This is a genomic window from Nitrosospira sp. Nsp18, assembly GCF_900103145.1.
Taxonomy (GTDB): Bacteria; Pseudomonadota; Gammaproteobacteria; order Burkholderiales; family Nitrosomonadaceae; genus Nitrosospira.
Window position 1 is genome coordinate 1 of record NZ_FMWY01000004.1, and the last position, 57,671, is coordinate 57,671.

Genomic DNA, 57,671 nt, shown 5'->3' on the forward strand with positions numbered 1-57,671 from the left:
TTGCGGCACAGATCATCACCCGCTACTCCAACCTGACCGACGTCGTCTGGAATGGCCAAAGCAAAGTCATCCTCAACAACCGCATCGTACCGTAACCTGAAAGACCGGCTGAACCCAATTCAGCCGGTTTTTTTGTTTTGGCACCCCGGACGCTGATGGACACTGAGAGCCCCTGGGGAAACCCTGAGGAACTTAGGCCGCCCTGCCTGGCGCAACCCGACAGCAGAGCGGCGACCGCCACCGCCGCGCACAAAGGTCCAGCCAAAAAAAACCAAGCTGGGGCGGAACGAGGCCAAGCAACAAGCAACACCGCAACAGAAACACATCATTCACGTATTAAGATTAAGATCGTAGACATTTGAGGGGAGGGTGCGATGAGCAGAACCGATGAAATACTAAAGGCGGCCAAGATGCCGCCGGAAGCAGTAAAGATGTCCAGGATGATAGACGCGGTCTATTTCCCGATTCTATGCATACTTTTGGTTGGAACCTACCACATGCACTTCATGCTGCTGGCGGGTGACTGGGACTTCTGGCTGGACTGGAAAGACCGTCAATGGTGGCCGGTAGTGACCCCCATCGTGGGCATCACCTATTGCGCAGCCATCATGTACTACCTGTGGGTCAACTACCGGCTGCCCTTTGGCGCCACCCTCTGCGTCGTCTGCCTGCTGACTGGCGAATGGCTGACCCGCTACTGGGGCTTCTACTGGTGGTCGCACTACCCCATCAGCTTCGTCTTCCCCTCCACCATGATACCGGGCGCACTCGTCATGGACACCGTCATGCTGCTCACCCGCAACTGGATGATCACAGCTTTGGTTGGTGGCGGCGCATTCGGACTCCTGTTCTACCCGGGTAACTGGCCCATCTTTGGCCCGACCCACCTGCCGCTGGTAGCCGAAGGCGTACTGCTCTCCGTTGCCGACTACACCGGCTTCCTGTACGTTCGCACCGGCACCCCCGAGTACGTACGCAACATCGAACAAGGGTCGCTGCGGACCTTTGGCGGACACACCACCGTCATCGCCTCGTTCTTTGCCGCCTTCGTCTCCATGCTCATGTTCTGCCTCTGGTGGTACTTCGGCAAACTTTACTGCACCGCATTCTTCTACGTCAAAGGCGCCCGTGGCCGCGTCACCATGAAAAACGACGTCACCGCATTTGGCGAAGAAGGCTTTCCCGAGGGGATCAAATAATGGAATTCAACAACCTCATCAAGCGCGGCCTGACCGGCCTGTGCGGCATGGCAGCCCTAGGCATGACCTTCATGCTTGACATCACCCCGGCCCAGGCCCACGGCGAACGGTCCCAGGAACCCTTCCTGCGCATGCGCACCATCCAATGGTACGACATGAAATGGGGTCCCGAGACCACCAAAGTGAACGATCTTGCCACCATGACCGGCAAATTCCACCTGGCCGAAGACTGGCCGCGGGCCGTTGGCAAACCGGGGCGCGCCTTCTTCAACGTAGGCAGCCCCAGTCCCGTGTTCGTGCGCCTCTCCACCAAGCTGAACGGCGAGCCGACCATGATCGCAGGCCCGCTCGAGATCGGACGCGACTACGCCTTCGAAGTCAGGCTCAAAGCGCGCATACCCGGTCGCCATCACATGCACGCCATGCTGAACATCAAGGATGCGGGCCCGATTGCCGGCCCCGCCGCCTGGATGAACATCACCGGCAGCTGGGATGACTTCACCAACCCCGTCAAATTGCTGACCGGCGAGACCATCGACACCGAAACCTTCAACCTGGGCAACGGCCTCTTCTGGCACGCCCTGTGGATGGGACTGGGCATCTTCTGGATCGGCTACTACGTTGCCCGGCCCATGTTCCTGCCGCGCAGCCGCGTACTGCTGGCCTATGGTGACGAACTGCTGCTGGACCCGATGGACACCAAAGTTGCCTGGATCGTATTGCTTGCGACCATTGGGCTCGTATGGGGAGGCTACCGCTACACCGAAAACAAGCACCCCTACACCGTGCCCATCCAGGCGGGTGAATCCAAGGTTGCTCCGCTGCCGGTGAAACCCAACCCCATCGCCATCAAAGTGACCCACGCCAACTACGACGTACCGGGGCGGGCACTGCGCGTGACCATGAGCATCACCAACAGCGGCGATTCCGCCTACCGCATTGGCGAATTCACCACGGCCGGTATCCGGTTCATCAACAAAGTGGGCTTAAAGCACATGGACCGCAACTATCCGAAGGAACTCGTGGCCACCGGCTTATCGTTTGACAACGAGACCCCGATCCAGCCGGGAGAGACCCGCGAAGTGAAGATGGAAGCGAAAGATGCACTGTGGGAAGTACAGCGGCTCATGGCCCTGCTGGGCGACCCGGAAAGCCGTTTTGGCGGATTGCTCATGACATGGAGCGATACTGGCGATCGCAACATCAACAGCATAGCTGGCGCCGTCATACCGGTCTTCACCAAGCTCTAGGCCGCATGGGACGCAAGGCATAGCCCCGTCCCGCAAGGCATGACACCGGTCCGCCGCCGTCGCCAGACGGAAAGGTGGATCGGTGTTTTTTATGCAGGATAAAAATAGTAGAATTAGATAGTAGAATTGGAATGGCGATGACCGCAGGCTTTGCCGCCCGCGGATGAATGGCAAACCCGCCCAAGCGGCGATTAGCGTAAACAATGAATCTTGATAACTTCGTAACGATTCGTAACGACGCGGAGAGGACCCGTTTGTGATTAGGCAAGTGACACAGGCAAGTGCTGCAGCGCTCATCCTGAGCGCCGCGCTCTATGCTGGCGCGGCAGGCGCACACGGAAAAGTCTCGCTGGAAGAAGACAGCTGCGTGCGTCGCATCGGCGAGAACATGGTGCACCTGAGCGCCTACCAGCCGCAATTTGAGCCCACCGCCCAATACTGCACCGAAATTCCCAAGAGCGGAGACACCTACCTGGTGGTGGACTTAGTCGACCCGGGCCTGCGCGAAATGCCCATCGGCATGCGCGTGATCAAAGGCACCAGCGAAACCGACGACGAGACCGTAAGCTACCTGCGCCCAAGCTACCACCCCGACGGCGTGATCAAGGGCGAGACCAGCCTGGACCAGGGCCTCTACACCGTCATCATCACCGCCGAAGGACTGCCTCCCCTGCGCTACCAGTACCCCTTGCGGGTACAGATGATCAACTACGCGAACATATTCCGCACCGCGGTAGGGCCGCTGATCGCCCTGCTGCTGTTGATCCTGCTGGGATACAAGCTCATGAAATCCAAGCGCATGCAGCGCTGGCGCGCCTCGCGCCGGCCATAGACCACGAAAACGACGAGACAAAAACAACCCGGACAACCCGGACAGCCCCGGCGGCAACCGAGTATCGGGCCGTAGGATCGACGATTCATCATTTCTTATAGGTGACCTTGATAATGTCCTTACCCTCTCTCAAACCCGCCCTCCTGGGCCTGATGCTGGGCCTGGCCCTGCCGCTGTCCACCCAAGTGCACGCCCACGGCGGACTCTCCCTGGCCGACGACATCTGCAAACTCACCATCGGCCCCTATACCATGCACTTTACCGGCTACCAGCCGGAAAGCACGCAGGAGAAAGAATTCTGCGAAGACATCCCGGCCGTCGGCCGCACCGTCGTAGCCCTTGACTACATTGAAGAAGCCTTGCGGCCCCTGCCCACCGAAGTGCGCATCGTCCGCGACACCGGCGCACCCGAAGGCAAGGAAGAAAACCTGGACGCCATCACCCTGCTGCATATTCCGGCCAAGGTCTACCCCAACGGCTCCATCAACTTCGAATACGACTTCAAGCAGCCCGGCAAATTCGTAGGCCTGGTGAGCGTCGGCGGCAAGGAAGAATACGTCTCGCGCTTCCCCTTCTCCGTGGGCGAACCCAAAGGCACCTCGCCCTACCTCATCGGCGCCATCGCCGTGATTGCTGTCGGTGCCGGCGTCTTCTTCCTGCGCGGGCGCAAATCCACGACTGCCGGCGCCGCCTGAGCAGCGGCGCAGCGAGCATCGCGCGAGCGGCAAGCCCCACCTGAATAATAGAATAACCGGCGGCGGCCTTTCGCCTGAGCAGCGCCCGAACCAAACTGAAGCCATACAGTCCAAATAACAGGTCCGAATAAAAAGCCAAAAAAGATTAAAAGATCAATCTGCCCATCCACTGCCGTGGCGGGGCAGCTTCACGAAGAGGAGCCAAGAATGCAATCGATCCTGATTCCCTCCCTCAAACAGGTCATGATGGGCAGTATCCTGCTCATGGCGCTGGGGGCAGGGCTGCACAGCACCCCCGTCCTGGCGCACGCCATGCTGGTCAAGGCCGAACCGCCGCGCCGGGCGCAGCTTACCCAGACCCCCACGCAAGTGCGGCTCTGGTTCAACGAAGAAATCGAAAAGGACTATGCCTCGCTTACCGTGCTGGACGCCGCCAAGTCACCGGTCACCGACATCCAGCCGCACATCGCCGTGGACGACCGCAAGGCCATCGTATTGCCCCTGTCGCAACTGGCGCCCGGCAAATACACGGTAAAGTTCCGGGTGCTGTCGGTGGACGGCCACGTGGTTGACTCGTCCTACGACTTCACCGTAAAGAGCAAAACACCCGCCAAATGATCGAGGTCATCGCGACGCTGCTGCGCTGGTTACAGCTTGCGTCCAACATGATCCTGGTCGGAAGCTGCGTCTTCCTGGCCATTGCCGGCTCCATCCACTCCCCCTGGGTGGGCCGCCTGGAGCGGGCGCTGCCTTGGCTCGCGCTCATCCTCCTGGCCGGATTGCTGGGCATCCTCGCCACCACCACGGCCCAGGCCACCGGCATTGACGCCAACGCCTGGCATCCGCAGGCCTGGCTCGCGCTCGTGCAGAACACCCACATGGGGCACGTCTGGGCCGGGCGCGCCGCCTGCGCCGCCCTCGTCTGCGCCATCGCCCTCTATATCCGCGCAGCCCCTCCGGCAAGATGGCAATACATCCTGTGCGCCACCGTCGCTTCCGCCACCCTCGCCGTGGGCGCCCTGGCCAGCCACGCCGCCGCCGAAGACCTGTCCCTCCTGTCCGTATTGCCCTACGCCTTGCACATCATCATGGCCAGCGTCTGGTTCGGCGCCTTGCCCGCCTTCCTGGTGGTCTGTTTCAGCTGTGAAGTGCCGCAGGCAGACGACGCGCGTCCCGGCGACGCGCGCCCCGGCATCCAGACGGCCGCCATCCAGCGCATCCACGCCCTGTTCCACGCGCGCGAAGCGTCGGTCAAGGCCGATGCGCTCGCCTTGAAGCGCTTCTCCACCATGGCCTTGCCGGTCATGCTGACGGTGATCGCCACCGGCATCTTCATTACCTACCGCATGGTCGACAGCAGCTACGGCGCCCTGGTCGCCACCGAATACGGCTGGCTGCTCAACGGCAAGATCGCCCTGCTCCTGGTGGTGCTCGTCATTGCCTCGCGCGCGCGCAGCTGGCTGCCGCTGCTGGCCCAGCACGCCGATGGCCTGGCCGCGGCCGGCGGGCACCGGCTGCGCAAGTGGGTCAGCTTCGAATTCCTCCTCGCGCTGGGCATCGTGCTGTTGGCCACCATCGTGGCCAACACCGTCCCGGCCAAGCACGCCATCATCCAGAACTGGCCCTACTCCTTCCGCTTCTCCCTGGCCGCCACCTGGGGCGACCCCAGCGTGATGCTGCGCGCCTGGATCGGCCTGGCGCTCCTGGCCGCCGCCGGCGCGGCGGTAGCGCTCGCGCGCGCCAGGAAGTGGGACAGGAAGCGCCGCCTGGGCATCCCGCTCGCGCTGGCCGTCCTGGCCATGGGCGTGGGCCTGCCGCCCTTGGCGGTGGACGCCTACCCGGAGACCTACCGCAAGACCCCGGTGCCGTTCGATACCATTTCCATCGCCAACGGCTCGGCCCACTTTGCCGAGAACTGCGTGCCCTGCCACGGCGCCCAGGGCAAGGGCAACGGCGTGATGGCCAAGAGCTTCGCCAAGCCGCCGGTGGACATGCTCACCGAGCCGCATACCGCCAAGCATACCGCCGGCGACTTCTTCCACTGGCTCTCCTTCGGCATTCCCGGCACCGGCATGCCCGAGTTTGCCGACAAGCTCTCGGAAGAGGACCGCTGGGACGTGGTCAATTTCCTGCACGCCATGTCGCGCGGCTACCAAGCACGTTTGATGAGCCCGCAAGTCAAGCCGGAACAGCCGCAGCCTGCCATGGGCCCGCCCAATTTCTCCTATACCGCGCAGGATGGTTCCAGCGGCACCCTGAAGGACTTCCGCGGCCAGAAGAATGTGCTGCTGGTGCTGTTCTCGTGGCCGGAGTCGCGTGAGCGCCTGGCGCAGTTGCGCGATCTCAACGCCCGGCTGGCTCAAGCCAATACGGTGCTGCTGGCGGTGCCGGAGGATGATCCGGACTCGCGCGAGCTGGAGCAGATCAAGGGCAACGTGCCTTTCCCGGTGGTGATCGAAGGGGCGCACGAGATCGTGCAGAGCTATAAGCTGTTTCGCCGCACGTTGAACAAGGCCGATCTGCTGGGGGAGGGCACCTTGCCCCCGCACATGGAATTCCTGGTGGACCGCTACGGCTATCTGCGCGCGCGCTGGATTCCGGATGCGGATGGCCCGGGCTGGTCAAACACTGAAATGCTGATGCAGCAGGTCGCGCAGCTTAATCGGGAAAAGGAGATATTGCCGCCGCCAGGGGATCATGTGCATTGATCAGCACCCACTGATTACCACTGCTCGGCGGACTGGCGCACCACGAGTGCGCCCGTTGTAAAAGTTATCTCCGCTCAACTACTTTAGGCGTCGGGCTGCGTCCGAGACTTGTGGGACTTGTGGGACTTCTGATACCTGGGAAGCTTGCAAAAGGGGTGGCCCTGACCCGGTCGGGTTCGCAGGCGCAGCCGGTGTTTGACCCGAAGTCACTTCCATGGCGCCTTCTGGTTCGATCAACGATCCCAGTTCTTCCAGGGAGGGCAACTCCTCAATGGAGCGAAGATTCAAATCGTTGAGAAAATTCAAGGTTGTTGCGTACAAGGCCGGTCGACCGGGAACATCGCGATGTCCAACAGTTGTTATCCAGCCACGCGACTCCAACGCTTTAAGCACAGGCCCCGAGACAGCAACGCCTCGTATTTCCTCAATGTCACCGCGTGTTACCGGCTGGCGATATGCAATAATTGAAAGCGTTTCCAATACAGCACGAGAGTATCGCGGCGGTTTCTGGGGATTAAGCCGATCAAGAAATTCCTGCATCTCCGGCCGGGCATGGAAGCGCCAGCCACCGGCAATACTCACCAGTTCTACGCCCTTCCCATCCCAGTCCTGGCGCAACTCTTCGAGCAGCCGCCGCAAAACCTCCGCACTCAGTTCCCCATTGAATAGTTTCTTCAGTTCCGATAACGGCAACGGTTCCTGGCTGGTAAGCAACGCCGCCTCCAGAATTCGTTTAATTTCCCAGGGATTGGACGCCCCCGCGAGACTAACTGGCGATGAGGGCACTAATTGGCCTGACATAAATAATCCCGAACACGCGAGGTTGACTTACCTCCACCTGGTTTTCCCTTACGAGCTCCAGCAACGCTAGAAAAGTTACCACCAGTTCCGGCACTCCGGCAGCAGGGTTGAACAATTCATTGAACTCGACAAAGTTTTGCCCCTGTAATTGATGAAGGATCCGGCTCATATGGGCCCGAACCGAAAGCTCTTCGCGAGTGACATGGTGCCGCCGATTTACATTGGAGCGCGCCATCAGCATAAGCCAGGCGTCGCGGAGATTATCCACGCTGACTTCCGGCAAGTACTCGATCATCGCTTGATCAATTTGGACTCCAACTACCGTAAAATCACGTCCGGCATGGGGCAACTCATTGAGCCTCTGCGCTGCCATCTTCATCTGCTCGTATTCCAGAAGACGCCGCACCAGCTCGGCGCGCGGGTCACTTTCCTCCTCAGCCAGCAATACAGGCAGCGGCAGCAGCATACGGGATTTGATTTCAATCAGAACCGCGGCCATCAGGAGATATTCCGCCGCCAGCTCCAGCTTGTTAGCCCGCATCATCTCGATATAACCCATATATTGCCGCGTAAGTTCCGCCATGGGAATATCCAGCACATCCAGGTTATGTTTGCGGATAAGATAAAGCAGCAGATCGAGCGGTCCCTGAAATGTGTCGAGAAATACTTCCAGCGCATCTGGCGGGATATACAAATCCGTAGGCAGCTCGGCCAGCGGTTCACCACGGATCTTTGCCACTGAATTAGCGACTGGGGGAGAAGAATCGTTCACCTTGAATATCCGTACGCGCCCGGCATGTGCTTGCTATTCCATCTCGCTATAGACACTATACAGCCGGTGAAAAGTCGCAGGGAAACGCTCAAGCGTAATCCAGCCCCATTGCCTCCCTGACGTCCCGCATGGTTTCCTGAGCCAGTCTGTCGGCTTTCTCACATCCATCGGCGATGATGTTCCGCACAAGACTGGGATCTTCCTCATACATCTGGGCGCGCTCATGCATGGGCTTCTGTTCGGCCAATATCGCGTCGATGACAGGCTGCTTGCAGTCCAGGCAACCGATACCGGCGCTCACGCAACCCTCCTGCGCCCACTTTTTTGTTTCCTCGCTCGAATAGACCAGGTGGAATTGCCAAAGCGGACATTTAGCAGGGTCGCCAGGATCACTCCGACGGACACGCGCCGGGTCCGTCGGCATGGTACGAATCTTCTTTATCACACTGGCGGGATCCTCCCGCAAGCTGATGGTGTTATTGTACGATTTGGACATTTTTTGTCCATCCAGTCCCGGCATTTTTGAAGCGAGAGTGAGCATCACTTCCGGCTCGGAAAGAATCATTTTTCCGCCGCCTTCGAGATACCCGAATAATCGCTCCTGGTCACCCAGGCTAACGTTCTGCTGCTCGTCCAGCAATGACTTCGCTGCAGCCAGCGCCTGTTGATCGCCGTGCTCCTGGTAGCGATTCCGTAGCTCGCGATAGACCCTGGATTTTTTTGAACCCAGCTTTTTTATTGCCGCCTCCGCTTTTTCGCGGAAGCCGGCTTCCTTGCCATATATGTGGTTAAAGCGGCGAGCAATTTCACGGGTAAACTCAATATGCGGCGCCTGATCCTCGCCCACCGGCACGCGCGTGGCGCGATAAATGAGAATATCCGCGCTTTGCAGCAGGGGATAACCCAGGAAGCCGTAGGTGCTCAACTCCTTCTCGGACAATTTTTCCTGCTGATCCTTATAAGAGGGCACGCGTTCCAGCCAACCTAGCGGGGTGATCATCGAGAGCAGTAAATGCAGTTCAGCGTGCGCCGGTACTCGCGACTGGATGAACAAGGTTGCCTGTGCCGGGTCCACGCCCGCGGCAAGCCAATCTATCACCATATCCCAGACATGTTGCTCGATGACTTCCGGTGTATCGTAGTGAGTCGTCAGAGCATGCCAGTCGGCAACGAAGAACAGACATTCAAACTGGTGCTGCAGCTCTATCCAATTCTTCAGCACGCCATGGTAATGCCCCAAATGCAGGGCACCGGTGGGGCGCATACCCGATAAAACCCGATCAGCGAACATACTTTACTTGTCCTTAATTATCCTTGACCAGAATTCCTGGCCAACCGTTTACTACACTTCGAATCCAAATACCCAAGCCACCAACTGTATTGTAATAGCGATAAAAGGTCCGATCATCGCACCTAGTATTCCCGTCATTAAAAGCAGTACGAGAATCATAAAACCGTAAGGCTCAATCTTTGCAAAATGCTGCGCCAAATGGGGTGGCAGCAGGCTTACCGCAACGCGGCCTCCATCCAGTGGAGGTAGAGGCAGCAAATTCAGCACCATTAATACTACATTAATCTTGATACCTGCTTCGCCCATCAAAATTAAGGGCGTCGAGAGCTCACTCTCAGGCAGGTCGAGGCCAATCTTGATCATGAACCCCCATAGCAATGCCATGAAAAGATTTGCACCCGGCCCGGCCAGCGCCACCCAAAGCATGTCCTGCTTGGGGCGGCGCAATGCTGCGAAGTTGACCGGTACCGGCTTGGCCCAGCCGAACAGGATTCCGCCCAGCCACAGCGTTACCAAGGGAAGCAGAATTGTACCGATAGGATCGATATGCCGAAGCGGATTAAGGCTGACGCGTCCCTGTGAATAGGCGGTGAGATCGCCGAAGTGCTTGGCCACATACCCATGCGCGGCTTCATGCAGCGTAATGGCAAAAATTACCGGCAGCGCATAAATGGCAATACTCTGGATGATGCTATCCATGCATCTTTCCGAAAGGTTCAAGGCTGCCCTTGCCTTGCCGGATGACTTCCGGCGTGTCCCCGGTCAAGTCCACCACGGTACTCATCTCCAGGCCGCATGCGCCGCCGTCCAGCACCAGTTCGACATGATGCTGCAGGCGCGCGCGGATTTCCTCCGCATCATTCAGGGGAAGCTCATCCCCCGGCAATATCAAGGTCGAACTCAACAGGGGCTCATTCAACTCTGCCAGCAACGCCTGAACCACAGGATGATCGGGAATCCGCACGCCGATGGTGTTGCGTTTCGCATGCAGCAAGCGGCGCGGCACCTCTCGCGTCGCCTGGAAGATAAAAGTATAACTGCCGGGTGTGCTCGCCTTGAGTAGCCTGTGTTCGCGATTATCGAATTTCGCATACCGGGAAATTTCAGCCAGATCCCGGCACATCAGGGTAAAGTGATGGTCTTCACCCACCTGACGAATGGCGCGGATGCGCGTCATGACGTTCTTGTCGCCTAATTGGCCCCCCAGCGCATAACACGAATCGGTAGGGTAAGCGATAACACCGCCGGCGCGTATGATAGCTGCCGCCTGTCGTATCAGGCGCAGTTGCGGATTATCCGGGTGAATGGAAAAGAATTGAGCCACGTGAGAAACAGTTTTTATTTATAATTTTAGGGCATGCGCAAAAAATCGAATGCTTCAGGCAGGTCCATTTGCCCAACTGGTCGACCGCTAAGGCGTAAACAAAAGTCGCTGAGATGCAGCAGTGTATTCTGGAGATGTTTGATTAGGTCACATAGCTTCCCATTACGCCGCTCCTTTCCAGTCGTGCCATACCGGCTTACAGTAATCAGGCAATGGCGGCATCCGGCCCAGATCGAAATAGCTCTCGCCCGGTCCGTGAAAATCCGAGCCGCGCGAAGCCAATAAACCCAGCCGCTGGCTATGGCGCGCAAACAGCATGGACTGTTCCGGCGTGTGGCTGGCAGTGATAACCTCGATAGCTTCTCCGCCAAGGGTACGAAATTCAAGCAGCAGTTCGTCCAATGCACCCTTGCCCAGTTTGTAGCGGCCCGGATGGGCAATCACAGCTCTGCCACCGCTGTTGCGTATCCAATCGATCGCGTCGCTCAAGGGCGCCCACTGGTGCGGCGCATACCCGGGTTTGCCCTTGACCAGATATTTTTTGAACACCGATCTGACGTCTTTGGCGTAACCCTGCTGGACCAGAAAACGTGCGAAGTGCAGCCGACCTATCAGGTGCCCATTGCCGGCATTTCTGCAAGCGCCTTCAAAACTGCCGTGAATGCCGAATTTGTCGAGTTGCGCCGCGATTTTGCCTGCTCGCACCGTCCGGCCCTCGCGTATGGAGGTCAGGCCCTGCGCGAGCTGCGGGTGTTCAGGATCTATGCCAAGCCCGACAATATGCAAGGTCTGGCCGCGCCAATTAACGGAGATTTCCACTCCATTGATAAAGACGATGTTTTTCTCGACTGCGGCCCGACGGGCTTCATCCAGTCCAGCCACATCGTCGTGATCGGTCAACGCCAGCACCGCCACTCCCTGCGTGGCCGCGTGTTCCACCAGTTGCGTGGGCGACAGTAAGCCGTCGGAAGCCGTGGAATGACAATGCAAATCGATGTTAAGCATGAAGCCGGTTCGCGCGAAGCAAGAGACGCATCATAGCAAATAAGAAGGGGTATGAAAAATGAACCGCGGAAAAGAATCAAAAAGAAGGGGGAGCTTGTATTCCAGTCGGAGGTGTGCGCGCAAGACTGACAGCTGCAAAACCAGCGATCAAGTAGAGGCAACATCTCTCCCGCGAAGCAGAGATCTTCCCACACTACGGGCGTCCCGATTCCGTACACCTAAAACGGCTCTATCGCCCACAACGCACAAAACGCCCAAAACTGTAAGCGCTTCTTCGGGGAGTTCCCGTACCGGCAGGTTATAGCTCAAACTTATCGGCTACCTCCATTTAAATACGCATTTTCAGGTAAAGTACGAGAATACAATTGCCGGGCTTGAATGGAACAGATGGATTTTCTACCGATTTTTTTCAACATCAGAAATCGTAACTGCGTGGTGATCGGCGGGGGGGAAGTGGCTGCCCGCAAGATCGCGTTGCTGTTGCGCGCCGGTGCGCATATCACGCTGGTTTCTCCACAGCTTGGCGCCGAGATGCAGATACAACTGGATGGAGCATTGCACGGGCAACTTGAGCAGGGCAGGATCACCTATCGCGCCGAGACGTTCCATGCAGATCATCTGCGTGACGCCACTCTGGTCATTGCCGCCACTAACGACCCCTTAGTCAACCGGAAGGTGTCAGAAGCCGCCGGACGGCTGCATATTCCCGTCAACGTAGTTGATTCCCCAGCTTTATGCTCTTTCATCATGCCTTCGATCATAGACCGGGCGCCTATTATCGTCGCGGTTTCCAGCGGGGGTGCATCCCCGGTACTGGCGCGATTGCTGCGAGCCCGTCTGGAAACCATGATACCTGCGGCATATGGACGTCTTGCGGCTTACGCAGCGGAGTTCCGCGAGCGGGTGAAACTACGCTTCACGCGTCCCGAGAAAAGGCGCAGATTCTGGGAAGATGTGCTGCAGGGGCCGTTTGCCGAAATGATTTTTGCCGGTCGGGATCAGGCGGCCAAGGCTTATCTGGAGCGCCTGCTGGAAAACGAAGCGGACAGTGCGGAAAAGAGAGAGGCCGGGGAAGAGATGCAGGGAGAAGTCTATCTCGTCGGCGCCGGGCCGGGAGATCCCGAATTGCTGACTTTTCGCGCGATGCGCCTGATGCAGCAAGCGGACGTGGTGGTGTATGACCGTCTCGTTTCGCCTGAAATACTCGATATGGTGCGCCGCGATGCGCTCCGCATTTATGCGGGCAAGGAACGCAGCAAGCACGTCATGCCGCAGGAATCCATTAATGAGTTACTGGTACGGCTGGCGAAAGAAGGCAAACGCGTGCTCCGACTGAAAGGCGGCGATCCGTTCATCTTTGGCCGTGGCGGGGAAGAAATCGAAACCCTGTCCAGCCAGGGCGTTCTCTTTCAGGTCGTACCGGGCATCACGGCAGCAACCGGGGCGGCAGCTTATGCTGGTATCCCGCTCACGCATCGCGATTATGCTCAGTCGTGCGTTTTTGTGACCGGTCATCTCAAGGACGGCAGTGTGGATCTGGATTGGCCAATGCTGGCGCGGCCACATCAGACTATTGTGGTCTACATGGGGCTGCTTGGATTGCCGGTATTGTGCCGCCAACTGATCGCGCATGGTCTGCCTGCTACAACCCCAGCCGCAATCGTGCAACAGGGAACCACTCACAAACAGCGCGTACTGACCGGCTCGCTGGAGACACTTCCCGATCTCACCACTTCCGCCAATCTCATCCCGCCGACACTCATCATCGTGGGTGAAGTCGTAAAACTGCACCAGAAGCTTGCCTGGTTTGAGCCAGAGAGCGATCTACACGCTGACGAGGCCACGGCAAATAAAGAAGACGTAGGACGCTAATTGGCGAAGCGCATAGCGTCGTCTGAAAATTTTCTCATTATTATTGCATGCCTGACTATCGACGCGCCTGGCATCCGGGTGGTACCTATTTCTTTACTGTTAACCTGCTGCAACGACAAGGTAACGACCTGCTAACCCGGCATATAGATTTGCTGCGCAAGGTGGTGGGCATTGCACGGCAGCGTCATCCTTTCATCATCCATGGTTGGGTGGTGTTGCCAGAGCATCTTCATTGCATCATCGAACTCCCACCCGGTGATACGGATTTCGCGACGCGGTGGCGATTGATCAAACTTACATTTTCCAAGGCATTACCAATTAGCGAGCGGCGCTCCCAGGTTCGAATAGCACGCGGTGAACGCGGCATATGGCAACGCCGTTATTGGGAACATTTGATTCGCGATGAGAAGGACTTCCGTGCGCACATGGATTATGTCCACATCAACTCGCTCAAGCACGGTTTGGTTAAACGGGTGAACGAATGGCCGTATTCCACTTTTCATCGACTGGTTGAAAAGGGCATTTATCCGGCAGATTGGGCAGGAGGCGATGAAAATAAGCTTGAATATGAAGATTGACGACTTACCGCTTCACTTCATACGGCGCAATGCGCTTCGCTTATTGTCGCCCTACCTTATTGCATGAGACTGACAACGTAGCCGAGCCATGTTGCATGGACTGAAGTTATAGAGTCAACCTTCCATCCTATTACCTGCCGCTGCACGGACTAATATGAAGATGGACATACCGCTTCACTTCATAGGCGCAATGCGCTTCGCTTATTGTCGCCCTACCTTATCGCATGAGACTGACAACGTAGCCGAACCATGTTGCATGGACCGGGATTACGGATTTCGGCCTTCATCTTATTACCTCACGCCGAAAAGTGTAATAAGAAGTAGGGCGACAATAAGCGAAGCGCATTGCGCCGTATGAATGCTATATGTGCCCCATACTGCAACGAGACTCTAAAACATCAAAAAACGCCCAAAAAAACAGGGCGTTTTAGAGAAACGACGTCCCGGAAACAAATGCCCACAGGCTATTTATCCGGTTGCGGCGTGATGCGCAGATACGGACGAGGCGCCTTGTAACCTTTCGGGAATTTCTGCTTGATGACCTCTTCATCCTTTATCGTCAGGGGAATAATCACGTCATCGCCGTTTTTCCAGTTGCCCGGCGTCGCCACCGTATATTTATCGGTCAACTGCAGCGCGTCGATAACTCGCAGAACCTCGTCAAAATTGCGGCCTGTGCTTAACGGATAACTGATGATGAGCCGAACTTTCTTTTTCGGATCGATAATGAACAGCGACCGAACCGTCACGGTATCCGACTGATTCGGGTGAATCATGTCGTACAGCGTCGCAACCTTTTTGTCCAGATCCGCGATGATCGGGAAATCGACGCTGCAGTTTTGCGTTTCCTCGATATCCTTGATCCACCCAGCATGTTTCTCCGATGAATCGACCGATAATCCGATTGCCTTGACGTTGCGTTTGTCGAAATCCGACTTGAGCTTTGCAGTCAACCCCAGTTCGGTTGTGCACACAGGCGTGTAATCGGCGGGATGCGAAAACAGTACCGCCCAGGAATCGCCTATCCATTCATGAAACCTGATCTTTCCGATCGTGGAATCTTGCTCGAAATCAGGTGCAGTATCGCCTAAGCGTAAGGTCATGGCATCCTCCTAAGTTAACAATGGATTAAAAGTTCGTGGGAAATTGATAAGCTCAATATAGCCTGACTGCTGTAATGACTCAACAATTATTATTTGCGCAAAATGGATGAGGTGGATAGCACCACATCATTTTCTCCACCCCATGAATACCGCGGGCAGCGTTTACCGAAAGCTCGCTGCGGTAGCGATAGCGAGCCAACCTCACCGCTTGATCGGAAAGCCCCAAGAATAAGGCCGTTCATATTTCTGCAATATGTTGTAGTACGTACGTACCGATTCCGCCAGTATGACCGCTTCGCCGCCTCGCCCATAGCCATGCTTCAGATTGCGAAAATATTTGCTCTGGCTTAGTAGCGGTAATGTTTGTTTCAGGTCCACCCACGAATCCGGGTTAAGACCAAGACGCTGGGCCAGAATGCGCGCATCCTCGATGTGGCCGGAGCCCTGGTTGTATGCTGCCAGCGCGATCCAGGTACGGTCCGGTTCCTTGATACGTGTGGGTAGTCCATCTTTTAGCAGCATCAGGTAGCGCGCGCCCGCAAGTATGCTCTGCCGGGCATCCAGTCGATCGGTCACCTTCATCCGGTCGGCGGTAATTTCCGTCAACATCATGATGCCGCGCACATTAGCGGGCGAAACCGCAAGTCGATCCCAGTGCGATTCCTGGTAGGCCAACGCCGCAATCAGCCGCCAGTCAATGCCTGTCAACTCCTCGGCCTCATGAAAGTAGTCGCGTAAATCGGGCAGTATCGTGCGTCTTTTATTCAGAATGCCAATCACATCCGTTTGGAGAAGCCGCTGAGTGTGTCCATAATACCGGTCGAGCAAGCGCACTAAAGTGCCGTCCTGTTCGATGCGGTTAAAGAACTTCCGAGTCCTTTCCAATAATTCGCGTTCTGCATAGGGTGAAAAGGCCCATGCCTTGCCGGCTGGCTCACCTAAATCAAACGCTACGCCCAAATTGGGGAAGAAATTCTTTGCCAAATTGATTTGGGTGGAGTCTGCTATCACGTAATCGACTTTTCCCTCTGCCAGTTTTGCCAGCAGGTCTTCGGGCGTAATATCCACTTCAGCCCATTTCAGTTCCGGAACGTACTGCTTTGCCTTATTCAGTGGTTCGGTATAGGTGGCGCCACCGGCAATTTCGACGGTTCTCCCCGCGAGGTCGTTCATATTTTTGGGCTTCGGGTAGTCCGTATTGTAGGCAACCTGGGGCTGGACGAACTGATAGACCGGACCGAAGCGAGCGCGCAACGCATGCTTGGGGGTAATGGTCAAGCCAGCCGCAAAGTGTCCCTGATGCTTCTCCAGGCTCAACAAACCGTCATCCAGTTTCGGCACTATTTTAAACCTGACTTTCATACCCAGGTCGTGCGCGAACTCGGACGCAAGATCGAACTCCAATCCGGCATGTCCGCCTTCGGCATTCTCATAATAGGTATCAGGACTGTTTGCCGTAATAACCACTAGCTCATCGGTTTTGTCGAATGGCGATACCGATTTTTCAAATGAATCGCAGGCAGCAAAAATGAGGCCGCAACCGAAAACGACAAAAAGCAAACGGGGGAGAACGTGCATGGGAGAGAGACAAGCAGAATTCATGAACATTCTGCCATGTTGTTCTGAACGAGCGTGAGATAAACTGATAAAATGGTATACCACAACGGAGAGGTACCGAAGTGGCCATAACGGCGCTGACTCGAAATCAGATGGTCAGGGTAACCTGGCACGTGGGTTCGAATCCCACCCTCTCCGCCAACTTAACATCCGAGTTCCTCCCGTAAGCGCTTGTAAAAAGGGCGCACCGACTTCCAGCGGTAATATGATCCTCGGCATTCGCCCGTAATGTTTCGGATAAAATAGAAGTGGATGGCAAAATGTATCCGTCGACCAACAGCGAGGGTCAGCGGATACACCCGGTTGATGACGGAATACGAAACTTCTGGAGGTGGTTAATGGTTTCGACGAGAAGGACTGGACGGCAAGAGTAGGGAAGGCAAAAACGGACGCAGATATTTCGATGCGGTAATGGAGCTTCCGAATCGCGGCCCGCGATGCCTCTCAACTTCCTTTGACGCACATCACTGCTTTTAAAGTGTGAACTACTTCCACCAGGTCTGCCTGGTTTGCCATCACCTCATCAAGGTCCTTATACGATGAGGGTATCTCGTCCAACACCATTTTATCCTTGCGACATTCGACCCCTTTGGTCTGCTGAACCAGGTCGGCCACGGTAAATATCCTTCGCGCCTGACCTCGGGACATTTTGCGGCCCGCACCGTGTGAACAGGAGCAGTAGGATTCAAGTTCGCCCTTCCCCCGCACTATATAGCTCCGCTGGCCCATTGAGCCGGGAATAATACCCAGATCGTCCACCCGCGCACGTATTGCTCCCTTGCGGGTCACCCATAGATTTCGCCCAAAATGCGTTTCCTTTTCCACGTAATTGTGGTGACAGTTAATGGCTTCCCGGGTAAGGGTAAAATTAATGGGAATGTGGCGGCGTAACGCTGCGATTGTGGTTTCCATCATGTTCCGCCGGTTCTCGAGCGCATAGTCCTGTGCCCAGTTAACCGCTTCCACATAATCGTCGAAGTCATCCTCGCCTTCTGCCAGCCATGCAAGATCGCCATCCGGCAGGTGAATGGAAAGGCGTTCCATCCGGCGCTTGGCTTTTTCGATGAAATAGCTTCCAATCATGTTGCCAATACCGCGGGAACCAGAGTGGAGCATCACCCACACGTCCTGATTCTCATCTGTGCACAACTCGATGAAGTGATTGCCTGAGCCCAAAGTTCCGAGTTGTGATTCGGCCTTTTTCAGCAAGCTGATCTCATCGGTCTTTCGACTCTGCGCGAAACGCCTGTACCATCGCTTGTAGCCACGACCTTCATTAAGCGCTAAAGAAAGCTTGCCCAGTGCAACCGGCTTTCTGCGGCTTCCGCCGGCGCCCAGGGGAACATCACGTTCAATCTGGCGACGGACAGCGAGCAACGAATCGGGCAGGTCCGAAGCTTTGAGGGAAAGGCGGACGGCATTCATGCCGCAGCCGATATCGACACCTACCGCGGCTGGAATGATGGCTTTGTCCGTTGCGATAACGGTGCCTACCGTCGTACCTTTGCCAAGATGGCAATCGGGCATGAGGGCGATCCCGTGTCGATCTACGAAAGGCAGTCGCGCAAGATTCTTGGCTTGGGCAAGTGCGTCGTCTTCAACATCGGTCCAGGCCTTGATAGGTCTGGATCCTTCCTCGCTATAAATATTCTTCATTGCAAGAGGCCTCGATCACGTGAACGTGTTTTTACGATGGGGGTACGTTGTGGACAAAGGTGGCCGTTTTTGGTTCGACGCCCCATACTTTCCCGCCAGCAATTGGCGACCATAACCATCGCCGGCTCAGGATTTCCGGGATAGTTTCATCATTCTGTCGCTAGCAGACCCGTCCTTCGTCTGTCTCGAAGGTGCACTTCTCACATGGGGGTATATGGCGGTACAACGTGGATGCCGCTACGTTCAGTCGCTGGGCGACAGCCGCAACAGCGATATCAGAATCCTTCAGCATCGCTTTGGCGGCCTGTAGGTCCTTTGCTGAAAGCAATGGGGGTCAGCCACCTACACGGCCACGTTCTCTTGCGGCTCTCAAGCCTGCCGTTGCCGTAGTTCGCTCACGGATGACGCCCCGTTCGAATTCTGCCAGCAAAGATATGGAAGACAAGCTTACCGCTCGGTGAGTTGGTATCGATGGGGTCCTGCAGCGATTCAAGCCCTATCCCTTGGTCCTGAAACGATTCGATTGTCTCGATGAGCTGTTTCGTGGAACGGGCAAGCCCGTCAATTTTCCAGATGATCATGTATCGCCTTTCTGCATATAGGAAAGGGCGGCTTTCAGCTCTGGCCGATCCCGTTGTGCACCCGACGCCTACTCCTGGAAAATCTTCTCACACCCTTCTTTGGTCAAGGCATCGATCATGCCTTTGGTGCATTGTCTCTCCAATATTGCAGAACTTGCTCAGCAAGGGTAACCACTTCTACGCTAGAAGCCTTAAAGTGTTTTTGCTGCTCTTCGGAAAGATGGATAAGCAATGGATCTTCGAAATAGCCGTCCTCCACGTAGCCAACTTCCACATAGCGAGATTTCTCCACATCTGTTACGGATTTATGGCGCTTGTCTCTGGCTTCAAAGTGCTTGGCGCCGTTAGCAATATGCGAGATTAAGGCAAGTAGATGTTCCTCCTCACGAAGCTTGGAACGTGTTTTCCCATCTGTGGGATAGATCCAATCAAGGATGTGTTCAGCGGTGACGAAGAAATCAAATGCTGCGTATTGGTCGTGCGGCGTGTCGCGGATTCGCTCCAAGTCGTGTTCAAGTTTTTGAACAAGATCAAGTGAAGTCTTAAGCTCACCAAAACCCTGGAATTTACTCATCACCTTCCTTTTGTGGGGCCGGCAGTTGCAGATAGCGAGGCTACCGGGGGAGTGGAGCCGGATCAAGTAGACCGTTGTATGCCAATTCATCCACCATCGGGATGTACCTCCCCTGGTATACCCCTTCTTGTGCGAAGCCAAAATACGTGAAGAGGCGCTCAAACCTCGGTGCAGTTATTTCGGAGACTGACAGCAGAGGACGTTCTGTCCCCAATAGCTGAAACGCAGTCTGGAAGAGCCGAACTCCTAGCCCCTTGCTCTCAAAACTAGGGCGAACGCGAAGAGTGCACAGCTTCTTTTCAGTCTCGGTATGCTTCAGAATCAGCAGGCCAACTACCATAGAGTCGCGCTCTTCAATAAGCAAAGTGCGCACCCCCGTATGAATCCCGGGAAGAACCTTCGAGACGAACCACTGATCAAACAGCGGGTAGCTAGAGCGTAAGAACTCTGCGTCTTGGGAGACGATGTTCAGAGTTTTACTAAGGAGCCAAGGAGCCCGCTCCAGAGAGGCCTTCGTTAAGACTAAACTCATTTCCCCCCCTTTTTCATCTAGGTAACTTCTGCTCTTCTGCCGGCAGCAGAGGCTCGGTTCCAGTAGACCCAGTCGCCTGCGCATATACAGGGCTCCGAGAAATTAGTATGGAATAGCTCGCCTTGACGCCATCCCAAAGCATGCCCCCCATTGCACCGACGATAAGAGCTACGGCAACGAACTTCCCCACACCGAACTCAACAATCTTAAATCGTGCCAGTGTACCAAACTCCTTCACAGGACCCGGGCTTCCAGATTTCCAATGGTAGCCGAGGCTGTTCTTCACGCGTTCAAGGCTCTTCTCATGAGCCGTCTGGGTTCCTAAAATCGAATATTGAGCCCAGAAGTCTTCATCTTCAAGAGATCGAGACGCCTTGAAAAGCTTGTCGTGGAACACGATGTCCTTGTCGCGCGATCGCATGAGAAATAGGTGGACCTTGGAGAACTCAAGGAAGCGGCCGATGGTACTTTCCAAACCGGGAGGGGCTCCACGTCGGACATTAAGGCGGAAGTCAATGTCTTCCGTTCTCTGCCAAGAAGGCTGCCACCAGTCGTTGCTACGCTCGCCCGCACCAACACAGTAAAACAGCCTCTCGAACTTGAGCAGCCGGAATCGGATATATACTCGCTTAATAGTTTGTTGCGTTTGTTGGGCTACTCCCTTCGCGCGGGTAATCAGAGTGGGGATAGAAATTGAGAGGGCATCATGGCTGGCATGCTGAGTCTCTTTGATGGCCCCTTCTATATGCACAAAGGCAAAGCTCGTGCTCTGTCCAGAGGGATCGTAGACCACGGCATCTTTTGACCCCATTGATATAACTGCCCAGCTCTCGTTAAATATCGCTGGAATCGCTTGGGCAGGTGACATAACAGGGGCTAGATCTTTCACCGAGGTCAGCGGCATCTTTGCGGGGAAAATGAACTCAATCGAGTCCGTTCGATCATTCAAGTCGATCATTAGCCCGATGTCCAACAAAGAGTCTGTATTCGCCGATTTTTTGTCTGCCTCTTGTTCCCAGATGTTTAGGTGAATCTCGGGCAACAAGGGTTGAGATTGGGGCTGGGCTGTAGCCTCCGCGATTGGATCCCCACCACTTCGGGCAAAGCAAAGCAAACCATACGTGGAAGCTGTGGTGCTAGTAGCCATGTCCTCAGATGTAGCAGAAAGATTGTGGAGGGGTATTGGAGGGAACGTATTTTGACAGAGGCTGCGGCTGAGAGAAGCGTATCGGGTCGGAAACCTTGATGGCGAACGCCTTCGCACGTCCCTTGAAATACGTGTCGAACATCTCCTTCGTCACTCCGGCAAGGGCTTCGGTTTTCGCCCAGATTTCACTCGGAGAATCTTCGTAGATGTCCTCAATCTTGAATCTGCCTACGACGCGCGAAATTGGGGACGTCGCATAGACCACTACTTCCCGCACATCTTCCTTGAAGAGGACGCGTCGAAATTCGAAACCTTTGTGCCCAGCAAAGATTGCATCCACGTACTCAGGATGAATAGACAAGAGAACCCGCTTTTTCATAATCACCAGAAAGCTTGAGGATGTATTTAAGTTTTTGTGTTGAAATCTGGAAGAAGCCCCAGTACATGTCGGCGTTGAAACCAACTTGCTCGATAAGTGCCCTTCGGTTGGGCCGCCTGTGAAACGCGAGGTTATACGTAAATCGGATTACCCAGGGGTATCGTCGCTTCTGATACAGCTCCCTGAGCTCCGTCTCTGGAAAGATGCTGTAGGGAGCACAGTACGCTAGGAACTGCTCTACGGTGGGGAATTTGTTGATGTTCGTGAGCTCCTCAACCACGCACAGCGACGTTACGACTGAGGTGTGATAGGCCGGGCCGCCCTCTGCTGTTCTGTAGATCAGCAGAGTGTCCCCGCGTCTCAGTTGATCTATGCCTTGCATCGCAGTCAAGTAGATTTTATGGATGCTGTTTGTATGCGAGACATCCTGCAATATAGATGAATTCTCTGTTCTCAGCAGCGAATCAGGTAACAAGCGAGAGTGCCAGCTCGGGTACAGCGACAAAATGAAATGCCGATCTGTCTTCACCGGTATTCGAGGGTAATCGAGCACTACGTCGCCGGCCGCGCGATCGAGTCGACGCTCAAGCACTAACTCTTCTCCATTTGCCGTCCGCTTGAGTGCCTTCCGCTCGAAGCCGTACCGCAGGAATAAGTCGACAAGGGCTGCATGCTTTTCAAAGATCGTCACGTACAGAGCGTGCACTCGCTGGTCCACTGCAATGTCAAAGGCTCTCTTGATGAATCGTTCGCCTAAACGCGTGCCGTGCGGGTTGACCTTGAATGTCCCAATCTTCAGCCGACGAGAGTGAGGAAGCGGTGGGGTCGTATCCAAGACCGGCTCATCCTCAACCTTAAGGTACAAAAAACCATCGAGCAGACCAACTTCATTCTGGAAAGTGAACGCCTGGTGGTTTCCCTTCTTCTTAAACCATTCTTCAAACTCCGCGTAGTCGGCTTTTAAGGAGTCGAAGAAAGGGTCGTCAGACCAGATGTCTCTAAATCGTTCGAAAACTAGGAGATCATTTCTCATACCGCGCTCTCATTGCCGACGTTAACTGGTAAGCACTCGTCGCAGTTCCGCTGATCGCCTGTAGCAACTAGTGAAGAACAAAAACAAGAGAGGATCAGCTTGCTGTCCGCGGGTACATATCTACCGCAGCTATTTTTATATTTGCGGGCCGATCGGAGCAGGAATTTGTTCGCATCGCAGCGTTACTGCTGAGCTAGATTGTATGCTTTATGGTAGAGCTAAACAATTGGACCGAGGTACACCTGTCAGTGAGTATGGGTATTATGGAGTTGAGTATTGCTATGACCTGATGCTCATGTGGGTTTGTGGACAGCGAAATACATCGATCATCTCCTATCTACCGTTGACCTCAGAAGCGATATGGCGAATAGAGTTTATAATATCCGTTGCAAAATTGTGCATACCAGGACCGATTCAAAGGATGTCAGGACCGAGCAACTCCTGCCTTTCTCCCTAGAGCTGAACAGCTTTGGTTTGATGCCTTCAGAACTGCTTCTTCGATATCGAAGAAGCAGTATTTGATATGGCTAGATTAAAGTGTTTTGAGGTACTCCAGCAATGCTTTTTTCTCGTCAGCCGAAAGTGTAGTGCCAAATTCATGGCCACAGCGGCTGTTACCAGAATTTCGATCACTGCAATCCGTAGTCTCCAGCGTATAGTCGAACTTGGTCTGCTCGATCGCAAGGCCTACATTAACTGTATCGTAAGCCGGGCCGATCTTGAAGGAACTCACCCGTTCAGCTGCCGGTTTCAGCAACTCCGCGAGTGTGGGGACTGATCCATTGTGAAGATAGGGAGCAGCAGCCCAGATGCCCTCGAGGACGCGCGATTCATACGCGTAGGACGGTGTGGTAGCCGGTAGGGGCGCAATGAACGCATCCCGAAGAGATTCTGTTTCCGGCGGAAAAGGAGACTGGGCGCCCTTCATCCGAGCTTCGTCTTCGGTTTTCATAAGGACGGGAACGTAGTGCTGAAGGATGGAGCCGAGGACGGCTGTGCTCAGAACATTGAAGGCAGTATCGACGGGCTTTAGCGGCTGGGCGAGAAGCGGAATTTTCGCGCCGTCAAGCACACCCGTCTTGACGGTCCGGCCGAGAACCTCGTACTCCCTGGAATCCGTACCGACATCCATTACGGGTGTGGCCCAGGTTTTTTGGTTGGGAAATTGGGTTTTCCCCGGTTTGATGACATGGCAATCAGCGCAGCCACCCTGTCCTGTATTGCGTGCGAAGATCTCCTTGCCTTTATCGGCAAGTGCCTGATCTACCTTCCATGCCCATTTGGGAGGGCCTATTTTTTTTACCAAATTTTCCAACGCGCCCAGCCCCTGAAATTCAGCTGAGTTTTTGTGCAGGTAGTCGATCCCAAGCAGATGCCCCGCATCTTTCTTTGGACGAAAAATTCCAAACACGCCATAAACTTCTCCGAGATTCCTGGCAAGGCCAAGAATATCATTGCCATTGCTGGCGAAACCAGGCCATTGGGTCTTGTCCTGGATTGCGGCATTCCAGAGGAACGGATAGCGTACCGGCGCGATGGCTGGCTGAATGTTCTCGGGAATCATGCGGGTAGGCGAAGAACCGATATCGAGGCCGGCGAGGCGGTTGAAGATCATCGATACCGCGTCGAGCCGCGCCGGGCCCCAGGGCTGGGCAGGAAGCGATCGCTCAACCAAAGTGTGATAAGGCAAATACCAGGCCTTCACTGACTCCCGCAACGTCTCCTTGTTCTTTGCAGTCGCCGACGGGCCCAGTACAGCGTGCGCGAAGTCGGTGAATGCTTGTTTGTTTGCCAGGATGGCGCCTACGGCGTCATCGAGGTCAGCCAGGAAACGCTGGAAATCGACGATCCCTGGCCCACCGTCTATCAGATAGGGGGTGCCGTTAACCTCAATTTGTCGGGTATGGCAGGCGGAACAATTCATGCCAATTTCCTGTTCCTCGCTTCCGCTTGCAACGGTAAATCCGATAGGCAGTCCTGCCGGCTTGCTGGTTTTATTGGGCAAGTAGCCGTATCGGCTCAGGCTGTCAGCCATGAATGGCTCGCCGTTTGGTTGCTTCAATGAGGAGATCCAGCGTAGCGGCATGATACGCGACCCTTGGTCACGACTATAGAAATCCTTTCGATCGGAGGCTGTCCATTTCGTGCCCTGGTCCATGAGCACGGGTTCGGCGGCAGTTGAAGCCGAGGGCGCGAGCATGGCCACGGCGGATAGAATGCTGCCGATACAGGATAGAACTTTTATTTTCAAGATTTATCTCCCTCTGGATTAATGAATCGGGCATTTCATGGACCCGTCGCGTTCCTGCTGCCCGCTCCTGCTGCCCGCTCCTGCTGCCTCATGTCGCATGAAAGTTTTGAGTGTCAAATGTGACTACACCGACACTTAAATCCTTATGAGCGAGGGTCACAAGTTACCGACGAATTTCGGAAACCTCCCGGTTGAATGGATCAAGCTGACTTGGATGCCGGGTCGCCCCGGAATACCAAGCCAGTTGATGCCTGGCGGTACAATTGCGCAGTGCGCTCTTATTAATTATTGATTTTCGACTCCCTCGCCACGAGGGCGTAGGGGCTTGTCACCGCCTCCTTAACGGAGGGAAACTGGAAAATACTGTCGCCGGTGGAAGGTCTGAGGGTCCAGCTGCATGCTGCCCTGGCTGATCTGGAAATCAGAACTTAAAGAGATTGAAAGAAGTATGGAACAGGTGAAACAGGGGTAATCAGAAAAGAAGAAAGGGTTTCTTCTTGCTATTCAAGCTTTAGGTAATCACTTCTGTATGGGTTAAGTTGTTACAAGGCAGCCCGATCTACGCTTCACCGGAATGTGGATCAGCGTCGTGCTGCCTCTTGCTGCCTCTTGCTTCCGGCGACACGTCATATTTAGAGTTAAACCTTCTCCGCTGCTCCCACCTGTAATTTCTTACAGCTGTTTTTATCTGCAATTCTCGTGCCTAATAAATAACTGCCGCCTAAAGAAGGTTGTCGGTCACGTATTCTCAATTTATCGATGGCTGGGCTGCCGACACTTCGGCACTTCGTCTGGCTCAGGGAAACTCACCAATGCGCGTATGTTTTATTTCTCATTCCGCCGGGCGGTACGGTGCGGAATTGGCTTTGCTCGAGTTGCTGCAGGGGCTTCTTCGCTCGGGTGTCGAGGCCCTGGTATTGGTTCCCAAGAAGGGTCCGCTTCTGGACGAGCTTGACCGCCTAAACATTAAATGGCGAATCATCGGTTATCCAGTCTGGATGTCTCGCCCAAGAGCGCTTCCATATCGTGTAATGCGCCTCCTGAAAACAGCGCTCATGAGTATCCGCGTGGCCCAGGTAATTAAAAATTGGAATGCGGACGTTGTCTATACCAATACGGTGGTAACCGGGGTCGGCGCGTTCGCCGCGCGGCTTCTGCGCCTGCCGCACATCTGGCATTCGCATGAGTCCTTGCGCCATAATCCCAGCCAGAGATTCGATCTGGGCGAACCTGTTGTCTCGTATCTCATGGATCGTTTGTCCAATGCGATTATTGTCACTTCCCGGTCTGTCGGGGATGATTACAAACATCTCCGTAATGCGGACAAGATCCGCGTAATTTACCAGTCGGTTACCCCGCGCCCCAATGATGGGAATTCAACCAGCCTGGTCAAGGATCGAATATTTTTCCAGTGCGTCATTATCGGCTCCTTGCATCGATGGAAAGGCCAGCACCAGGCAATCTCTGCGCTTGCGGAACTGGTCGGCAAGAACATCAACGTTCATTTGTTGCTGGTGGGGGACGATGGAAAACGCTACCGCGCGGAACTGGTGAGGCAGGCAATGACCCTCGGCATCACCCGAAGGATAAAATTTTACGGCTATGCCGAAGATCCGATGCCCCTCATACATAACGCCGATGTCGTGCTTGTGTGTTCCCGATGGGAGGCCTTCGGCCGGGTGGCGGTGGAAGCGATGCTTGCAGGAAAGCCCGTCATAGGAAGCGCCAGGGGGGCAACAGCCGAGATCATTCAGCACGGCGAGACCGGCCTTCTCTATGAATGGGAAAATGTAAAAGAGCTGGCTGAACGAATACAGTTTCTGCACGACAACCCGAAGGAGAGCCTCAGCATCGGGCGTGCTGCCCAACAATGGGCAGCGAACAGGTTTACGCAGGAGCGATATGCACGGGAGGTTCTTGAGATACTGTCAGAGGTGACTTCAAACCGCTCCGGCCCCAAAGTCACGCGTTTGCCGCAGAATAAAATTCTGGATGCCGTAGCGGAGGCAAAAATCCAGTCAGGCACATCCGGCCGGGAATGATCTCAAACAGGGGAAACAGTCGGGCGGGATTATTTCTACCTTATTTCTGCCCTAAGCCTTCTACCCTGAGCCTTCTACGTTGAACCGCTTGAAAATGAATATTTAATTGACGAAATATGTTTTTTAACGAGCGCCCGGTATGGTTTGGGCAATAAACGCTTATAGCGTTTGGCCATTGTGTCTGTCACCCATGCCCAGACGCGGTAGCGCAACGTTAAATACAAGAAGTTCTCTGGAAGATGCCGCCAAACCTGATAACGGTTCAAGATCAAATCGCCCAGGCGTATTCTTAACGGATGCGATAGCAGGATCTGTTCAGGGTGGCCGGCGTTAACAGGATAAGGGGGCGTGAGGATTTTCCGCGTGGAAAAATACCGGTTAATCACTTTGGCTGGATCATCGCCAAAGTAGCGCGGGTGGCTGACCCACAGGTTCGGCCTCATGTCAGCCTCGAAAAAATATAGCTTTTGATCCAGATCGGACCGGATGGAACTGATATTTACGAAACCATCGGCTCCTAATGCCCTCCCCAGTAACCCGAGATCCTCAAAAACTTTTTCGTCCAATTGAGAAAGTTGTATATATCGCCTGACTGAGGTGGGTCCGAATTTGTATTTGTATTTTTCCGGTGTCGAGCAGGCAAAATGAATAAGGTTGCCATTTTGATAAAAAGCCTCCATGGACACTTCGACGCCTTTTATCCTCTTTTGCACCAGGACCGGATAGGTCTTTATGTTGGTTATCAAATTATCAAATCCGTCGTCGCCTGAACTCTCAAATATTCCCTTGCCACCCGAGGATGAATCGAGTTTGATAATGACGGGATGGCCCAATTCCCTTACCGCATTTTTCAGTTCATGTTCGTCATTGGCGATCCGGAAATCAGGCGTTAGAACCCCACTTCTTTTAAAAGCTTGGGATAAGCCAATTTTAGAAAAAATATGTGCAAAGTGCTTCTCCGACAAAACCGGAAGCAACGCTAATTTTTCTTCCGTGGACAGATCGGAATTCAATATTTTTCCTAATGTGGGATCGTCTCCGATAACAACTAACGTGTATTCTTTTTTTATCTTTTCCGAGGCGATTTTCACGAAGAGATCATTTTTTTCAGCAAGGAAATAATCTCGTATTGATCTGTTTTTTTTAAAAAAAGCATTGGTCGAAATCACATCCACGGTAAATCCGGCCCGTGTTAATAAGCCCAGTACCATCATCATCAGTTCTGGCCAGTATCCGCCAATTAAAAGCACTTCAAGCTTATGCATTCTTTTACTACCTGTGTAAGGGGTGCCTGGGGCGGGATCAAGCCCTCGGTATTAGCGGGGTCCAAAAGCCAAGTGGGACATCAAGGCTAGTCGCGGATTCTAATCCTTCGTTTGGCCCTAACAAGCTGTATGTTCCTACAGCTATTTTTCCAGTCCTATTCCCAAGTAAAAAATGCGCTTGCACCTGGTCTTTAAGAAAAACTCTGCATTTCACCATCCCGGAATAAGAGATGGCAGTAACATAAGGAAGCGAAAGCGCTCGCGGCGATCGGTGTTAAAGAGATTGATATTTGAATTTCTATCGCTATCATGAATTAGCGACGCTAGATAAGGAGATAATGATGCGCGAATACAAGATCACATTTCATCCGCTCGACCCATCCGAGGCCCCGGCCGGTCCGATCACTGTTATGGCACAATGGCTGGATGAAGCAATCGACCTGGCGGTGGAGAGACTGAAGGTTGACTATCCAGACCGGTCACACGATCTTAACGATTACAAACCTCTTCCACACGCGACATGGCGCGAGCTTCTCGAATAGCATGATCGGTGGGAAATCTGTAATTGGTTCAATGAATCGACCGAGCGGCAATACGACCGCCAGGAAGAATTAGCGTGGGTCCAGTGAAGCGAAACGCCATGAGCGGGAATACGACCGGGACCGCCAGCAGGACCATGAACCGGGCTATTAAATTTTGAAAGGAGAAGTATGAAAGCTGTCGTAACAGTTTTGCTAGTGGCCTCTTTGTTTGCGGGTTGTGCTAGCACACCCGAGTATGAGCAGACTTCAAAGAAATTAAATGATGGGATGCACTATTTCATCAAGACTAATTATAAACCTTGTCAAATAAGTCGGGATTGGGCGATCAGAACATTAACGAACCGGGCTAATAAGATTTGTAAATCACAATACATACTTATTAATGAGCAAACGCCGGTGATTTTGCAACCGATCGAAGCGGAATCTGCAACCAGGGAGCTTTTATGGGAAATAAAATGTAAGGATGCTACCTGATACTTAACTTGTCGCGCCTTGGCAATTGAACTATCGCAATTTAACCATCGGGTTTCAGCGTTGGCACTCATGGTTAGCCGGATGTCGCGGTGCGAATATAAAAAAGTCCGACAGCTGTGTAGCAGAGTAATGAAGGCCTGCAGGTGCAGCTGAAGCGCAGCCAATCTGGAAGGCTTTAGCTTCCCGTAATCGTTATTTTTCCTATCCGGAGACTCAATGGAAAAGCAGCTTACTCCCGAAAATATTTTGCAGACCGGCATGGCCTTCTGGCCAGCAAAAACTTTGCTATGTGCTGTGGAGATAGGGGTTTTCACGGAACTGGCGCAAGGCTCGGCGAGCCTTGCTTCACTTCAAGAACGGCTGGGCCTGCATCCTCGCGCGTCGCGTGATTTTCTTGATACCCTCGTAGCGCTTGGCTTCTTGAAACGGGAGGGCGACCGTTACAGCAATACGCCGGAAACGGACCTGTATTTCGACCGGAAGAAACCCTCATACATTGGCGGCATCCTTGAGATGGCAAACCGACGCCTCTACCCGATCTGGAACAACTTGACTGAAGCGCTTCGTACCGGTCAACCGCAAAACGAATGCAAGAATAACGAAGCGGATCTCTTCGAGACTCTTTATGCCGATGCTGCAGGCTTGAGCGAGTTTCTTAGGGCCATGACCGGCATCAGCCACGCGTCCAATACGGTTATCGCGAGCTCTTTCCCATGGCAAAGGTACCAGACCTTCGTCGATATCGGTACCGCACAGGGGGACCTCGCTGTGCAGATCGCGCTTGTGAACCCTCACTTGCGCGGCCTGGGATTCGACCGTACGGAAGTTGAACCGGTCTTTCAGCAGTATGCCGTGGCGACAGGTGTCGCGGACCGGGTCGTGTTCTTATCTGGCGATTTTTTTAAGGATGACCTGCCCAAGGCAGACGTCGTGCTGATGGGGCATATCCTGCATGACTGGGACCTGCCCACAAAAAAAATGCTCATCCGCAAGGCGTATGCTGCGCTTCCCGCGGGCGGTGCGCTCATCGTTTATGATTCCATCATCGACGATGACCGTTCAAAGAATGCATTTGGATTAATGATGAGCCTGAACATGCTGCTGGAGACGCCAGGAGGCTTCGATTATACGGGCGCCGATTGCAAAGGATGGATGGAGGAAGCCGGCTTTTCCGCCACGCGTGTAGAGCCGTTGACCGGAGCGGACTCGATGGTGGTCGGGATCAAATAAACCGTTACCTCCGGCCGAGCCAATATCGGGCAGCCCATCCGGGGGGCGCACTAGCGAGCAGCTCACTGGCTTTTATACACACGGGCTTTCGGCGGAACAAGCGCGCCATGATTGGCCCGCAGTCCACGGAAAAACTCTTCGATATAAGGTATGAGCTCGAACGTAAGGATGACCGCCATAATGGAAACCACATAGGTTGCCGGCAATGGCTCCTCCTTCCAGTTGAGGTCGAAGCGAGCCGTTTCGGAGCCGAAGCCGAAGAGCGCCTGGAACTGACCCCAATGAAGCGAGACAATAAACAGGATCGCCATTAGCGGGATCATCTCCAGGAAACTGTGGATATGCTGTTCGATAGGCGTCACATTCCGCGCCGTGACCGCATAACTGACGTCCCAAAGTGCGGTGGCCTCATGGACGAAGAAAGCGGCAATCATGAGGGCGATGATGCCGGCGTTTATCTGCAGGAAGATCGCGGCAAGCAATGGCACGCCGATCTCGGCAAACATGAGGAGGTGGAGCATCGATTCCTTGGCGCCGGTCGTCGTCTCGATATGCGAGGCGCGATGGCACAGCCAGTCGGCGCAACCTGCGAGCAACCAGACGGGCAGGATGAAGTACATCAGTATCAGAACCGAAGGATCGTTCAGCATGATGCTTTTCCTCACTTTGGTCGAGCGCTGGGACATGCACCTGCAATTCTGTTTAATCATCCCGCCAGGTTCGATCCCTTATCCATACGCCGGGACTCGCTCTTGTACTGGCAGGTGTTGGCAGGAGTGATTGTTACGTTTGACAATAGCTCCTTCAGCTCGGTTCAGAGAGCCGATCGGCGAAAATAATCCCGCGAAGCCAAAGCGGCACCGAAAAGAAAGGCATTTACAGGGCAGATATTCGATAAGCCATCGTCATCCGGCCACACAATTACCTGCTCATGACTCCGGTCCGGCCATGGCTTCCACATTCCGTTTCAGAGTAATTCCACATGGTTCTTCAAAAAAGTCCGCTTCTGGCTATCCGGAAAAATAATTGTAACCATCTCATCTGTGCTACTGAGGACCTGACCTTTTCCCACTTTTGGAACCTTGACCGTCGCGCCCGCAGGGAACGAGGGCGTTGACGCAGGCTTCGCTTCCGCGCTTGCCTCTTGATTGGAAGTGGACAGCGGCAACAACGCTTTTTCCGGCGGGTTCACGCAATTATCGCAATGCCCGCAGCGGTCCCAGTTGACTTCCTCATTGAAATACTCCAGCAGAACCTTCCAGCGGCAAAATCCGCTCTGTGCATAAAAAACCATGCGTTCCAGCGCCTGCCGGTCATGGCCGCCTTTCCTTCCCGCGGCCTCGGCAAGCTGAACCAGGTCTTCGGTTTTGGCATCTTTTTTCTCCAGGTGATAGCCCAGTTGCTTGTCCCGCCTGACTATGCCGCCCTCTTCCAGAAGCTGTAGTATCACCTGGAGCCTCCGAACCGAAAGATGGCCGGTTTGCTCACGCAACTGCTCGAACTCAACCGTTTCTTGCTCCACCAGGAGCTTTTGTATTGCTTTATATATCTGGTGCAATTCCTCTCGTCCAGGATGATGGCGTGCCAGAAAAAACTGCTGTATCCGCTTGTCCTGGACGTCATAAAGCAGCGTGCATGCCGCCGTTTTTCCATCGCGGCCGGCGCGGCCGGACTCCTGATAATATGCTTCCAGATTCCCGGGCATCTGGAAGTGCACCACAAACCGGATATCAGGCTTGTCGATTCCCATGCCGAATGCGCTGGTCGCCACCATGATCCTGCTTCGGCCTTCCATGAATTCTTCCTGGTTCTCGCTGCGTTTTTTTCTTGAAAGGCGCCCGTGGTAGAGCGCAACGCTGGCGCCCGTCGCCTGAAGCGCGGCCATCACTTCCTCTGCCGCTTTTACGGTGGAGGTATAAATGATTCCGCTTTCCTCGCTCTCCTGGATCAGGCTTTGCAACTTCTTCAGTTTTTCTTCTACGCTCGTGGCATGTATCACCCGATATTGCAGGTTTGGCCGATAAATGCCTGTGTTGACAATATGCATGGGGCTGCGCCCAAGCTGCTGCGCAATATCGTCGATCACCTCGGGTGTGGCCGTGGCGGTCAGGGCAAGCACAGGCGGGTTGCCCAATGCCTTGATCACATCTCCCAACCCGAGATAAGCCGGACGGAAGTCATGGCCCCATTGCGAAATACAATGGGCTTCATCCACAACAAAGAGGTTTATGGCGATGTGTTGCAGGTTGGCGATAAAATCCGGATTGGACAGGCGTTCGGGTGTGACGAATACGACTTCGCTCTGCGACCTGCGAATGTTTTGCAGCGTCTCCGACTCTTCATGTGCATTAAGCGTGCTGTTGACCTGTGCCGCGTCGACCCCGACCTCTTCAAGTTTCTCGGCCTGATCTTTCATCAGCGAAATCAAGGGAGACACGACAATGGCGGTGCCTGGCAAGTTTAAGGCGGGGAGTTGGTAGCAAAGGGATTTACCGCTGCCCGTTGGCATTACCGCAAGCGTATCTCGCCCATCCAGCACACTCTGAATGACTTCCTTCTGACCGGGTCTCAGATGATGCAGCCCGAATACTTCGTGCAGGCTTTCCTCCAGACTGCTCTGGTCCGGTAGCGAATCATCCATGCCGGAAACTTCGGTTTCCATCGCCTCGTTTGCCTTCATGATTACTAAAAGATACTCTACCTAAAAATTATTTGTGCATTTTCATTCACCACGACGCCCACCCTCTCTATATTGGCGATCCAGTGTTCACTTTCATAAAAAAGGGGAAATGTTTTGACCGACTACCTGAAGCCTATAGGCGCACAAGCATAAAAGCGCTGATGCATATCCTGTAAAGCTCTTGTGTTGGCGCCAATACGCTTTATTTTTCCGACAAAATTTTTACGCTGCTTATGCGCTTGAGAATGCACGCATACCCATCAATGAGGTCCATCCTTACATGAAACGCTATACCATAGAGCAGTTCATGGCGACTATTTCCATAGCCGGCGCCTCGTTCAGCGCTGACGAGAAGCGTATTCTTTTCAGCAGCAATGCATCAGGTATTTTCAATGCTTATACGCTACCGGTAGAGGGGGGCAAGCCAGAGCCTCTGACCCGGTCCGCATCAGACAGTACATTTTCCGTCAGCTTTTTTCCCCACGATGACCGGGTGCTTTTTACCAGGGACCAAGGTGGCGATGAAAATTATCATCTTTTTCTGCTTGCTCCGGATGGATCGGAAAAAGATCTGACGCCGGGACACGGGCTCAAGGCGCAATTCATGGGGTGGAGGCCGGATGGAAGCGCGTTTTTTGTTTCCAGCAATGAACGTGATCCCAGGTTTTTCGATCTGTATCGCTATGATGCCGCGACTTATGCTCGCGTTTTAATATACAGGAACGAGGAAGGATTCGACCTTGGCCCCATCAGCCGCGATGAGCGATGGATTGCACTGAACAGGGCCAATACCACTTCCGATAGCGATATTTACCTGTTCGATGCCGCCCGGCAACAGGTAAAACACCTGACCCCGCATGAGGGCGCCATTAGCTTGCAAGCCGAGACTTTTGACCCGGTGTCGCAAAAACTATTTTTTCTCACCAATGAGGGAAGCGAGTTCAAGCGTTTGTGCACCTATGACTTGACCACCGGCGTGGTCAGAGATCATGAAAGCGCCGATTGGAATGTGATCAGCACCTATTTCTCCCGGAATGGACGGTTTCGGGTTACCGCCATCAATCAGGACGGCAGTGTGGTGGTTCGGATTGTGGAGATAATGGCGGGTGAGGGCACAGAAGAGGTAGAGAAACCCTTGGCTCTCCCGGCACTGCCTGAGGGAGAAATCCGGGGCGTCGTTTTTTCGCAGAGTGGCGCCCGGATGGCGTTCTATGTGAATGGAGACCGCTCTCCTGATAACCTGTTCGTCCACGATTTCAATACGGGGCAGTTTCAGCAGCTCACCCAGAGCTTGAGCAAAGAAATCGACCCCTTGGACTTGGTGGAGGCGCAGGTGGTCCGTTTCAGGTCTTTCGATGGAATGATAATACCGTCCATCTATTACAAGCCGCACGAAGCCTCCGCGGCAAACAAGGTGCCCGCCATTATTTATGTCCATGGCGGCCCCGGCGGGCAGACGATGCGCGGATATAACGCGCAGATCCAGTATCTCGCAAACCACGGCTATGCGGTGCTGGGGATCAACAACCGTGGCAGTTCGGGATATGGCAAAACTTTTTTTACCGCCGCTAATCGCAAGCACGGGCGCGAGCCCCTGTGGGACTGTATAGAGGCCAAGACCTTTCTCGCGAGCCTCGGCTACATTGACCATGAACGCATCGGCATCATGGGTGCGAGCTATGGCGGTTATATGACGCTTTCAGCGTTGGCATTTCGTCCCGAGGCTTTTAAAGTGGGCGTTGATATTTTTGGAGTGAGCAACTGGCTGCGAACGCTGGCAAGCATACCTCTCTACTGGGAATCGGTCCGTAAAGCGATTTATGATGAGATCGGCGATCCTGTGAATGACATCGATATCCTCGTTGCAACCTCGCCGCTTTTTCACGCCAGGGAAATAAGAAAGCCTTTAATGGTTATCCAGGGCGCCAACGATCCTCGCGTGGTCAAAGCGGAGAGCGATGAGATCGTGGAAGCTGTCAAAAAAAATAATGTCCCGGTGGAATATATCGTTTTTCCGGATGAAGGCCACAGCTTCACAAAGAAAAAGAATCAGATCGAGGCCAACCGCCGAATACTGGAGTTTCTGGACAAGTATCTGAAAGGGAATGATGTAGCAAAAGACGGAGAATAGGCGAGATAACCGAACTCCGCGTTTTGTATACTGCCGAGCAAACGGCAAGAGCCGATCAGTTCAAGTGCAAGCCCCGTCCTTGGAGTCAGTGTCCAGTTCAAGATTATTCCGTTGGCCGTTCAGCTTGGGATTTTTCGGCAACCAGGCAACGCGAGTATTTTCGCACCGGCGAAACTGGCCAATTCACCTTTGAGTTTGGTCAGGGTTACCAGCGATCTCAAGCGAAATCTTCTCTGCCAAGACTTCGATAAGCCGGTTTTTGCCAGCGGTGCGATAAATAGCTCGCGGCTAGCGATGCCACCAATCGCCAGTTCAGGTTAAGTACAGCGGCCAAGGCATATAACCGTTGCGGGCTGTTGTCACGTCACGGTTGGGATGCCACCCGAGAAATTAGCCGTAGTTGCTTCCGTCCGCGCAAATCCGCACAAGATTCGAATTAGACATCCGTTAATAACTGAGCCACTTTAGATAACAAGTCCACGCGCAGCAGGCAGCCTGGCGGAGCCAGAGCAAAACCGAAGGAGATCAATGACAATTCGGAAAATGAGTTACATATTTTATCTTGTGACAGGGGTGCTTATTTCCCTGCTTACCCTACTTATTGCGCTTCGCTTCCTGGAGCGCTGGGAACTGGATAATGCGCAAAATGTTCGCTATGCCTCCTTCCTTGTCGCCGATGAGTTGCGTCAGTCTTCCGATGACCTGACGCGCATGGCGCGTGCCTATGTCGCCACAGGCAACCCGAAGTTTGAAAGAATGTACTTTGACGTACTTGCAATCCGCGAGGGTGACGAAGAGCGCCCGCTGCACTATGATCGCGGTTACTGGGACCTTGCAGTCGGTGATGCAGGCTTCCAGCCTGGACCAGGACGCAAGATTTCCCTAAGATTGAAAATGGAAGAGCTCGGATTGACGGCGGCAGAGCTTGCAAAACTCGAGAAAGCTAAAAGTAGTTCAGACCTGTTGATGGAACAGGAGCGCAGGGCATTTGATGCAATGAAAGGGCTGTTTCAGGGTCCAGTCGGTGAGTTTAACGTGAAGGGCACGCCTGATCCTGAGTTCGCCCGCGGCCTCTTGCATGACGAGAACTACCATGTTGCGAAGGCGGAGATCGTGCGGGTAGTGAACGAATTCGATGATCTGCTCGACGAGCGCACGCTCCATGCCGTGGTTACCGTCGAGCGTCGATCTACTCTTTATGCGTACGGCATCTTTTTGACACTCGCCTTTTTCATGGTTTGGCTCGCTCTTTCGTATCGGGTCGTGCGGCGAAAAGTACAAAGTCTCGTGCAGCTCGAAGATGAGACGCGGAATATCAAAGACGTGGACCAAGCCGTTCAGTTCCAGATTGACTCAAATGACGAGATCGGCAGTCTTTCCCGTGCCTTTACTGCCGCTCAAACTGAACGAGACCGTTACTTTAATCAATCTCTCAACTTTCTTGCCATCTGCGGCTTCGATGGTTACTTCAAACGATTGAACGTAGCCTGGGCCAAGGTTTTTGGCTATCCACCGGAGGAACTGCTGTCTCGGCCGTTCATAGACTTCGTCTTCTCCGGTTCACTTGCAGATACTACGGAAGAGCTGGATAAGCTCATGACCGGCATTCCCGTTTCCTTTGAAAGCCGGATGTGCTGCAAGGATGGCTCCTCCCGCTGGGTTTTATGGAACGTGGCTACAATATCGGATGTGCGGGAATTTTACTTTTCGGGCCAGGATATTACAGCGAGGAAGAATATCGAGATAGAGTTGCAGAAAGCTCGAAAAGCAGCAGAGGCGGCGAACCGTGCCAAGAGCGAGTTTCTTGCAAATATGAGCCATGAAATCCGTACGCCCATGAATGGCGTGCTCGGCACCGTCGGCCTGCTTTTGAATACGTCACTAACGTCGGCACAGCGGGAATTGGCGGGGTTGGCACGCGCCAGCGGCGAGACACTCCTGACCATTATCAATGACGTTCTTGATTTTTCAAAGATTGAGGCAGGAAAACTTGTCATTTCGCCCGCTCCATTTGACCTGCTTCAGGCCGTTGAAGAGGTGGCGGGCATGATTGCCATGCAGCCGACAAGAAAGAAAGATGTAAATGTAATAGTGCGTTATCCGCCGGATGTGCCGCGCCATGTATTTGGCGATCTGGGGCGTATCCGCCAAATACTGACTAATTTGGCCAACAATGCCATCAAGTTTACTGACGAGGGTCACGTACTCATCGATGTGGAGGCCGACGAGCTCGGCGAAGACGAGGTCTCGCTCCGTATAAGCGTGGAGGACAGTGGACTCGGCATCGCGGCAGATAAACTGGAGAGCCTGTTCGACAAATTCACGCAGGCCGATAATACCACTACACGACGTTACGGAGGTACCGGTCTCGGCTTGGCTATCAGCAAGCAATTGGTTAAGTTGATGGGCGGCACCATCGCTGCGAAGAGCCGGGTTGGCGTTGGATCGACCTTCTGGTTTACTCTGCGCCTGCCTTTACAGAGAGAGCAGCCGGTCGACACGAGACCGCATGTTGAGCTTGCACGTGTTCGTGTGTTGATTGTGGACGATAACTCAGCTAACCGTTTGGTGCTGCAAGAGCAACTCCGCGTCTGGAAGATGCGCATTGGCAGTTGCGTATCAGGTGTGGAAGCACTCCGGGCGTTGCGCGAGGCTCATGCCGCGGGTGATCCGTATCAGATCGCGATCCTTGATTATCAAATGCCGGAGATGGATGGAGAAATGCTAGGCCAAGTCATCAAGGCGGATCCGTTGCTCCAAAATATACAATTGGTGATGCTCAGTTCACTAGGACAAGAAGGCGATATCAGGGAGCGGCTCAAGAAGGTCGGTTTTGCGGCCTATCTGGTCAAGCCAGCGCGTCAATCAGAGCTGTTGTCGACCCTGGAGAGTATCTGGGACGCACATTGTCACCAGCGATCTACAAATCTCATCAGTAGTCAGTCTTCCCTCCCTGACATCTACGAGACACAGACGGCCCACAGCCTGGACCGCCCATTTACTGGCACGAGTGTGCTGCTTGCAGAGGATAACGCTACTAACCAGATTGTCGGAGCAATGATACTGCGGAATCTGGGCTGTAATGTAGATGTCGCTGCCAGTGGTCGGGAAGCAATGCAGATGGTAGAGGCATTTTTCTATCATATTGTATTTATGGATTGTGAAATGCCCGAGATGGACGGTTTTGAAACCACTGCTGCGATTCGTCGCCGGCCCGACCGTAAATCGAGGCTCCCCATCGTTGCGGTAACGGCGCAGGCAATGCAGGGCGATAAAGAACGGTGTCTGCTCGCAGGCATGGACGATTACATCAGTAAACCGGTAAGGCAAGAAGATTTTGCCGCAGCATTGACACGTTGGGTACCTAGTAAAGACGTGCAAGATAAGGGTGAAGCCAAACAGCACATAACAAGGGGCGATGAAAAGACGGGCAACGCCAATGCGCCTGACTGCCCTCCATTTCCAGTTTCCTCATCTCTCTCTTGCATCTCCTCCGCATTGAATCCGGTAGTCATTGCCCGCTTGCATGCATTGGCAGAAGCGACGGAGCCATCTTTGATCGGGCAGATATTCACGTCGTTCCTGAGCGATGGCGCCGAACGCCTCGACAAGCTGCAAAATGCTCTCGATGGAAACGATCCTGAACTTCTGCGCAAGACCGCCCACACTCTCAAAGGCGCCAGTGCGAATATCGGTGCACATCACATGGCAGATATTGCTCAACAACTGGAACTCTTGGGTCAAGCGGGCAGCATGAGTGGAGCTGCGGTTTTGATAGAACAAATCGAAGGCGAATTTGAACGTGTTAAGAGCGAGATTGCGGAGTCTGGTATAAATTGCCCGCCGTTCTCAGATACGGATCAATCATGAAAATACTCATTGCGGAAGACGATACCACCTCACGCCTTTTGTTCAGCGCTACCCTCAGAAAATTAGGGCATACCGTAACGGCTGTAGAGGATGGGCACGAGGCTTGGAAAGCCTGGCAACAGGGCGAGTATCCTCTACTCATATCTGATTGGATGATGCCGAATATTGATGGTTTGCAGTTGTGCAGGATGATTCGTGGAGAACCTGGCCTGCAATATACCTACGTTATTCTTCTCACGTCGCTGGACAGCAAGGGCAGCTATCTTGAAGGCATGGACGCAGGCGCCGATGATTTCATTACCAAACCATTCGATGAAGAACAGCTGGCAGCCCGGCTACGAGTCGCCGAACGGATACTGGGCTTACACAACAGGCTGCATATCCAGGCAACGCATGACCATCTGACCGGCGTATGGAATCGAGGCGCAATCATGGCTTATCTTCAAAAGGAGCTGGAACGGGGATCGCGCCAAGGTACCTGTATAAGCCTTATCGTAGCGGACCTCGATCACTTCAAGCGAGTCAACGATACTTACGGGCATCCGGCAGGTGACGAGGTATTGCAAGAGGCGGCCCGACGCATGGGACTAGCGTTGCGTGGTTATGACCGTATCGGACGCTATGGAGGTGAAGAGTTTCTGATCACAGCATTGGGTGGTGACGGCAGTCAGGCTGAAGCTCTCGCCGAAAGAATCTGTTGTTCTATCAGAGCAGAGCCTGTTAATAGTCGGTTCGGAAAAATCCCCATGACTGTGAGCTTGGGCGTCGCTACGGGCTATGGACAAAGCGAAGATGCGGGCATGCTCATCTCAGCCGCCGATGAGGCACTTTATCGAGCAAAAAAGGCCGGGCGTAATCGGGTTGAAACGTCAACCCGGAAGGTTTGATCAAGATCCAACCCATCAATGAAGCGAACTTGCAGCCGATAATCGTCAAACGGTCCTGCGGGCATTTGTTGACGCCCCTACCGCTCACACAATCATTCAAGTCATCAGATAACTATTCTCTTCCACTTCCTACCGGCGCCGAACCGGCGCCTCGCTGTCGCCAAAAAATTCTCGTATCAGGAAATCCTCCAGTCCCTTGCTGTCTTCCAGGCGCGACGATAGGACAACGACCCGGTCGAGGCGGTATGACTCCCAATTGAAGTCGCCTTTGTGATACTCACGGATCAGTTCGATCATTTTCCGGACGACAGCACGTTGAATGTCTCCACCGGGTCCGGCATCCACTTCGATCAACTCCCGCCGCGGGACACTGCTATCCTTTTTCCAGGCACGAAACAGAAACTGTGCGTTGCGCGGTCCCATTCTTATGATTTGGAATATTCCGCTTGCGCCCGGTTCTTTAAGGTTGCGCATGACGTTCGCCATCCTGAGCTCTTCCGCGGAAGGTTCGCGCTCGATAGCTTCCGGTTCCTTGGGCTCATCCTCAAAGATTCCTCCCGCACGGCGGCGTTCCCGCGCTTCATTCATATAGGCCAGCATATCTTTCGGCTGCGCTGAATCTGGAGCTGTCTTTGCCGCTGATGAGCTATCCGCTCTGGCCTCGCTTTTTGCGGTTCCTTTTTCAGCGAGACGCTTCACCGGTTCCGCTTTTTCAGCGCCCAGGCGAGGCTGTGGGGGAGGCTTAGGCTGTGGCTGAGGCTTTACCGGGGTGGGAATTTTGGTGCTCTTCTGCGGGACCGGCAATGGCTTTTGCGCTGGTTTTTCTTCAGGCAGTTCTACAAAGCTTGCTTCGATGGGTGGTGGAGTTTCGGTTTCGCCCTCTGAAGACGCGAAAAGAAATCCGAATGCCCAGATGATGATCACCCAAATGATGACCGCTAGCGGGACGGGCCACCAGAATTGGACTTCCTTCGGCCTGGACTTCAGTGTCAGCATGTATTACTGGTGCTTAACCGCAATCAAAAAGTGCTGCGCGCCAGCGGATCGGGCTCGCAACATCGCCTGCACGACAATACCCTGCGGCGCATCGTTATCTGCGGATACCACCAGTTTCTGTTCGGAATCCTCGAGTAGCGGCCTCAGCGTATCGGCCAGTGTTTCCAGGGTAACAGACGTTTGGTTGATGAATATTTTGCTGTCGCTCGTCAGCGTCAGCGTTACAGGCGCCTTGGTACGGAGTTTTTCGGCTTTCCCCTGGGGCAGATTCACCTGCAGGGAATCCAGATTTTGCATCGACAATGACGCTAGCATGAATGTGGCAAGCAGGAAGAACATCACGTCGATCATGGGGATGATCTCGATTCGGCCTTTGCGATAAACCCTTGGTTTACGCAGCTTCATTGTCGCCCTCCTGGTCCAGGCGGATATGGTCGATCAGGCGCGTGCCCAGACGCTCCATCTCATCCATCGTCTGTGATTGCAAACCAGAGAAGTAATTGAATCCAAACAGGGAAATCAGCGCGATTATCAGGCCGACCACAGTCGCAATAAGCGCTTCAGCCACCCCACCCGTCACTGCGGTTGGATTGACGACGCCCTCGCCGCCGATGATCTGGAATGCGCGCATCATGCCGATAACCGTCCCCACGAGTCCGAGCAAGGGTGCGGCGGTAACGGTGGTTTCCAGAAACCATAGCCTGCGGGCAAGAGATTTTTCTATCAGTTGGGCTTCATCCGCGGCCCGGGATTCGGTCCACCAGGATGGCCGGTGGCGATTGCTGATTACGACCTCGAAAAATCGCTTGTAATAGTGACGCTCATCCAGGCCCGAAAGTATTTTTTCAAGGTCGTGCCATTCGAAGCCATAGGTTTCAACAAGGTTCAGCAGATCGTGCGAGAGACGGGCATAACGCCAATAGACAAATCCCTTCTCCAGCATGATGGCCAGAGCGATGATCGCCAGCAGAGACAACGGCAAAATAGTAAATCCGCCGACTTTTAGCGCGGTCCAGGTTGCTTGTAGTTCTTGCATGTTTATCTCCGAACGGGTGATATGTCCGCTTGTTAAATAGAATGGATTATAAGATGAAGACCGATACCGTTTTCGGTAAGATGGCTTGAGCGAAGCGCAACGGTCATGAGATATGAAGGATTGTGGCTACGGGTGACGGCTTATACCTTACTCTTCCTGGAAAAGCACTTATTCTCGCTTATTGTAGTTAGAAAATCATTTTCGCTCATTGTTGATGTGCATTTATCGATGTGGGATCATGAGCGCCATTTTCTTCCTCCTGAGGGAGGATTCTGGTCAGACTCTCGAACTGATTCTCACCTGCCAAGCTGTAAAATCTTACAGCTATTCACACGGCTTGTTTTAAGGTTTCATAGTACTGTTATTTCTCGGGGTTATTATCTGAGCCAACCAGGTTTCCAGGCAGCTCCGGATTTTCTTAATGATATTTCCATACAAAAGCCGGGCAAGAAGTGTTGCAGGCGCTTCGCAGATCCCATGTGGCACAGCCGACGCTATGCAAATACAGAATGCGTACACCAGACTTTCCGATAACCTCGATCAAAGTTTGACCGGGATTTGTCTTTTTGATGCTCAGACCTTGCATTTTCACTATCTGAATAAGGGTGCACGGCGCAATCTGGGCTATGACATGGATAGGCTGCCCATGATGACGCTATTTGACATTCAACCGGAACTGGACGAAGCGTCGTTCCGAACCATGATCAGTCCACTTGTAAATGGGGAGAAAGAGGCTCTGGTTTTCGAAACGATGCACTTGCGTGCCGACGGTACCCTTTACCCAGCCGAAGTCCACCTACAATGGGTTACGCAATCAGATTGCAGAGAATTTCTTGCAATTATGCTGGATATTACGAGTCGCCGCCGTGCCCAGCTAGCGTTGCAGGAAAATGAGGCGCGTTTTCGAATCATTGCCAATACGATCCCAACACTCTCATGGATATTGGAAACCGAGGGATCGAGATCCTGGCACAACCAGCGCTGGTATGACTACACAGGCACAACGCCGGAAGAAATGAAAGGTTGGGGCTGGCGCAGGGTGCATGATCCAGCGCTACTGCCTGTTGTAATAGAAAAATGGAACGAAGCAGTCTCCGCCGGGCAGGCGTTTGCCATGGAAGTTTCCCTACTTGGCGCGGATGGGCAATACAGGATATTCCTGACACGGGCGGAGCCGTTAAAGGATGCGAAAGGCCAGTGATGCAATGGCTTGGTACCAATACCGACGTAAACGATCAGAGATCGGAGAAGAAAGCGCGGCGCGCAACCGAAAAGCAGCTTCAGGTGGTGATGGAGAGCATGAGTGAAGGTCTTGTGATCTCCGATTCAAGCGGAAAATTACTGCATTGGAATCCGGCAGCACTGAGGATGCATGACATCAGTAATGCGGAAGAGGTCTTGACCAATCTACGCAGCTTTGCACGGCTCTATGAGTTATCCACTGTTGAGGGTGCCGTTTTGCCTATCGAACACCGGCCGTTAGCGCGCATTCTCGGGGGCGAGCAGCTGCATGATCTGGAGTTGCGTGTCAGGCGCCTGGATAGAGAATGGACGCGTATCTTCAGTTATTCCGGCGCAATTTTGCAGTGTGGCGATGACAAAGACCTGGCGTTTATGATGATCAAGGATATTACCGAACGTAAATATGCGGAAGAAGCGCTGCGGGATGCCAAGGTAAACCTCGAGCATAAAGTAAATGAGCGTACTGCTCAGCTCGTGGCCAAGAGCAAAGAGTTGGAAAATTTTTGTTATTCGGTATCGCATGATCTCAGGGCGCCCCTTCGCGGGATAGCAGGCTACAGCCGTCTTCTGTTTGAAAGTTATCACGAGTGTCTTGATGAGGAAGGCCGCGGTTTTCTGAAGAATATAGGTGTGGCAACAACGCACATGAGTAGTTTAATTGAAGATTTGCTCTCTTATTCAAAGCTTGAACGGCGAAAACTATCTACAACGGCCGTCAGGCTTTCCAGCTTCCTGCCCCAGCTATTGGACCAGTTCAAGGACAGCATTGAAAATGCGCGTCTAACGGTCAAAGTCGACGATTTGCGCATTAGCGCCGATCCGGATGGTCTCGCAATTGCATTGCGTAACCTGATCGATAACGCGCTCAAGTTTTCCAGGTTTGCCCCTGAACCGGCTATCGAAATTCTTGCTCAGCCTGCCGATGGCTACTGCATCCTCTCGGTTCGGGATAATGGAATTGGATTCGACATGCGTTTTTACCACAAGATTTTTGAAATATTCCAGCGCCTCCATCGAGCCGAAGATTACCCCGGAACGGGTATCGGACTTGCGATGGTACACAAGGCCATGGAACGGATGGGAGGACGCGTCTGGGCGGAAAGCGAGCTGGGCGGCGGCGCGGTTTTTTATCTCAAATTACCTCTATACAGTACCCCTACAGCAGTGATTCCGGCAGTTTCTGCGTCCGGTTAGCAACAACTATCGATGAATACTACGTTGCCGATCTTGCTCATTGAAGACAATCCAATGGATGTGGACCTGACCCAGCGTGCGTTTATTCGGCACAATTTGGCCAATCCCCTTGAAGTAATGCGTGACGGTCAGGAAGCAATTGATTTCGTGGCAGGCTGGAGAGCAGGAGATCCGGTGCCTTCCGTGATATTGCTCGACTTAAAGCTCCCGAAAATTTGCGGGCTGGAAGTCCTCAGGGTCATTCGGGCGCATCCCGATATCGGAACTGTCCCAGTCGTGGTTCTTACGTCCTCGGCTGAGGATGATGATATTCGTAAAGCCTATTTGCTGGGTGCAAATTCCTACATCGTGAAGCCGGTGGATTTTGAAAAATTCATCGATGTGGCGCGGCAGATCGAACTCTATTGGACAGTTCTCAATATGCATAGTTTTTCGAAGCCTGCATAATGAAAATTCTCTATCTGGAGGATAACGCTTTGGACGCAGGTCTGGTGCGGCTGGAGCTGGGGAAACGCGCGCCGGATATTCAACTGGATATCGTCGGGACATTGGCCGAGGCATTGGAACGGATCGAACGGTTCCATGAAATTTATGGAACCAGCCTGGAAACCCCGGCGATCGCGAGGGTGGGGGAGGATGCTTCACATCGCTACGATCTGATCCTGACCGATCTCAATCTTCCCGATGGCAGTGGCAGAACGTTGCTGGCACGGGTTCGCAGTCGGCGTTTGCCGCTCCCCGTCGTCGTGCTTACCGGTGCGAGCAACGAAGAAGTACTGGTTGAATTGCTCCGGGCCGGCGCGGATGATTACGTCATAAAACGTGACGGCTTCCTTGAAACGTTGGCTCTCGTGCTGCGTGCTGCATTCGACAAGTTTCGCACGGAAACCTATAGGAGAGCCGCTGCGCTGAGGGTTCTTTACGTCGAGCCTGATGCTGATGAATTCGATCTGGCCAAGCGAGAACTCGCTTCCATCGCGCCACACCTGCACATTGAGTCGGTTCAGACAGCAGGGCAGGTTTTTCAGCGTTTTGCGGCATCTGGTCCGGATGCCGCCATTGACGTTCTTCTACTTGATTATTATTTGCCCGGCGCCTCCGCCACCGATATTTTGAAGGAGCTGTGCCAGGTGCGTGGGTTTGACCTGCCGATCATTCTGGTTACAGGTTCCGGCGACGAGGAAATTGCGCGGCAGTCTCTCAAGCTGGGGGCCGCTGATTATGTGGTAAAAAGTGCGGGTTATCTTCAACGGTTGCCCACGGTCATTGAAAATGTCTGGCTCCGGGCCGAGTCAAATCGCAGAGAGCGGGTCTTGCTGGAGGAAAGGACCCGGCTTTCTCTTGCCACTGAAGCAGCCGCAATAGGTATTTGGGAGTGGAATACGGTTACCGGCAATATCATCTGGGATGATCGCATGTACGAGATTTATGGCGTTCCACGCGGGACCGCAATCACGTATGAAATCTGGCGATCCTACACTTATCCCGACGACTTGCCCGAGCAGGAAGCGCAATTAAAAAAAATCAGTGCGGAAAATGGACGGGCACAGCTTGATTTCCGGATTCTGCGCGGGCACGAAACCATACGTCATTTGCATATCGCCAAAGCGGTAAAATGGAGCACGAACTGTAACGAGTTGCGAATAGTAGGCACTGCCATCGACATCACGAAGCGCAAGCAGACCGAACTGGCAATTCAAGAGCATGCCATGCAGCAGGGCCTTATTGCAGCGTTCGGGCAACAGGCGCTCGCCAGCGCAAATCTTGACGAGCTATGGGATCAGGCTGCGGTGATTGTATCCCAGGGCCTGAACATCGATTTTTGTAAAGTCCTCCAGCTTGCGCCGGATTTACGTTCTTTTGTACTCAAGGCGGGTTCAGGTTGGCAAGCCGGCTGGATAGGCCGCAAAATATCATTCACCTACGAAAACAGTCAGAACCGGTTTGTTCTCGCGAGTCACCAACCGGTGATCGTAGGGGATTTCCACTCCGAGACCCGTTTCAAGCCTTCGAATATTTTGCGAAATCACGGCATCCGTAGTAGTGCCGATGTGCTTATCTCGGGCGCTGGCGGCCCCTACGGTGTATTGGGAGCCTATTCACGTGAAGCGCTCCGCTTCACGTCGAGTAGTATCAATTTCTTGCAGAGCCTGGCCAATATCATTGCAACTGCTATCGACCGCAAAGCTACGGAGGAGCGCCTCACCTATCTGGCCCAGTTCGACCCGCTGACGGAGTTGCCCAACCGGAGCCTTTTCCTCGATCGCCTCAGGCGGGCAATGGAGCATGCGCAGCGCAATCGATGCCGGGTAGGTGTGGTATTCGCTGATCTGGATCGCTTCAAGATCGTTAACGACACGATGGGCCACAGCACCGGCGATAAATTACTGGTTCAGGTTGCGCAACGGCTGCAACGATGCGTGCGCTCATGCGATACGGTTGCGCGATTGGGTGGGGACGAATTTGCATTCATTCTGACCGATCTGGCTCAAGCCGAAGATGCAACCTTGGTTGCAGAAAAGGTAATTACTGCGCTCTCGCTGCTCTTCGAATTGGAAGGGCAGGAAATTTACATTTCAGCGAGTCTTGGAATCAGCATTTATCCCGGAGATGGCACGGATGCGGATGGATTGCTCAGGAACGCCGACACCGCGATGTTCCAGGCAAAAGAACAGGGCCCAGCCACTTATCGGTTCTATCTGCCGCAGATGAATGAGCGCGCAGTAGCCCGCCTGAAAATTGAAACCCAGCTTCGTGGCGCACTCGCGCGGCGCGAGTTCGTGCTGCACTATCAGCCGAAGGCAAGTTTGGTTAGTGGTGAAATCACCGGTTTTGAGGCGCTGTTGCGCTGGCAGCATCCAACGCATGGGCTCGTGCCGCCGCTTCAGTTCATCTCGGTGCTCGAGGATACAGGGCTGATTGTTTCAGTTGGCGAATGGGTAGTGCGAACAGTCTGTGAGCAGATAAAAACGTGGCAGAATCAAGGGCTTTCCTTGTATCCGATAGCGGTTAATCTGTCGGCACGACAGTTTCAGCAGCAAGACCTCGATTCGTGTGTGGGAGAGACTTTGCAGATCACCGGAATTGATCCCCATTTGCTGGAATTCGAACTGACTGAATCGATATTGATGAAAGAAGCTGAAACAACCGCCAATGCGCTACAAAATCTGAAAGCGTTCGGTGTGCAGATATCGATGGACGATTTTGGTACGGGTTACTCAAGTCTTGCCTACCTCAAGCGGTTTCCGCTCGACGTAATCAAGATTGACCGCGCATTCATTCGGGATGTTACCACTGATCCGGACGACGCAACCATCGCCGTGGCGATGATCAAACTGGCCCACAGCCTGGGGCTGAAGGTGGTAGCCGAAGGCGTTGAAACGAGGGCGCAACTTGATTTCCTGATAAAACACGGTTGCGATGAAATGCAAGGCTTCTATTTTTCGCAGCCCCTTCCGCTCGAGAGCGCATCCCAAGCGCTTATTAAAGGTTATCGGATACCGATGAGCAACGGGTCGCTGCATGAAAGATAAGCTTGCGGCTTACCGTCAGTAGCGCTCTCGTCTCAGGTTTGACCGCCCCTGATTGCTATAAAGTCCTTTCCCTATTACGCGATATTTGTTAACTTAACTGCGCGCAAATTCCCAATCCGCGGGGGGCGGATGAATCTTTTGGCAGATAATGACAAATGAAAAAAATTATCCTGGTGATTTGCCTCATGTTCGCCTTTACTGGTGGGGCTTTTGCACAGAAGGGGGAGTTGAATCTTAGATCGCATTCAGTCCTGGTTATGGACGCTCAGCATGGGCATATCCTTTTTAACAAAAATGCCGATAACGTAATGCCGATCGCTTCTATTACGAAACTCATGACAGCAATAGTTGTGCTTGATGCGAAATTGCCTCTGGATGAGGAAATCGTCATTGAAGCCGCTGATATCGATGTTATCAAAAATACCCGGTCTCGCTTGCGCGTGGGGGGAAGCCTCACTCGCCAGGAAATGCTGCGGCTGGCATTGATGTCTTCCGAGAACCGTGCTGCGGCGGCGCTGGGGCGCACCTATCCCGGAGGCATCAACGCATTCGTCGCTGCAATGAATATGAAGGCATTCGAGCTCGGCATGGGCAACAGTTATTTTGTCGATTCTACCGGACTGAATAGTGCCAACGTTTCCACTGCGCGTGATCTCGCAAAAATGGTGAGTGCCGCACATGACTACGATGTCATTCGTGAATTTTCGACTACCGCTGCGCATGCGGTGGCGTTCACGGATGAAGACCGTAGCATGCAATTCGTCAATTCCAACCGCCTGGTGAGTAGCGGGAGTTGGGATATTGATTTATCGAAAACGGGCTTTCTCAGTGAGGCCGGGCGCTGTCTTGTCATGCGGGCTAACATAACGGGAAAAGCAATTATCATTGTATTGCTTGATTCCTGGGGAAAGAATTCGCGTATCGGTGACGCCAACCGCATCAAGAAATGGATGGAGATCGGGTTCACTCGTAAAGTTCGGGGGTAATATATTTAGGAGGGCCATTTAAGGTGGGTAACGCTTGGCATATATCTGGGCCTCGGTCTTAAAGAAGTTTTTTGATACAAGCCCGGAAAAAGTTTCTGTCCTACTATCTTTAACTCTGCATGGGGCCGCGCTTCAATGTGCGCTGATGCTGGGGTATCGCGCGGATATCGGGTATTCAGGCGGAATACAGGGTCGGCGCATGATTTTTTTCCAGGTAGGGCATTGCGTAGTACCAGGAAGCGAGCAGTCACCCGGGAAGGAACTGTCATGCAATTACAACTGATTGTCGCGCTCATCATTGTTTTTCTGATTGTTATGTTCGCGGTTCAGAACGCTGTGGCGGTAAGCGTCGTATTCTTTCTGTGGCGCATCGACGCGTCGCTTTCCTCTGTGATTGCTGCTTGCTTCGGCCTTGGAACGCTCATCGGTGCATTAATTACTGTTCCCACGTTGTTGCGTGAGCGAATTCTGATAAGCCGCCTGCGTAAACAAGTCGAAATATTGCGCGCGGAGAATGACAGCCTGAATGGGCTGAAGAAAGACGAATCTGCACTACCGTATGGGTACTAATTTATAGCCGCGAGCCCAACGGTAATATCGATTATCCGGTTTAACCTAAATCCGGTAGTAGCGGCCTCACCCGGAAGGTAAGCGTCAAATAATATGAAATATTGTTATTAATCATAACACTGATCTATTAAATGAGCGGTCAACTACCGGATTTAGGTTTAAAGCAGGCGAAACGCAAGAATGGCGATGATCGTGGGTGGAAGCGCGGCTGCCAACAAGCCTAAGGGATGTATTGCTCCATCTCTGAATGAACCTTTCAATATGGAAAAGCCTGCCGGGTTCGGCGCATTAGCAATGACTGTGAGACCTCCGCCGGTAACGGCGCCGGCAACGAGCGAATATCGGAACTCTGTACTCGTGCCTTCCAGGAGAGAACCCAGATAAGTGAGCGCTGCATTGTCGGTGATTGCTGTAAGTAGAGTTGCGCCAAAAAAAAGCACAGTGCTGTCCATGTCGATCAGCAAGGGCTGCAGCCACCACTTCTGTTGTCCCCCAAGGACGACCAGTCCGGCAAGGAAAAAAGCGACCAGCAACCCTTCGCGCAGAATCAGCCGGTCCTGGTAGCGTTCATAGGCGCTTGCAAAGCCCAGGAAGAAGAGCAGCAACCCCATGAACACGACAGGGTGATGCGCAAACACCACCACGCCTACCAGAAATACGATGTGCACAAGTACTACGGGTGATGGGACCTTGGCATGCGTAGCGCGCGCTTCACTTTTCAACCCCGATAATTCGCGTCGAAACAATAAAGTGACGACCAAGGCATTCACCAGCACGCCAATCGCCGCCTTCCAGCCAAATGTAGTAAACATGAAGGCGGTGTCCCATCCCCATTTGCCCGCCACCATGAGTACCGGCGGTGCGGCAAAGGATGTCATCGTTCCGCCGATAGAAATGTTGACGAACAGCACGCCGAGGGTAACATACTTGAGCCGGGTGGAAATCCCCTTGGAATAATAACGCTCAAGCAGAATCAGTCCGGCTAACGTCATGGCGCCCGGTTCGGTGATAAATGAGCCCAGCAGAGGAACAAACGATAATGTGACGAAGTAAAATGCGCTGCCTTCCGGCCAGGGGATGAGCCTCGCAAGCGCTTTTACGTTGAGCATGGCGAACTGCAGGATCGGGCGGGTGCCGGCGATGACCATGATGGCGAACACGAACATCGGCTCGGTAAAGCTCTGTCGATCGAGGTAAGCGATGGCGGCGTGCTTGCCGTCCGTGACAAACATCATGATGACGAGGATCATGGCCCAAAAGCCGAAAACAACCTCGACCTCACCGAGAAAATGCCAGATGCCTGCGTGGGCGGGGTGGCTATGCGCCAGTTGCTCGAAATATTTCGTCGAGAAAGTGTGAATCAGCGCAATGCCAAACAGTATTGCGCTGATTATCTCGATGGGGGCGGGGTCCAATTCGTTTTATTTCATCGCATCAAGGTTGGCTTTTGCATCAGCATTTCCCTGGGCGGCGGCTTTCGCGAACCATTCTTTGGCTTTATCGGTATCCCTGGCTATCCCTTCCCCGGAAAAGTACATCACCCCAAGATTGTTCTCAGCATCGACATTGCCCTGATCAGCGGCCTTTTGAAATAACTCCACCGCTTTGACCGGATCTTTGGCGACACCTTCGCCATTCGCATACATCAGCCCGAGGTTGAATTGGGCATCCGCGTATCCCTGCGCAGCGGATCGATGAAACCAGGCAGCAGCCGTAACAGGATCATTACTCAGGATTTTGCCGGATGAATCCTTGGATATGGCTTCCCCCGTGTAGTACATGACGCCAAGTCCGTTTTGCGCTTTGGCATTGCCAGCCTCGGCATCTTTCCTTAATTGCAGGAATTTTTCTTCTGGCGTCGCTTCATTCTCGGAACCGGCCGGCATGATTTCCTTTAATATCGCCGATTTTTCTTCAGGGGTCAGCTCATTTTCCAGTATGCTCGGAATTTGTTTTTCCGATGTAAACTCATCCGGAAGCCGGGTCTGTGCTTCTGTTTTGGCGGCGGTCTCTGGCGCTTTCTCGCCGCACCCGGCAAGCATGAGCATGGGTACTGCGAGTAACGTAACAATAAGGATATTCATCGATTATTATGTCCTGTCAGGTCCCGTCCAGGCTGGTTAAGCGGTTGTGGAGTCAGAGGCAAATGGGCTTCAGCTTCATAAGCTGTAATACATATCAAACTCGACCGGATGGGTGGTCATGCGAAATCGTGTCACTTCTTCCATCTTGAGTTCGATGTAGCCATCAATCATATCATTCGAAAACACGCCACCCCGGGTAAGAAAGTTGCGATCCTTATCCAGGCTATCCAGCGCCTCATCCAGCGAGACACAGGGGTTGGGAATCCTGGCGGCTTCCTCGGGTGGAAGGTCATAAAGATTCTTGTCCATGGGGTCACCTGGATGAAGCTTGTTCTGGATGCCGTCCAGTCCAGCCATCATCAATGCGGTGAAAGCGAGATAGGGGTTGGCGGTAGGATCGGGAAAACGCACTTCAACGCGCCTTCCTTTGGGACTGTTGGCGTAAGGAATGCGCACCGCGGCGGAACGGTTGCTTACCGAATAAGCAAGGTTGATCGGTGCTTCAAAACCGGGAACCAGGCGTTTATAGGAGTTGGTGCCCGGATTGGTTATAGCGTTCAATGCCTTGGCGTGCCTGATAATGCCGCCTATATAATACAACGCCATTTCCGATAGTCCCGCATAACCATTTCCGGAAAATAGATTTTGTCCGCCTTTCCAGATCGACTGATGCACATGCATTCCGGAACCATTGTCGCCGACGATGGGTTTCGGCATGAAAGTCGCTGTTTTTCCGTAGGAGTGTGCGATGTTGTGCACGACATATTTGAATACCTGGGTCCAGTCGGCGCGCTTCACCAGGCTGCTGTACTTGGTGCCTATTTCACACTGTCCGGCAGTTGCGACTTCATGATGGTGTACTTCGACTTCGATACCCAGTTCTTCCAGTGCAAGGCACATGGCCGAACGAATATCATGCAAGGAATCAACCGGAGGAACGGGAAAATACCCACCTTTTATACCCGGACGGTGCCCGGTGTTCCCCCCCTCGTATTTTAGCGCCGAGCTCCAGGCTGCTTCCTCGGACTCGATCTTTACCGAGCAGCCGGACATGTCAGCGTGCCAGATAACGGAGTCAAAGATGAAGAATTCCGGCTCAGGGCCGAAATAGGCGATGTCGCCAATACCCGTCGATTTAAGATAAGCTTCGCCGCGTTTTGCCAGCGAGCGGGGGTCGCGGTCATAGCCTTTGCCGTCGGAAGGCTCCACCACATCACAGGTCATGAACAGCGTCGCCTCGTCCATGAACGGGTCCATTTTTGCCGTGTCGGGGTCGGGTATCAGTAGCATGTCTGAGGCATGAATGCCTTTCCAGCCCGCAATGGAGGAACCATCGAACGCGTGACCATCCTCCAGCTTGTCCGCGTCGACGGCATGGGCAGGAAGCGTTACATGCTGTTCTTTGCCACGGGTATCGGTAAATCTTAAATCAACGAACCTGACTTCGTTGTCCTGGATCATTTTCAGAACATCGGGTACAGCCATATTTCTCTCCATGAAGACTGCCTTGAATTGAAGCGCATAAGCACAAAGGTAACATTATATCAGCAGGAGCGTCTCCGTTTTTTCAACATGACGAGCCGAACATGCCCGGGGCCCGGCATTTTCCGAAAAGATGCGTGGGGATCCCGGGCCCCGCCGTGATGCTCGCTATGAAGCCTATTCAGCACATAAAGTTTTAGGTAAACACCCGCTTGAAAATGGATTACCATTGCATTTTAATCCGTTATTTCGGGAAACCATATGGAAACCATTGCTGCAATACTAGAGAGGGCGCAACAGCGCGCCAGGGAAATGGATTTGCCGTACGAAGGTGCACTGTTGCCCGGTGAAGCGCTTGATCTGCTGCAGGAAGCGCCTGGTGCCAAATTGGTGGACGTGCGCTCCAGAGCCGAATGGGATTGGGTAGGGAGAATACCGGGCGCGGTTGAAATCGAGTGGCAGTCCTATCCCGGCATGCGGCCCAACGCCAGTTTCCTGGACTATCTTTCCAGTCAGGTGGACAAGGAATCGCTGGTGATGTTCATCTGCCGCAGCGGAGGCCGCTCACATCAGGCTGCGGCTACCGCCACCGAATCGGGCTATGCAAATTGTTATAACATTCTCGAAGGCTTTGAGGGCGAGAAAGACGCCACCGGCCACCGCGGTACCAAGGGGGGTTGGAAAGCGGCGGGGTTACCATGGATACAGGGTTGAGCAAAGGGACCAACAAACCAGCGTTGGATCAGAATTCTCCGAGTTCGATTTTGAGAAATCGAAGGGGTTCAGTTCAGGCTCCTGACCATTTGACCATTCCCGAATAAGCTGTGATCAGCACAATGATTCCGAATCCGATGCGATACCATGCAAACACGGTGAAATCATGGTGACTGATAAAGCGCAATAGTCCGCGTACAGCTAATAATGCGCTGATGAAGGACGCCACGAAGCCGATAAAAAATACGCCGATATCGTCGAAATGGAGAATATCCCGATTTTTGAAAATATCGTAGAAGGTGGCCGCGAACATAACGGGTATTGCCAGGAAAAAAGAGAACTCGGTAGCGGCCTTGCGTGATAAGCCGAAAAAGAGTCCGCCAATAATCGTTGCACTTGAGCGCGAGGTACCCGGTATCAAGGCCAGACATTGCATTAATCCGACCTTCAGCGCGTGTTTCCAGTCGATATCTTCCACCCGTTCAACATCCACCACGTGTTTCCTGCGCTCGGCCCACAGGATTAGAATTCCGCCGATTATAAATGCCATTGCCACGGGTACTGGATGAAACAGATATTGCTTGATGGTTTTAATGAGCAATAAGCCCAAAATCGCAGCGGGCAGAAACGCGATGAAAAGATTGAGCACGAAGCGGTTTGCATCCTGACGCGAACCCACATCCGCGACTACGCTACGAATCTTGACGCGATATTCCCAGCATACCGCCAGAATGGCGCCCAGTTGAATGACAATCGTGAATACTTTTCCTTTGTCGTCATTGAAGTCGAGCAGATCGCCCGCCAGGATGAGATGGCCGGTAGAGGAAATGGGGAGAAATTCGGTCAGGCCTTCGATAATGCCGAGGATCAGGGCCTTGAGGAACAGAAACCAGTCCATATGTGATTATCCGGCCAAAAGAATTAAGCGCCGGACAAGCACGAGCGGATGCGGGTAAGTCAAGGTGTTACCAGGCAACGGGTTTTCCCAAGGGCGGCGTAGTGGTCGCGATTAACCGGGTGAATATTTTTGTCGGGCATTATCGCATCGAAGCCCGCTTCAGGCTTAAAAATACTTCTTGAGGTTGCCATAAAGACGATCAGAGAATAATTTAGAGGAGACCGCTCGATTTCCGTTTTCCCGGGAAAGCCGAGCGCTTCCTCTTCCTATTTAACGGTTGGCTCTATGGCAGGATGAGTGCAATACGCCATCACTATTACAGTTTGCTGTAAATCTCCGTCCCTTTTGCCACAAATTCGACCGCTTTTTCTTCCATGCCTTTTTTCAACGCCTCATTTTCGCTAACACCTTTCTGTGCGGCAAAATCGCGAACGTCCTGGGTTATTTTCATCGAGCAGAAGTGGGGGCCGCACATGGAGCAAAAATGGGCAAGTTTAGCGCCTTCCTGCGGCAGGGTTTCGTCATGGAACTGCTTTGCCTTGTCGGGATCGAGACCAAGGTTGAACTGATCATTCCAGCGAAACTCGAAGCGGGCTTTTGAAAGTGCATTATCGCGAATCTGCGCACCAGGGTGGCCCTTCGCCAGGTCTGCCGCGTGAGCAGCAATTTTATAAGTGATAATCCCATCTTTTACATCATCCTTATCCGGCAGGCCAAGGTGCTCTTTTGGCGTAACATAACACAGCATTGCCGTGCCATACCAGCCGATCATGGCGGCGCCGATAGCGGATGTAATATGATCGTAGCCAGGTGCAATGTCGGTAGTGAGCGGCCCCAACGTATAGAACGGAGCCTCGGCGCAGTATTTCAACTGCATATCCATATTTTCCTTGATCAGGTGCATGGGAACATGGCCCGGACCTTCGATCATCACCTGCACGTCATGTTTCCAGGCGACCTGTGTTAATTCGCCGAGGGTTTTCAGTTCCGCAAACTGGGCTTCATCGTTGGCATCGTGAATCGAACCGGGACGCAGACCATCTCCCAGGGAAAAGCTCACGTCATATGCCTTCATGATTTCGCAGATTTCTTCGAAGCGGGTATACAAAAAACTTTCCCTGTGATGCGCGAGACACCACTTGGCCATGATGGAGCCGCCGCGCGAAACGATGCCGGTCAGACGTTTTGCCGTCATTGGAACATAGGCGAGCAGCACGCCGGCATGGATGGTGAAATAGTCCACGCCCTGCTCAGCCTGTTCGATCAGCGTATCGCGAAAAATTTCCCAGGTGAGGTCTTCCGCTTTGCCATCGACTTTTTCCAGCGCCTGATAAATTGGCACTGTGCCGATGGGAACGGGGCTGTTGCGGATTATCCACTCACGAGTTTCATGAATATTTTTTCCGGTGGAAAGATCCATTACCGTATCTCCGCCCCAGCGGATAGCCCAGGTCATTTTCTCGACTTCTTCCTGGATGCTCGAACCCAGTGCCGAATTACCGATGTTCGCATTGATTTTTACCAGAAAATTGCGGCCGATGATCATCGGTTCGGATTCGGAATGGTTAATGTTGGCAGGAATGATGGCGCGACCCCGGGCGATTTCATCGCGTACGAATTCCGGCGTGATATGCTGGGGCAGAAAGGCGCCGAAATCCTGCCCGGGATGCTGGCGTGTGAGTAATTCCCGGTGCTGATTACCCAGGTGCTCGCAACGTTGATTTTCACGTATGGCTACATACTCCATTTCCGGCGTTATGATGCCTTGACGCGCATAATGCATTTGCGTGACATTCGCTCCGGCCTTGGCACAGCGGGGCTGGCGCTTCAAATCAAAGCGCATTTCAGCGAGCTTGGGGTCGGCCAGGCGCTGCTTGCCATAAGCGGAAGCGGGACCGGAGAGAATTTCCGTGTCGCCCCGCTCGTCGATCCATTTTTCGCGTAAGGGCGCCAAGCCGGAACGGATGTCGATGTTTATCGCCGGATCCGTGTATGGACCAGAAGTGTCGTAAACATAAATTGCCGGGTTTTGTTCCGCACCCATGCTGGCAGGCGTGTCGGATTGGCTGATTTCCCGCATCGGCACTTGAATATCAGGGCGGGAGCCATGTACATAAATTTTTCGGGATTCAGGCAGAGGCTTGACCGCCCCTTCGTCCACATGGGCTGTTTTGCTCGAAAAGGGCAAAGGAATTTGTGCGGCATTTAAAACGGTTGCATTCATAATACGCTCCTTTAGCGCCGTAAAGGAGCGGGATAGTCACATCCCAGCTTCCCTACGGCGGCATTATCCGTGTCAGGTAGTAAGGGACTGTCTCACCAGTTTCCGGCGTTTCCGGAAAGGACCCCTAGCTGCTGCTGTGAAGCTAATGGAAATGTGGAATAATTGCAAGTCTGGGACGATATTTTATATAAAGGCTGGACATGGATCTTGAACAAAACCGTTTTAACATGATAGAACAGCAAATTCGTACATGGGAAGTGCTGGACCAGGAAGTTCTCAAATTATTGTTCGAGCTGCGGCGCGAGGAATTCGTCCCGGCGGCTTACCGCTCCCTTGCATTCGTGGACATGGAAATTCCGCTGGGATATGGTGAAGTAATGCTTGCCCCAAA

General features: G+C 53.4%; 51 protein-coding genes, 1 tRNA gene, 1 pseudogene and 1 riboswitch (1 of these 54 running past the window's edge). Of the genes and pseudogenes, 26 read left to right on the top strand and 27 right to left on the bottom strand.

The genetic code is table 11. The features are described from left to right. From BLS94_RS15395 to BLS94_RS02605, 7 genes and pseudogenes are all read left to right on the top strand, one after another. Positions 1–95: pseudogene (locus BLS94_RS15395) on the top strand (methane monooxygenase/ammonia monooxygenase subunit C); the annotation flags it as partial. 279 nt (positions 96–374) lie between these two features. Further along, complete coding sequence (locus BLS94_RS02580) at positions 375–1,199, top strand: methane monooxygenase/ammonia monooxygenase subunit A (RefSeq protein ID WP_025042266.1); 825 nt, start codon at positions 375–377, stop codon at positions 1,197–1,199. Further along, positions 1,199–2,449: a methane monooxygenase/ammonia monooxygenase subunit B gene (locus BLS94_RS02585; RefSeq protein WP_072767298.1), complete on the top strand. Its 1,251-nt coding sequence runs from the start codon at positions 1,199–1,201 to the stop codon at positions 2,447–2,449. The genes BLS94_RS02580 and BLS94_RS02585 overlap by 1 nt, the downstream gene beginning before the upstream one ends. 256 nt (positions 2,450–2,705) lie before the next feature. Beyond that, positions 2,706–3,281: a hypothetical protein gene (locus BLS94_RS02590; RefSeq protein ID WP_072767297.1), complete on the top strand. Its 576-nt coding sequence runs from the start codon at positions 2,706–2,708 to the stop codon at positions 3,279–3,281. 113 nt (positions 3,282–3,394) lie between these two features. After that, positions 3,395–3,976: a hypothetical protein gene (locus BLS94_RS02595; RefSeq protein ID WP_256325254.1), complete on the top strand. Its 582-nt coding sequence runs from the start codon at positions 3,395–3,397 to the stop codon at positions 3,974–3,976. 207 nt (positions 3,977–4,183) lie between these two features. Continuing rightward, positions 4,184–4,594, top strand: a complete 411-nt coding sequence (locus BLS94_RS02600; protein ID WP_090957655.1) for a copper resistance CopC family protein — start codon at positions 4,184–4,186, stop codon at positions 4,592–4,594. Next, a complete protein-coding gene (locus BLS94_RS02605) occupies positions 4,591–6,684 on the top strand; it encodes a CopD family protein (RefSeq protein ID WP_090957656.1) in 2,094 nt (697 codons plus the stop codon). Before BLS94_RS02600 ends, BLS94_RS02605 begins: the two co-directional genes overlap by 4 nt. Positions 6,685–6,762: 78 nt before the next feature. On the opposite strand, the gene scpB is transcribed toward BLS94_RS02605, so the two are convergent. The 6 genes from scpB to BLS94_RS02635 all read right to left on the bottom strand — a co-directional run bounded on the left by scpB (position 6,763) and on the right by BLS94_RS02635 (position 11,877). Continuing rightward, positions 6,763–7,485 (bottom strand): SMC-Scp complex subunit ScpB, encoded by a 723-nt coding sequence (gene scpB, locus BLS94_RS02610; protein ID WP_090957657.1) that lies wholly within the window; start codon positions 7,483–7,485, stop codon positions 6,763–6,765. Beyond that, entirely contained in the window at positions 7,451–8,257 is an 807-nt protein-coding gene (locus BLS94_RS02615; protein WP_090957658.1) for a segregation and condensation protein A, read from the bottom strand. The genes scpB and BLS94_RS02615 overlap by 35 nt, the downstream gene beginning before the upstream one ends. 88 nt (positions 8,258–8,345) lie before the next feature. After that, a complete protein-coding gene (locus BLS94_RS02620) occupies positions 8,346–9,548 on the bottom strand; it encodes a tryptophan--tRNA ligase (RefSeq protein ID WP_090957659.1) in 1,203 nt (400 codons plus the stop codon). 51 nt (positions 9,549–9,599) lie between these two features. After that, positions 9,600–10,247 carry a site-2 protease family protein gene (locus tag BLS94_RS02625; protein ID WP_090957660.1) on the bottom strand — a complete coding sequence of 216 codons (648 nt, stop codon included), beginning with the start codon at positions 10,245–10,247 and terminating at the stop codon, positions 9,600–9,602. Further along, complete coding sequence (locus BLS94_RS02630) at positions 10,240–10,872, bottom strand: L-threonylcarbamoyladenylate synthase (protein WP_090957661.1); 633 nt, start codon at positions 10,870–10,872, stop codon at positions 10,240–10,242. Before BLS94_RS02630 ends, BLS94_RS02625 begins: the two co-directional genes overlap by 8 nt. Before the next feature lie 162 nt (positions 10,873–11,034). After that, positions 11,035–11,877 (bottom strand): 3',5'-nucleoside bisphosphate phosphatase, encoded by an 843-nt coding sequence (locus tag BLS94_RS02635; protein WP_090957662.1) that lies wholly within the window; start codon positions 11,875–11,877, stop codon positions 11,035–11,037. Between the two features lie 387 nt (positions 11,878–12,264). On the opposite strand from BLS94_RS02635, the gene cysG reads away from it, so the two are divergent. Beyond that, the gene (cysG, locus tag BLS94_RS02640; RefSeq protein WP_090957663.1) at positions 12,265–13,749 is read left to right on the top strand and encodes a siroheme synthase CysG; all 1,485 of its coding nucleotides are present in this window, start codon (positions 12,265–12,267) and stop codon (positions 13,747–13,749) included. 47 nt (positions 13,750–13,796) lie between these two features. Next, positions 13,797–14,327, top strand: coding sequence for an REP-associated tyrosine transposase (locus BLS94_RS02645; RefSeq protein ID WP_090957664.1), 531 nt, complete (start codon positions 13,797–13,799; stop codon positions 14,325–14,327). 464 nt (positions 14,328–14,791) lie between these two features. Here the strand turns inward: BLS94_RS02645 and BLS94_RS02650 are convergent, their stop codons facing one another. Continuing rightward, positions 14,792–15,430, bottom strand: a complete 639-nt coding sequence (locus BLS94_RS02650; protein ID WP_090957665.1) for a peroxiredoxin — start codon at positions 15,428–15,430, stop codon at positions 14,792–14,794. A gap of 201 nt (positions 15,431–15,631) precedes the next feature. Beyond that, positions 15,632–17,032: a membrane-bound lytic murein transglycosylase MltF gene (mltF, locus tag BLS94_RS02655; protein WP_256325255.1), complete on the bottom strand. Its 1,401-nt coding sequence runs from the start codon at positions 17,030–17,032 to the stop codon at positions 15,632–15,634. A gap of 63 nt (positions 17,033–17,095) precedes the next feature. Between mltF and BLS94_RS02660 the strand changes: the two genes are divergently transcribed. Continuing rightward, a tRNA-Ser gene (locus BLS94_RS02660) sits at positions 17,096–17,188 on the top strand. Between the two features lie 303 nt (positions 17,189–17,491). Here BLS94_RS02660 and BLS94_RS02665 read toward each other — a convergent pair. The 8 genes from BLS94_RS02665 to BLS94_RS02700 all read right to left on the bottom strand — a co-directional run bounded on the left by BLS94_RS02665 (position 17,492) and on the right by BLS94_RS02700 (position 25,200). Then, positions 17,492–18,703, bottom strand: coding sequence for an RtcB family protein (locus BLS94_RS02665; protein WP_090957667.1), 1,212 nt, complete (start codon positions 18,701–18,703; stop codon positions 17,492–17,494). Positions 18,704–18,863: 160 nt separating this feature from the next. Beyond that, a complete protein-coding gene (locus BLS94_RS15400) occupies positions 18,864–19,031 on the bottom strand; it encodes a hypothetical protein (protein WP_371130206.1) in 168 nt (55 codons plus the stop codon). 67 nt (positions 19,032–19,098) lie between these two features. After that, on the bottom strand, positions 19,099–19,284 hold the full coding sequence (locus BLS94_RS15000) for a recombinase family protein (protein WP_218124723.1): 186 nt from the start codon (positions 19,282–19,284) through the stop codon (positions 19,099–19,101). Positions 19,285–19,399: 115 nt separating this feature from the next. After that, a complete protein-coding gene (locus BLS94_RS02675) occupies positions 19,400–19,858 on the bottom strand; it encodes a hypothetical protein (RefSeq protein ID WP_090957668.1) in 459 nt (152 codons plus the stop codon). A 545-nt stretch (positions 19,859–20,403) separates the two neighbouring features. Beyond that, complete coding sequence (locus BLS94_RS02685; protein ID WP_090957670.1) at positions 20,404–21,537, bottom strand: hypothetical protein; 1,134 nt, start codon at positions 21,535–21,537, stop codon at positions 20,404–20,406. 4 nt (positions 21,538–21,541) lie between these two features. Beyond that, positions 21,542–21,898 (bottom strand): ASCH domain-containing protein, encoded by a 357-nt coding sequence (locus tag BLS94_RS02690; protein WP_218124724.1) that lies wholly within the window; start codon positions 21,896–21,898, stop codon positions 21,542–21,544. Then, positions 21,882–22,949 carry an N-acetyltransferase gene (locus BLS94_RS02695; protein ID WP_090957672.1) on the bottom strand — a complete coding sequence of 356 codons (1,068 nt, stop codon included), beginning with the start codon at positions 22,947–22,949 and terminating at the stop codon, positions 21,882–21,884. Before BLS94_RS02695 ends, BLS94_RS02690 begins: the two co-directional genes overlap by 17 nt. A gap of 532 nt (positions 22,950–23,481) precedes the next feature. Beyond that, positions 23,482–25,200, bottom strand: a complete 1,719-nt coding sequence (locus BLS94_RS02700) for a di-heme-cytochrome C peroxidase (RefSeq protein WP_218124725.1) — start codon at positions 25,198–25,200, stop codon at positions 23,482–23,484. 812 nt (positions 25,201–26,012) lie between these two features. Between BLS94_RS02700 and BLS94_RS02705 the strand changes: the two genes are divergently transcribed. Beyond that, entirely contained in the window at positions 26,013–27,242 is a 1,230-nt protein-coding gene (locus tag BLS94_RS02705; protein ID WP_090957673.1) for a glycosyltransferase family 4 protein, read from the top strand. 74 nt (positions 27,243–27,316) lie between these two features. Here the strand turns inward: BLS94_RS02705 and BLS94_RS02710 are convergent, their stop codons facing one another. After that, positions 27,317–28,507, bottom strand: a complete 1,191-nt coding sequence (locus BLS94_RS02710) for an ATP-grasp domain-containing protein (protein ID WP_090957674.1) — start codon at positions 28,505–28,507, stop codon at positions 27,317–27,319. Between the two features lie 338 nt (positions 28,508–28,845). On the opposite strand from BLS94_RS02710, the gene BLS94_RS02715 reads away from it, so the two are divergent. The 3 genes from BLS94_RS02715 to BLS94_RS02725 all read left to right on the top strand — a co-directional run bounded on the left by BLS94_RS02715 (position 28,846) and on the right by BLS94_RS02725 (position 30,753). Further along, positions 28,846–29,049, top strand: a complete 204-nt coding sequence (locus BLS94_RS02715; RefSeq protein ID WP_143021636.1) for a hypothetical protein — start codon at positions 28,846–28,848, stop codon at positions 29,047–29,049. A gap of 168 nt (positions 29,050–29,217) precedes the next feature. Further along, on the top strand, positions 29,218–29,523 hold the full coding sequence (locus tag BLS94_RS02720) for a hypothetical protein (RefSeq protein WP_090957676.1): 306 nt from the start codon (positions 29,218–29,220) through the stop codon (positions 29,521–29,523). A 216-nt stretch (positions 29,524–29,739) separates the two neighbouring features. Continuing rightward, entirely contained in the window at positions 29,740–30,753 is a 1,014-nt protein-coding gene (locus BLS94_RS02725; RefSeq protein ID WP_176767770.1) for a methyltransferase, read from the top strand. Between the two features lie 62 nt (positions 30,754–30,815). On the opposite strand, the gene BLS94_RS02730 is transcribed toward BLS94_RS02725, so the two are convergent. Both BLS94_RS02730 and BLS94_RS02735 read right to left on the bottom strand, forming a co-directional pair. Further along, complete coding sequence (locus BLS94_RS02730; protein WP_090957677.1) at positions 30,816–31,403, bottom strand: diguanylate cyclase; 588 nt, start codon at positions 31,401–31,403, stop codon at positions 30,816–30,818. 317 nt (positions 31,404–31,720) lie between these two features. Next, positions 31,721–33,415 (bottom strand): RecQ family ATP-dependent DNA helicase, encoded by a 1,695-nt coding sequence (locus BLS94_RS02735; protein ID WP_256325256.1) that lies wholly within the window; start codon positions 33,413–33,415, stop codon positions 31,721–31,723. 298 nt (positions 33,416–33,713) lie between these two features. On the opposite strand from BLS94_RS02735, the gene BLS94_RS02740 reads away from it, so the two are divergent. From BLS94_RS02740 to BLS94_RS02755, 3 genes are all read left to right on the top strand, one after another. Further along, complete coding sequence (locus tag BLS94_RS02740; RefSeq protein ID WP_090957679.1) at positions 33,714–35,564, top strand: S9 family peptidase; 1,851 nt, start codon at positions 33,714–33,716, stop codon at positions 35,562–35,564. Positions 35,565–36,092: 528 nt separating this feature from the next. Then, positions 36,093–39,434 carry a hybrid sensor histidine kinase/response regulator gene (locus BLS94_RS02750; RefSeq protein WP_090957681.1) on the top strand — a complete coding sequence of 1,114 codons (3,342 nt, stop codon included), beginning with the start codon at positions 36,093–36,095 and terminating at the stop codon, positions 39,432–39,434. Then, the gene (locus tag BLS94_RS02755) at positions 39,431–40,321 is read left to right on the top strand and encodes a GGDEF domain-containing response regulator (protein ID WP_090957682.1); all 891 of its coding nucleotides are present in this window, start codon (positions 39,431–39,433) and stop codon (positions 40,319–40,321) included. The genes BLS94_RS02750 and BLS94_RS02755 overlap by 4 nt, the downstream gene beginning before the upstream one ends. A 129-nt stretch (positions 40,322–40,450) precedes the next feature. On the opposite strand, the gene BLS94_RS02760 is transcribed toward BLS94_RS02755, so the two are convergent. From BLS94_RS02760 to BLS94_RS02770, 3 genes are read right to left on the bottom strand one after another with little or no spacing between them, the layout of a single operon-like run. Beyond that, on the bottom strand, positions 40,451–41,317 hold the full coding sequence (locus BLS94_RS02760; RefSeq protein ID WP_090957683.1) for a hypothetical protein: 867 nt from the start codon (positions 41,315–41,317) through the stop codon (positions 40,451–40,453). Positions 41,318–41,320: 3 nt separating this feature from the next. Continuing rightward, positions 41,321–41,722, bottom strand: a complete 402-nt coding sequence (locus BLS94_RS02765) for an ExbD/TolR family protein (protein ID WP_025041929.1) — start codon at positions 41,720–41,722, stop codon at positions 41,321–41,323. Continuing rightward, a complete protein-coding gene (locus BLS94_RS02770; protein ID WP_072767271.1) occupies positions 41,709–42,353 on the bottom strand; it encodes a MotA/TolQ/ExbB proton channel family protein in 645 nt (214 codons plus the stop codon). The genes BLS94_RS02765 and BLS94_RS02770 overlap by 14 nt, the downstream gene beginning before the upstream one ends. Before the next feature lie 496 nt (positions 42,354–42,849). On the opposite strand from BLS94_RS02770, the gene BLS94_RS15165 reads away from it, so the two are divergent. From BLS94_RS15165 to BLS94_RS02795, 6 genes are all read left to right on the top strand, one after another. Further along, a complete protein-coding gene (locus BLS94_RS15165; RefSeq protein WP_256325257.1) occupies positions 42,850–43,554 on the top strand; it encodes a PAS domain-containing protein in 705 nt (234 codons plus the stop codon). After that, a complete protein-coding gene (locus BLS94_RS15170) occupies positions 43,554–44,789 on the top strand; it encodes a sensor histidine kinase (protein ID WP_256325258.1) in 1,236 nt (411 codons plus the stop codon). The genes BLS94_RS15165 and BLS94_RS15170 overlap by 1 nt, the downstream gene beginning before the upstream one ends. 12 nt (positions 44,790–44,801) lie before the next feature. Beyond that, positions 44,802–45,236 (top strand): response regulator, encoded by a 435-nt coding sequence (locus BLS94_RS02780; RefSeq protein WP_090957684.1) that lies wholly within the window; start codon positions 44,802–44,804, stop codon positions 45,234–45,236. Beyond that, the gene (locus BLS94_RS02785; RefSeq protein WP_090957685.1) at positions 45,236–48,322 is read left to right on the top strand and encodes an EAL domain-containing protein; all 3,087 of its coding nucleotides are present in this window, start codon (positions 45,236–45,238) and stop codon (positions 48,320–48,322) included. The genes BLS94_RS02780 and BLS94_RS02785 overlap by 1 nt, the downstream gene beginning before the upstream one ends. A gap of 155 nt (positions 48,323–48,477) precedes the next feature. Further along, positions 48,478–49,308 (top strand): D-alanyl-D-alanine endopeptidase, encoded by an 831-nt coding sequence (gene pbpG / locus BLS94_RS02790; RefSeq protein ID WP_072767266.1) that lies wholly within the window; start codon positions 48,478–48,480, stop codon positions 49,306–49,308. 267 nt (positions 49,309–49,575) lie between these two features. Next, a complete protein-coding gene (locus tag BLS94_RS02795) occupies positions 49,576–49,878 on the top strand; it encodes a LapA family protein (RefSeq protein ID WP_090957686.1) in 303 nt (100 codons plus the stop codon). A 158-nt stretch (positions 49,879–50,036) separates the two neighbouring features. Here BLS94_RS02795 and BLS94_RS02800 read toward each other — a convergent pair whose 3' ends face one another. From BLS94_RS02800 to glnA, 3 genes are all read right to left on the bottom strand, one after another. Continuing rightward, on the bottom strand, positions 50,037–51,293 hold the full coding sequence (locus BLS94_RS02800; RefSeq protein WP_090957687.1) for a putative Na+/H+ antiporter: 1,257 nt from the start codon (positions 51,291–51,293) through the stop codon (positions 50,037–50,039). A gap of 6 nt (positions 51,294–51,299) precedes the next feature. After that, positions 51,300–51,962, bottom strand: coding sequence for a tetratricopeptide repeat protein (locus BLS94_RS02805; protein ID WP_090957688.1), 663 nt, complete (start codon positions 51,960–51,962; stop codon positions 51,300–51,302). A 75-nt stretch (positions 51,963–52,037) separates the two neighbouring features. Further along, positions 52,038–53,447: a type I glutamate--ammonia ligase gene (gene glnA, locus BLS94_RS02810; protein WP_072767261.1), complete on the bottom strand. Its 1,410-nt coding sequence runs from the start codon at positions 53,445–53,447 to the stop codon at positions 52,038–52,040. Positions 53,448–53,705: 258 nt separating this feature from the next. Between glnA and BLS94_RS02815 the strand changes: the two genes are divergently transcribed. Beyond that, positions 53,706–54,158, top strand: a complete 453-nt coding sequence (locus BLS94_RS02815; RefSeq protein WP_072767260.1) for a rhodanese-like domain-containing protein — start codon at positions 53,706–53,708, stop codon at positions 54,156–54,158. A gap of 73 nt (positions 54,159–54,231) precedes the next feature. Here BLS94_RS02815 and BLS94_RS02820 read toward each other — a convergent pair whose 3' ends face one another. Further along, positions 54,232–55,056, bottom strand: a complete 825-nt coding sequence (locus tag BLS94_RS02820) for an undecaprenyl-diphosphate phosphatase (protein WP_090957689.1) — start codon at positions 55,054–55,056, stop codon at positions 54,232–54,234. A gap of 2 nt (positions 55,057–55,058) precedes the next feature. On the opposite strand from BLS94_RS02820, the gene BLS94_RS02825 reads away from it, so the two are divergent. Continuing rightward, the gene (locus BLS94_RS02825; RefSeq protein ID WP_072767258.1) at positions 55,059–55,238 is read left to right on the top strand and encodes a hypothetical protein; all 180 of its coding nucleotides are present in this window, start codon (positions 55,059–55,061) and stop codon (positions 55,236–55,238) included. A 134-nt stretch (positions 55,239–55,372) separates the two neighbouring features. Here the strand turns inward: BLS94_RS02825 and thiC are convergent, their stop codons facing one another. Further along, positions 55,373–57,280: a phosphomethylpyrimidine synthase ThiC gene (gene thiC, locus BLS94_RS02830; protein WP_090957690.1), complete on the bottom strand. Its 1,908-nt coding sequence runs from the start codon at positions 57,278–57,280 to the stop codon at positions 55,373–55,375. Between the two features lie 32 nt (positions 57,281–57,312). Further along, a riboswitch (TPP riboswitch) is annotated at positions 57,313–57,416 on the bottom strand. Positions 57,417–57,480: 64 nt separating this feature from the next. Between thiC and BLS94_RS02835 the strand changes: the two genes are divergently transcribed. Next, a protein-coding gene (locus BLS94_RS02835) for a protein-L-isoaspartate O-methyltransferase family protein (RefSeq protein ID WP_090957691.1) crosses the window boundary here: on the top strand, positions 57,481–57,671 show its start. 475 nt of this gene lie beyond the right edge of the window; only the first 191 of its 666 coding nucleotides appear in the window; its start codon is at positions 57,481–57,483; its stop codon lies off the right edge, out of view.

What these genes read in the sequence shown, in the direction of transcription:
- BLS94_RS02580 (WP_025042266.1), top strand. Translation starts at nt 375, where the DNA reads ATGAGCAGAACCGATGAAATACTAAAGGCGGCCAAGATGCCGCCGGAA.
- BLS94_RS02585 (WP_072767298.1), top strand. Translation starts at nt 1,199, where the DNA reads ATGGAATTCAACAACCTCATCAAGCGCGGCCTGACCGGCCTGTGCGGC.
- BLS94_RS02595 (WP_256325254.1), top strand. Translation starts at nt 3,395, where the DNA reads ATGTCCTTACCCTCTCTCAAACCCGCCCTCCTGGGCCTGATGCTGGGC.
- BLS94_RS02600 (WP_090957655.1), top strand. Translation starts at nt 4,184, where the DNA reads ATGCAATCGATCCTGATTCCCTCCCTCAAACAGGTCATGATGGGCAGT.
- BLS94_RS02605 (WP_090957656.1), top strand. Translation starts at nt 4,591, where the DNA reads ATGATCGAGGTCATCGCGACGCTGCTGCGCTGGTTACAGCTTGCGTCC.
- scpB (WP_090957657.1), bottom strand. Translation starts at nt 7,485, where the DNA reads ATGTCAGGCCAATTAGTGCCCTCATCGCCAGTTAGTCTCGCGGGGGCG.
- BLS94_RS02620 (WP_090957659.1), bottom strand. Translation starts at nt 9,548, where the DNA reads ATGTTCGCTGATCGGGTTTTATCGGGTATGCGCCCCACCGGTGCCCTG.
- BLS94_RS02625 (WP_090957660.1), bottom strand. Translation starts at nt 10,247, where the DNA reads ATGGATAGCATCATCCAGAGTATTGCCATTTATGCGCTGCCGGTAATT.
- BLS94_RS02635 (WP_090957662.1), bottom strand. Translation starts at nt 11,877, where the DNA reads ATGCTTAACATCGATTTGCATTGTCATTCCACGGCTTCCGACGGCTTA.
- cysG (WP_090957663.1), top strand. Translation starts at nt 12,265, where the DNA reads ATGGATTTTCTACCGATTTTTTTCAACATCAGAAATCGTAACTGCGTG.
- BLS94_RS02645 (WP_090957664.1), top strand. Translation starts at nt 13,797, where the DNA reads ATGCCTGACTATCGACGCGCCTGGCATCCGGGTGGTACCTATTTCTTT.
- BLS94_RS02650 (WP_090957665.1), bottom strand. Translation starts at nt 15,430, where the DNA reads ATGACCTTACGCTTAGGCGATACTGCACCTGATTTCGAGCAAGATTCC.
- mltF (WP_256325255.1), bottom strand. Translation starts at nt 17,032, where the DNA reads ATGAATTCTGCTTGTCTCTCTCCCATGCACGTTCTCCCCCGTTTGCTT.
- BLS94_RS02665 (WP_090957667.1), bottom strand. Translation starts at nt 18,703, where the DNA reads ATGAAGAATATTTATAGCGAGGAAGGATCCAGACCTATCAAGGCCTGG.
- BLS94_RS15000 (WP_218124723.1), bottom strand. Translation starts at nt 19,284, where the DNA reads ATGATCATCTGGAAAATTGACGGGCTTGCCCGTTCCACGAAACAGCTC.
- BLS94_RS02675 (WP_090957668.1), bottom strand. Translation starts at nt 19,858, where the DNA reads ATGAGTAAATTCCAGGGTTTTGGTGAGCTTAAGACTTCACTTGATCTT.
- BLS94_RS02685 (WP_090957670.1), bottom strand. Translation starts at nt 21,537, where the DNA reads ATGGCTACTAGCACCACAGCTTCCACGTATGGTTTGCTTTGCTTTGCC.
- BLS94_RS02695 (WP_090957672.1), bottom strand. Translation starts at nt 22,949, where the DNA reads ATGAGAAATGATCTCCTAGTTTTCGAACGATTTAGAGACATCTGGTCT.
- BLS94_RS02705 (WP_090957673.1), top strand. Translation starts at nt 26,013, where the DNA reads ATGCGCGTATGTTTTATTTCTCATTCCGCCGGGCGGTACGGTGCGGAA.
- BLS94_RS02710 (WP_090957674.1), bottom strand. Translation starts at nt 28,507, where the DNA reads ATGCATAAGCTTGAAGTGCTTTTAATTGGCGGATACTGGCCAGAACTG.
- BLS94_RS02715 (WP_143021636.1), top strand. Translation starts at nt 28,846, where the DNA reads ATGATGCGCGAATACAAGATCACATTTCATCCGCTCGACCCATCCGAG.
- BLS94_RS02720 (WP_090957676.1), top strand. Translation starts at nt 29,218, where the DNA reads ATGAAAGCTGTCGTAACAGTTTTGCTAGTGGCCTCTTTGTTTGCGGGT.
- BLS94_RS02725 (WP_176767770.1), top strand. Translation starts at nt 29,740, where the DNA reads ATGGAAAAGCAGCTTACTCCCGAAAATATTTTGCAGACCGGCATGGCC.
- BLS94_RS02730 (WP_090957677.1), bottom strand. Translation starts at nt 31,403, where the DNA reads ATGCTGAACGATCCTTCGGTTCTGATACTGATGTACTTCATCCTGCCC.
- BLS94_RS02735 (WP_256325256.1), bottom strand. Translation starts at nt 33,415, where the DNA reads ATGGAAACCGAAGTTTCCGGCATGGATGATTCGCTACCGGACCAGAGC.
- BLS94_RS02740 (WP_090957679.1), top strand. Translation starts at nt 33,714, where the DNA reads ATGAAACGCTATACCATAGAGCAGTTCATGGCGACTATTTCCATAGCC.
- BLS94_RS02750 (WP_090957681.1), top strand. Translation starts at nt 36,093, where the DNA reads ATGACAATTCGGAAAATGAGTTACATATTTTATCTTGTGACAGGGGTG.
- BLS94_RS02755 (WP_090957682.1), top strand. Translation starts at nt 39,431, where the DNA reads ATGAAAATACTCATTGCGGAAGACGATACCACCTCACGCCTTTTGTTC.
- BLS94_RS02760 (WP_090957683.1), bottom strand. Translation starts at nt 41,317, where the DNA reads ATGCTGACACTGAAGTCCAGGCCGAAGGAAGTCCAATTCTGGTGGCCC.
- BLS94_RS02765 (WP_025041929.1), bottom strand. Translation starts at nt 41,722, where the DNA reads ATGAAGCTGCGTAAACCAAGGGTTTATCGCAAAGGCCGAATCGAGATC.
- BLS94_RS02770 (WP_072767271.1), bottom strand. Translation starts at nt 42,353, where the DNA reads ATGCAAGAACTACAAGCAACCTGGACCGCGCTAAAAGTCGGCGGATTT.
- BLS94_RS15165 (WP_256325257.1), top strand. Translation starts at nt 42,850, where the DNA reads ATGCAAATACAGAATGCGTACACCAGACTTTCCGATAACCTCGATCAA.
- BLS94_RS15170 (WP_256325258.1), top strand. Translation starts at nt 43,554, where the DNA reads ATGCAATGGCTTGGTACCAATACCGACGTAAACGATCAGAGATCGGAG.
- BLS94_RS02780 (WP_090957684.1), top strand. Translation starts at nt 44,802, where the DNA reads ATGAATACTACGTTGCCGATCTTGCTCATTGAAGACAATCCAATGGAT.
- BLS94_RS02785 (WP_090957685.1), top strand. Translation starts at nt 45,236, where the DNA reads ATGAAAATTCTCTATCTGGAGGATAACGCTTTGGACGCAGGTCTGGTG.
- pbpG (WP_072767266.1), top strand. Translation starts at nt 48,478, where the DNA reads ATGAAAAAAATTATCCTGGTGATTTGCCTCATGTTCGCCTTTACTGGT.
- BLS94_RS02795 (WP_090957686.1), top strand. Translation starts at nt 49,576, where the DNA reads ATGCAATTACAACTGATTGTCGCGCTCATCATTGTTTTTCTGATTGTT.
- BLS94_RS02805 (WP_090957688.1), bottom strand. Translation starts at nt 51,962, where the DNA reads ATGAATATCCTTATTGTTACGTTACTCGCAGTACCCATGCTCATGCTT.
- glnA (WP_072767261.1), bottom strand. Translation starts at nt 53,447, where the DNA reads ATGGCTGTACCCGATGTTCTGAAAATGATCCAGGACAACGAAGTCAGG.
- BLS94_RS02815 (WP_072767260.1), top strand. Translation starts at nt 53,706, where the DNA reads ATGGAAACCATTGCTGCAATACTAGAGAGGGCGCAACAGCGCGCCAGG.
- BLS94_RS02820 (WP_090957689.1), bottom strand. Translation starts at nt 55,056, where the DNA reads ATGGACTGGTTTCTGTTCCTCAAGGCCCTGATCCTCGGCATTATCGAA.
- thiC (WP_090957690.1), bottom strand. Translation starts at nt 57,280, where the DNA reads ATGAATGCAACCGTTTTAAATGCCGCACAAATTCCTTTGCCCTTTTCG.